At 51.3% G+C, this 57,671-nt stretch carries 53 protein-coding genes, 4 tRNA genes and 1 other RNA gene (1 of these 58 running past the window's edge); 13 read left to right on the forward strand and 45 right to left on the reverse strand.

The annotated features are described in order from the left end of the window. Nucleotides 1-140: 140 nt before the first annotated feature. Genes hemG through pepQ form a run of 4 tightly spaced genes read right to left on the reverse strand, consistent with a single transcriptional unit; the run spans nt 141 to nt 4,125 of the window. Nucleotides 141-674 (reverse strand): menaquinone-dependent protoporphyrinogen IX dehydrogenase, encoded by a 534-nt coding sequence (hemG, locus tag EDF88_RS23555; RefSeq protein WP_064561657.1) that lies wholly within the window; start codon nt 672-674, stop codon nt 141-143. Nucleotides 675-686: 12 nt separating this feature from the next. Further along, nucleotides 687-2,138, reverse strand: coding sequence for a Trk system potassium transporter TrkH (trkH, locus tag EDF88_RS23560; RefSeq protein WP_064515256.1), 1,452 nt, complete (start codon nt 2,136-2,138; stop codon nt 687-689). Nucleotides 2,139-2,179: 41 nt separating this feature from the next. Then, nucleotides 2,180-2,794 carry an IMPACT family protein gene (locus EDF88_RS23565; protein WP_134187732.1) on the reverse strand — a complete coding sequence of 205 codons (615 nt, stop codon included), beginning with the start codon at nt 2,792-2,794 and terminating at the stop codon, nt 2,180-2,182. Beyond that, nucleotides 2,794-4,125 (reverse strand): Xaa-Pro dipeptidase, encoded by a 1,332-nt coding sequence (gene pepQ, locus EDF88_RS23570; protein ID WP_134187734.1) that lies wholly within the window; start codon nt 4,123-4,125, stop codon nt 2,794-2,796. The genes EDF88_RS23565 and pepQ overlap by 1 nt, the downstream gene beginning before the upstream one ends. Before the next feature lie 194 nt (nt 4,126-4,319). Here pepQ and fadB point away from each other — a divergent pair, with 194 nt between their 5' ends. Both fadB and fadA read left to right on the forward strand, forming a co-directional pair. After that, entirely contained in the window at nt 4,320-6,509 is a 2,190-nt protein-coding gene (fadB, locus tag EDF88_RS23580; protein WP_134187736.1) for a fatty acid oxidation complex subunit alpha FadB, read from the forward strand. 9 nt (nt 6,510-6,518) lie between these two features. Beyond that, nucleotides 6,519-7,682 (forward strand): acetyl-CoA C-acyltransferase FadA, encoded by a 1,164-nt coding sequence (fadA, locus tag EDF88_RS23585; protein ID WP_064515249.1) that lies wholly within the window; start codon nt 6,519-6,521, stop codon nt 7,680-7,682. Between the two features lie 110 nt (nt 7,683-7,792). Here the strand turns inward: fadA and fre are convergent, their stop codons facing one another. Both fre and ubiD read right to left on the reverse strand, forming a co-directional pair. Beyond that, on the reverse strand, nt 7,793-8,494 hold the full coding sequence (fre, locus tag EDF88_RS23590; protein WP_064515247.1) for an NAD(P)H-flavin reductase: 702 nt from the start codon (nt 8,492-8,494) through the stop codon (nt 7,793-7,795). A gap of 47 nt (nt 8,495-8,541) precedes the next feature. Continuing rightward, nucleotides 8,542-10,035, reverse strand: a complete 1,494-nt coding sequence (gene ubiD, locus EDF88_RS23595; RefSeq protein ID WP_166672020.1) for a 4-hydroxy-3-polyprenylbenzoate decarboxylase — start codon at nt 10,033-10,035, stop codon at nt 8,542-8,544. A gap of 175 nt (nt 10,036-10,210) precedes the next feature. Between ubiD and rfaH the strand changes: the two genes are divergently transcribed. Next, the gene (rfaH, locus tag EDF88_RS23600) at nt 10,211-10,699 is read left to right on the forward strand and encodes a transcription/translation regulatory transformer protein RfaH (protein ID WP_064515243.1); all 489 of its coding nucleotides are present in this window, start codon (nt 10,211-10,213) and stop codon (nt 10,697-10,699) included. Nucleotides 10,700-10,740: 41 nt separating this feature from the next. Here rfaH and hemB read toward each other — a convergent pair whose 3' ends face one another. From hemB to udp, 10 genes are all read right to left on the reverse strand, one after another. Continuing rightward, complete coding sequence (hemB, locus tag EDF88_RS23605) at nt 10,741-11,763, reverse strand: porphobilinogen synthase (RefSeq protein WP_134187740.1); 1,023 nt, start codon at nt 11,761-11,763, stop codon at nt 10,741-10,743. Nucleotides 11,764-11,778: 15 nt separating this feature from the next. Continuing rightward, entirely contained in the window at nt 11,779-12,558 is a 780-nt protein-coding gene (gene tatD / locus EDF88_RS23610) for a 3'-5' ssDNA/RNA exonuclease TatD (RefSeq protein WP_064515239.1), read from the reverse strand. A 42-nt stretch (nt 12,559-12,600) separates the two neighbouring features. Next, nucleotides 12,601-13,392 (reverse strand): Sec-independent protein translocase subunit TatC, encoded by a 792-nt coding sequence (gene tatC / locus EDF88_RS23615; protein WP_064515238.1) that lies wholly within the window; start codon nt 13,390-13,392, stop codon nt 12,601-12,603. A 2-nt stretch (nt 13,393-13,394) separates the two neighbouring features. After that, entirely contained in the window at nt 13,395-13,946 is a 552-nt protein-coding gene (tatB, locus tag EDF88_RS23620) for a Sec-independent protein translocase protein TatB (protein WP_134187742.1), read from the reverse strand. Between the two features lie 3 nt (nt 13,947-13,949). Beyond that, entirely contained in the window at nt 13,950-14,210 is a 261-nt protein-coding gene (gene tatA / locus EDF88_RS23625; RefSeq protein ID WP_134187744.1) for a Sec-independent protein translocase subunit TatA, read from the reverse strand. 139 nt (nt 14,211-14,349) lie between these two features. Continuing rightward, the gene (gene ubiB, locus EDF88_RS23630; protein WP_134187746.1) at nt 14,350-15,990 is read right to left on the reverse strand and encodes a ubiquinone biosynthesis regulatory protein kinase UbiB; all 1,641 of its coding nucleotides are present in this window, start codon (nt 15,988-15,990) and stop codon (nt 14,350-14,352) included. After that, on the reverse strand, nt 15,987-16,592 hold the full coding sequence (locus tag EDF88_RS23635; protein ID WP_064515232.1) for an SCP2 domain-containing protein: 606 nt from the start codon (nt 16,590-16,592) through the stop codon (nt 15,987-15,989). Before EDF88_RS23635 ends, ubiB begins: the two co-directional genes overlap by 4 nt. A gap of 13 nt (nt 16,593-16,605) precedes the next feature. Continuing rightward, entirely contained in the window at nt 16,606-17,361 is a 756-nt protein-coding gene (ubiE, locus tag EDF88_RS23640; protein WP_034492146.1) for a bifunctional demethylmenaquinone methyltransferase/2-methoxy-6-polyprenyl-1,4-benzoquinol methylase UbiE, read from the reverse strand. A gap of 174 nt (nt 17,362-17,535) precedes the next feature. Further along, nucleotides 17,536-18,942 (reverse strand): DNA recombination protein RmuC, encoded by a 1,407-nt coding sequence (rmuC, locus tag EDF88_RS23645; RefSeq protein ID WP_134187748.1) that lies wholly within the window; start codon nt 18,940-18,942, stop codon nt 17,536-17,538. 134 nt (nt 18,943-19,076) lie between these two features. Beyond that, entirely contained in the window at nt 19,077-19,838 is a 762-nt protein-coding gene (udp, locus tag EDF88_RS23650; protein ID WP_034492150.1) for a uridine phosphorylase, read from the reverse strand. Nucleotides 19,839-20,092: 254 nt separating this feature from the next. On the opposite strand from udp, the gene EDF88_RS23655 reads away from it, so the two are divergent. Further along, nucleotides 20,093-20,920 (forward strand): dienelactone hydrolase family protein, encoded by an 828-nt coding sequence (locus EDF88_RS23655; RefSeq protein ID WP_134187750.1) that lies wholly within the window; start codon nt 20,093-20,095, stop codon nt 20,918-20,920. A gap of 43 nt (nt 20,921-20,963) precedes the next feature. Here EDF88_RS23655 and metE read toward each other — a convergent pair whose 3' ends face one another. Continuing rightward, entirely contained in the window at nt 20,964-23,225 is a 2,262-nt protein-coding gene (gene metE, locus EDF88_RS23660; protein ID WP_134187752.1) for a 5-methyltetrahydropteroyltriglutamate--homocysteine S-methyltransferase, read from the reverse strand. A 121-nt stretch (nt 23,226-23,346) separates the two neighbouring features. Here metE and metR point away from each other — a divergent pair, with 121 nt between their 5' ends. Further along, nucleotides 23,347-24,300, forward strand: a complete 954-nt coding sequence (metR, locus tag EDF88_RS23665) for an HTH-type transcriptional regulator MetR (protein ID WP_134187754.1) — start codon at nt 23,347-23,349, stop codon at nt 24,298-24,300. Here metR and EDF88_RS23670 read toward each other — a convergent pair. The 3 genes from EDF88_RS23670 to pldB all read right to left on the reverse strand — a co-directional run bounded on the left by EDF88_RS23670 (nt 24,188) and on the right by pldB (nt 27,030). Further along, nucleotides 24,188-25,087 carry a carboxylate/amino acid/amine transporter gene (locus tag EDF88_RS23670; RefSeq protein WP_134187756.1) on the reverse strand — a complete coding sequence of 300 codons (900 nt, stop codon included), beginning with the start codon at nt 25,085-25,087 and terminating at the stop codon, nt 24,188-24,190. The two genes, metR and EDF88_RS23670, sit on opposite strands and share 113 nt — an antisense overlap. A 112-nt stretch (nt 25,088-25,199) precedes the next feature. After that, a complete protein-coding gene (gene yigL / locus EDF88_RS23675; RefSeq protein ID WP_134187758.1) occupies nt 25,200-26,006 on the reverse strand; it encodes a sugar/pyridoxal phosphate phosphatase YigL in 807 nt (268 codons plus the stop codon). A 31-nt stretch (nt 26,007-26,037) separates the two neighbouring features. Continuing rightward, entirely contained in the window at nt 26,038-27,030 is a 993-nt protein-coding gene (pldB, locus tag EDF88_RS23680; RefSeq protein ID WP_064561634.1) for a lysophospholipase L2, read from the reverse strand. A 79-nt stretch (nt 27,031-27,109) separates the two neighbouring features. Between pldB and rhtB the strand changes: the two genes are divergently transcribed. Continuing rightward, nucleotides 27,110-27,727, forward strand: coding sequence for a homoserine/homoserine lactone efflux protein (rhtB, locus tag EDF88_RS23685; protein ID WP_064515213.1), 618 nt, complete (start codon nt 27,110-27,112; stop codon nt 27,725-27,727). A gap of 135 nt (nt 27,728-27,862) precedes the next feature. On the opposite strand, the gene rhtC is transcribed toward rhtB, so the two are convergent. The 3 genes from rhtC to pldA form a co-directional block, all read right to left on the reverse strand. After that, the gene (gene rhtC / locus EDF88_RS23690) at nt 27,863-28,486 is read right to left on the reverse strand and encodes a threonine export protein RhtC (protein ID WP_064515211.1); all 624 of its coding nucleotides are present in this window, start codon (nt 28,484-28,486) and stop codon (nt 27,863-27,865) included. A 64-nt stretch (nt 28,487-28,550) separates the two neighbouring features. Continuing rightward, complete coding sequence (gene recQ / locus EDF88_RS23695; protein WP_134187760.1) at nt 28,551-30,377, reverse strand: ATP-dependent DNA helicase RecQ; 1,827 nt, start codon at nt 30,375-30,377, stop codon at nt 28,551-28,553. A 30-nt stretch (nt 30,378-30,407) separates the two neighbouring features. After that, a complete protein-coding gene (gene pldA / locus EDF88_RS23700) occupies nt 30,408-31,277 on the reverse strand; it encodes a phospholipase A (protein ID WP_134187762.1) in 870 nt (289 codons plus the stop codon). A gap of 297 nt (nt 31,278-31,574) precedes the next feature. Here pldA and EDF88_RS23705 point away from each other — a divergent pair, with 297 nt between their 5' ends. Together EDF88_RS23705 and rarD are read left to right on the forward strand one after the other, a co-directional pair. Beyond that, on the forward strand, nt 31,575-32,045 hold the full coding sequence (locus EDF88_RS23705; protein WP_064515204.1) for a thioesterase family protein: 471 nt from the start codon (nt 31,575-31,577) through the stop codon (nt 32,043-32,045). Between the two features lie 51 nt (nt 32,046-32,096). Then, nucleotides 32,097-33,011: an EamA family transporter RarD gene (gene rarD / locus EDF88_RS23710; protein ID WP_134187764.1), complete on the forward strand. Its 915-nt coding sequence runs from the start codon at nt 32,097-32,099 to the stop codon at nt 33,009-33,011. A 35-nt stretch (nt 33,012-33,046) separates the two neighbouring features. Here the strand turns inward: rarD and corA are convergent, their stop codons facing one another. From corA to EDF88_RS23745, 7 genes are all read right to left on the reverse strand, one after another. Then, nucleotides 33,047-33,997, reverse strand: coding sequence for a magnesium/cobalt transporter CorA (gene corA / locus EDF88_RS23715; protein ID WP_034461684.1), 951 nt, complete (start codon nt 33,995-33,997; stop codon nt 33,047-33,049). A gap of 368 nt (nt 33,998-34,365) precedes the next feature. Next, the gene (gene uvrD, locus EDF88_RS23720; protein ID WP_064515200.1) at nt 34,366-36,528 is read right to left on the reverse strand and encodes a DNA helicase II; all 2,163 of its coding nucleotides are present in this window, start codon (nt 36,526-36,528) and stop codon (nt 34,366-34,368) included. Between the two features lie 55 nt (nt 36,529-36,583). Further along, entirely contained in the window at nt 36,584-37,300 is a 717-nt protein-coding gene (yigB, locus tag EDF88_RS23725) for a 5-amino-6-(5-phospho-D-ribitylamino)uracil phosphatase YigB (RefSeq protein ID WP_134187766.1), read from the reverse strand. Beyond that, the gene (gene xerC, locus EDF88_RS23730; protein ID WP_134187768.1) at nt 37,300-38,205 is read right to left on the reverse strand and encodes a tyrosine recombinase XerC; all 906 of its coding nucleotides are present in this window, start codon (nt 38,203-38,205) and stop codon (nt 37,300-37,302) included. The genes yigB and xerC overlap by 1 nt, the downstream gene beginning before the upstream one ends. Beyond that, the gene (locus EDF88_RS23735; protein WP_134187770.1) at nt 38,202-38,906 is read right to left on the reverse strand and encodes a DUF484 domain-containing protein; all 705 of its coding nucleotides are present in this window, start codon (nt 38,904-38,906) and stop codon (nt 38,202-38,204) included. Before EDF88_RS23735 ends, xerC begins: the two co-directional genes overlap by 4 nt. Beyond that, on the reverse strand, nt 38,903-39,727 hold the full coding sequence (gene dapF / locus EDF88_RS23740; RefSeq protein WP_134187772.1) for a diaminopimelate epimerase: 825 nt from the start codon (nt 39,725-39,727) through the stop codon (nt 38,903-38,905). The genes EDF88_RS23735 and dapF overlap by 4 nt, the downstream gene beginning before the upstream one ends. 38 nt (nt 39,728-39,765) lie before the next feature. Continuing rightward, the gene (locus EDF88_RS23745; RefSeq protein WP_064515191.1) at nt 39,766-39,972 is read right to left on the reverse strand and encodes a lipoprotein; all 207 of its coding nucleotides are present in this window, start codon (nt 39,970-39,972) and stop codon (nt 39,766-39,768) included. A gap of 125 nt (nt 39,973-40,097) precedes the next feature. Between EDF88_RS23745 and cyaY the strand changes: the two genes are divergently transcribed. Next, complete coding sequence (gene cyaY, locus EDF88_RS23750) at nt 40,098-40,418, forward strand: iron donor protein CyaY (protein WP_064515189.1); 321 nt, start codon at nt 40,098-40,100, stop codon at nt 40,416-40,418. Here cyaY and cyaA read toward each other — a convergent pair. Continuing rightward, nucleotides 40,415-42,970, reverse strand: a complete 2,556-nt coding sequence (gene cyaA, locus EDF88_RS23755) for a class I adenylate cyclase (RefSeq protein WP_134187775.1) — start codon at nt 42,968-42,970, stop codon at nt 40,415-40,417. The two genes, cyaY and cyaA, sit on opposite strands and share 4 nt — an antisense overlap. A gap of 281 nt (nt 42,971-43,251) precedes the next feature. Between cyaA and hemC the strand changes: the two genes are divergently transcribed. From hemC to hemY, 4 genes are all read left to right on the forward strand, one after another. Continuing rightward, entirely contained in the window at nt 43,252-44,193 is a 942-nt protein-coding gene (gene hemC, locus EDF88_RS23760; protein ID WP_134187777.1) for a hydroxymethylbilane synthase, read from the forward strand. Next, the gene (gene hemD, locus EDF88_RS23765; RefSeq protein ID WP_134187779.1) at nt 44,190-44,930 is read left to right on the forward strand and encodes a uroporphyrinogen-III synthase; all 741 of its coding nucleotides are present in this window, start codon (nt 44,190-44,192) and stop codon (nt 44,928-44,930) included. Before hemC ends, hemD begins: the two co-directional genes overlap by 4 nt. A 74-nt stretch (nt 44,931-45,004) precedes the next feature. Then, entirely contained in the window at nt 45,005-46,186 is a 1,182-nt protein-coding gene (gene hemX, locus EDF88_RS23770; protein WP_064515180.1) for a uroporphyrinogen-III C-methyltransferase, read from the forward strand. A gap of 2 nt (nt 46,187-46,188) precedes the next feature. Further along, nucleotides 46,189-47,385 (forward strand): protoheme IX biogenesis protein HemY, encoded by a 1,197-nt coding sequence (gene hemY, locus EDF88_RS23775; RefSeq protein ID WP_134187781.1) that lies wholly within the window; start codon nt 46,189-46,191, stop codon nt 47,383-47,385. A 631-nt stretch (nt 47,386-48,016) separates the two neighbouring features. Here the strand turns inward: hemY and EDF88_RS23780 are convergent. From EDF88_RS23780 to wzzE, 14 genes are all read right to left on the reverse strand, one after another. Beyond that, nucleotides 48,017-48,130, reverse strand: a non-coding RNA gene (locus EDF88_RS23780) — RtT sRNA. Between the two features lie 35 nt (nt 48,131-48,165). After that, a tRNA-Pro gene (locus tag EDF88_RS23785) sits at nt 48,166-48,242 on the reverse strand. A 39-nt stretch (nt 48,243-48,281) separates the two neighbouring features. Then, nucleotides 48,282-48,368, reverse strand: a tRNA-Leu gene (locus EDF88_RS23790). A gap of 17 nt (nt 48,369-48,385) precedes the next feature. Further along, a tRNA-His gene (locus tag EDF88_RS23795) sits at nt 48,386-48,461 on the reverse strand. Nucleotides 48,462-48,533: 72 nt separating this feature from the next. After that, nucleotides 48,534-48,610 (reverse strand) — tRNA-Arg (locus EDF88_RS23800). 157 nt (nt 48,611-48,767) lie between these two features. Further along, a complete protein-coding gene (wecG, locus tag EDF88_RS23805) occupies nt 48,768-49,508 on the reverse strand; it encodes a lipopolysaccharide N-acetylmannosaminouronosyltransferase (RefSeq protein WP_134187783.1) in 741 nt (246 codons plus the stop codon). Continuing rightward, nucleotides 49,505-50,881 carry an ECA oligosaccharide polymerase gene (gene wzyE / locus EDF88_RS23810; RefSeq protein WP_134187785.1) on the reverse strand — a complete coding sequence of 459 codons (1,377 nt, stop codon included), beginning with the start codon at nt 50,879-50,881 and terminating at the stop codon, nt 49,505-49,507. The genes wecG and wzyE overlap by 4 nt, the downstream gene beginning before the upstream one ends. After that, a complete protein-coding gene (locus EDF88_RS23815; protein ID WP_134187787.1) occupies nt 50,878-51,957 on the reverse strand; it encodes a TDP-N-acetylfucosamine:lipid II N-acetylfucosaminyltransferase in 1,080 nt (359 codons plus the stop codon). The genes wzyE and EDF88_RS23815 overlap by 4 nt, the downstream gene beginning before the upstream one ends. Then, nucleotides 51,954-53,204 carry a lipid III flippase WzxE gene (wzxE, locus tag EDF88_RS23820; protein ID WP_064515171.1) on the reverse strand — a complete coding sequence of 417 codons (1,251 nt, stop codon included), beginning with the start codon at nt 53,202-53,204 and terminating at the stop codon, nt 51,954-51,956. Before wzxE ends, EDF88_RS23815 begins: the two co-directional genes overlap by 4 nt. Before the next feature lies 1 nt (nt 53,205). Continuing rightward, complete coding sequence (gene rffA / locus EDF88_RS23825; protein ID WP_134187789.1) at nt 53,206-54,336, reverse strand: dTDP-4-amino-4,6-dideoxygalactose transaminase; 1,131 nt, start codon at nt 54,334-54,336, stop codon at nt 53,206-53,208. A 4-nt stretch (nt 54,337-54,340) separates the two neighbouring features. Continuing rightward, complete coding sequence (gene rffC, locus EDF88_RS23830; protein ID WP_134187805.1) at nt 54,341-55,015, reverse strand: dTDP-4-amino-4,6-dideoxy-D-galactose acyltransferase; 675 nt, start codon at nt 55,013-55,015, stop codon at nt 54,341-54,343. A gap of 40 nt (nt 55,016-55,055) precedes the next feature. Continuing rightward, entirely contained in the window at nt 55,056-56,318 is a 1,263-nt protein-coding gene (gene wecC, locus EDF88_RS23835; RefSeq protein ID WP_064515166.1) for a UDP-N-acetyl-D-mannosamine dehydrogenase, read from the reverse strand. After that, the gene (gene wecB, locus EDF88_RS23840) at nt 56,315-57,448 is read right to left on the reverse strand and encodes a UDP-N-acetylglucosamine 2-epimerase (non-hydrolyzing) (RefSeq protein WP_064515164.1); all 1,134 of its coding nucleotides are present in this window, start codon (nt 57,446-57,448) and stop codon (nt 56,315-56,317) included. Before wecB ends, wecC begins: the two co-directional genes overlap by 4 nt. A gap of 62 nt (nt 57,449-57,510) precedes the next feature. After that, on the reverse strand, nt 57,511-57,671 hold the end of the coding sequence (gene wzzE, locus EDF88_RS23845; RefSeq protein WP_064515161.1) for an ECA polysaccharide chain length modulation protein. The gene runs 889 nt beyond the window's last position; only the last 161 of its 1,050 coding nucleotides appear in the window; its start codon lies off the right edge, out of view; its stop codon occupies nt 57,511-57,513.

The following is a 57,671-nucleotide window of genomic DNA, read 5'->3' on the forward strand; positions in this document are numbered from 1 at the left end:
TCTGGCTGACAAGCCGGTTTGTAAGCCGTTGTGCCGTGTCAGTGGAGGCGCAGTATAGGGATTTTCTGGAAGCTGACAAGTGTTTATTGCAAATAAATGACTGAGCGCATCTTTTTTCATCAAAATGGGTATTTTGGACACTATTTGATGTTTAAGCGAGCAATCTCGCGGGCAAAACGCGCCACCTGGGGCCAATCTGTATAAACAACTTCTTTACTAATATCTGTTTCGCCGCCGGTCATCTTCATAATCAAACGAATCATAACGCGATCGTACCAGCTATAACGCGGGTAACGCAGCGCACCCGCAAACACTGCACAGTGTTTTGGCTGCCACGGAGAGGTTAGCAAGAACTTGCGCGTATAAGAGTTGGTTTGCGGTGAACGCTTCTCCGGTTTGCGCGCAACCAGGTTTACGGAAAAGAAAGCGCTTGGGATGTTGTTCAGCGCTTGCTGATGCTTCTTCACAAACGCCGCAACTGATGAATGGAAATGCCCGTACCGAATAGACGCGCCAATAACGACACGTTCGTAATTGCCCCAGGCGATATCACCACTGCGATGCAAGTTCACCACATCGCTCTCAATGCCCAACTCTTTCAACTCAGATGCTATATAAGAAGCAATCTCGCGAGTTTGACCATCACGGGTCGAAAACAGAATCAAAGTTCTCACTACAGGCTCCGGTTACTCTCGCCAGAAAGTTGGCGTAAACAGTACAAGTAAAGTAAACACTTCAAGACGGCCAAACAGCATGTTGGCTATCAATATCCATTTCGCTACAGGATTCATGCTGGCAAAGTTATCTGCCACCACACCTAAGCCAGGGCCGAGGTTATTCAGCGTTGCCGCAACTGAAGCAAAGGCCGAGAAGTCATCCACACCAGTGGCGATGATGGCGAGCATGCTGATGATAAAGACCAGTGCATAAGCAGAGAAGAATCCCCATACCGCTTCAAGGATACGTTCCGGTAGTGCGCGGTTCCCAAGCTTGATGCTATATACCGCATTTGGGTGCACAAGGCGTTTAAGCTCACGGTTGCCCTGCTTGAACAGCAGCAGGATACGAATGACCTTCAGGCCGCCACCCGTTGAACCCGCACAACCCCCTATAAAAGCAGAGCACAGTAATAGCACAGGTAAGAATAGAGGCCAGCGCGCGATACTGTCAGTCGTGAAGCCCGCAGTCGTCGCCATCGAAACAACCTGGAAGAACGCCTGGTTCACCGTTAGCAAAGCGGTTTGGTAAGTATTATGGAACCACAGTACCAGGGTGCAGATAGCCACCAGCGTCAGTTGCACGCCAATGAACATGCGGAACTCAGGGTCACGCCAATAGACTTTTAGATTACGCCCGCTTAATAAAGAGAAGTGCAGGCCATAGTTACAACCCGAGATCAGTAAGAAGATGGCAATAATAGTGTTAATCGTTGGGCTGTCAAAATAGCCGATACTGGCGTCATGAGTGGAAAACCCGCCAATAGCTATAGTCGCAAAGCTGTGGCCTATTGCATCAAACGCAGGCATGCCAGCAAACCAAAGCGCCAGCGCACACGCAATGGTTAACAAGACATAGATGAGCCATAGGGTTTTTGCAGTATCGGCAATACGCGGGCGCATTTTGTTATCTTTAAGCGGCCCCGGCATTTCAGCGCGATATAACTGCATCCCGCCGACGCCCAGAATAGGCAAAATAGCGACGGCGAGCACAATGATCCCCATGCCGCCAAACCATTGCAGCATTTGCCGATAAAACAAGATGGCATGAGGCAGCGTATCCAGGCCGACGAGCGTTGTCGCACCGGTCGTGGTTAAGCCTGAGAACGACTCAAAGAAAGCATCGGTTACCGTTAGATTTGGCTGCTCTGCAAAGATAAAGGGCAACGCCCCCACACTTCCCAGCACCGTCCAGAATAATACGACGATCAAAAAGCCTTCTCGTGGTTTGAGCTCACTTTTTTGCCGCCGGTTAGGCCACCACAGGAAAGAACCAATGAGTAACGCTGCGAAGAAAGTCTGGGTGAAAGCTCGACCAGCACCATCGCGATAAATTAAAGCTACCAACCCTGGAATAATCATGGTCACGGAAAAAAGAATAACTAGCAGACCAACGATTCGGGTTATGGCGCGAAAATGCATTTCAGCCGCTTCCTTAACTATCAAAAAATAACGAGAGGGAATTATTGTTCAGCCGGCAATAAATGCAATGCACCGCGGCTAAAATCAGCAAGTCTGACTGAAAAGTCAGCGAATTTTGCCTGTGGCAATGCCACACGTAATAATACAGATGCCTGAAAATCACTTTGCACCAGAATGCCATCGTACTGCTTGAGCAACGTTTCGATTCCCGCAAGCTGTGCGTAGTCACACTGCAAAGTATATTCGGTTAACGGAACTTTGAGGACAGTAGGCAATTGGTTTAACGCCGCCTGCACGCCACCGCCATAAGCCTTCACCAGGCCGCCCGTTCCGAGCTTTATGCCGCCAGAGTAGCGCACCACTACAGCGGTAATTTCACCAACACCGCTTCCCATCAGCTGGGCAAGCATTGGCTTACCGGCAGTTCCTGCTGGCTCGCCATCATCAGAAAACCCAAGTTGCTGCGAGTCATCCGGCGCACCAGCCACCCAGGCCCAGCAATGATGCCGGGCATCCGGGTGTTCTGAGCGTATTTTTTCAAGAAACGCTTTTGCTTCTATTACACCAGCCGTATGAGCGACCAGTGTAATAAAGCGGCTTTTCTTGATTTCCTCACTGACCGTAACGGGTCCAGCTGGGATCAGCCAACTATCCATTACGCCAGTTTCAGATCGCGCGTCATATTTTCAATACTGTTTTCATGAACAATCACATTGTCTTCAATGCGAACGCCGCCGAAAGGTTTCATGGCTTCTATACGCTGCCAATCAAAGTGCTTGCTGTACTGCCCTTCGCGCCATGGTGCGAGCAAAGACTCAATAAAGTAAATACCCGGCTCAATAGTCAGAACCATACGCGGCTCGAGTACACGAGTGCAGCGCAGGTAGGGATATTGAGACGGCGCGGCAAGGTGAGTCCCCGCATCATCTTGCATAAAGCCAGCCACATCATGGACCTGCAAGCCCAGCGGGTGACCAAGGCCATGCGGCATAAATGGCCCGGTAATTCCAGTTTCAACCATTGCTTCTTCGCTAATGCCCGTTACTAGCTTATGGCGGTTCAGCAGCTTCGCAATACGTTGATGGAACTGAATATGGTAATCGGTGTAACGCACGCCCGCTTTCAGGGTGTCAATTAACGCGAGTTGCTCGGCGTTAACATCTTTCACCAGTTGAGCATAATCGTTATCACTTTTTGCCGACCAGGTACGCGTCAAATCAGCAGCGTAGCCGTTGTATTCCGCACCCGCATCTAACAGGAAGCTGCGCATTTCTGCAGGTGCGCGGTTATCAAGTTTTGTGTAATGCAGCACCGCCGCGTGCTCGTTGAGCGCCACAATATTGCCGTATGGCACATCGGTATCGCGATGCCCGGTTGCGGTCAGATAAGCCTGGTTGATATCAAACTCACTCATTCCAGACAAGAATGCTTCGTGAGCCGCCTGATGGCCAACCACCGCCGTTTTCTGTGCTTCACGCATACATGCCATTTCATAATCAGTTTTATAAGCACGATGGTAATGCAGATAATCAATCACCCCTTTCGGGTTGATGTTAGCGCCCTGAATTTCAAGCTGCACAGCACGCTCTGGTACTGGGCCGATGTAACCGATATTGCCACGCGCGGCAGGCAACTGGCTGCCAATGCCATCTGCTTTTGGCAAAGCAATAACTTCAATTTCGTCAGTCCAGAAGGATTCTGGCAGCGGCTCAACGTTGTGCCAGTAATCAACCGGCAGGTAGAACCAAAGTTTCGGTTTGTTAACGCCATCCACCAGCAGCCAACAGTTTGGCACTTGTGTCACCGGAACCCAGGCTTTGAATTGTGGGTTAACTTTGAACGGATATGGATGATCATCGAGGAAGACGTTGACTAGCTCGCCCGAGTGAATCAACAGCGCGTCGAGATTAAAACGCGCCAGAACATTGCGGGTACGTTCCTGCAAAGTTGCCACATGATCTTTATAAAGTGAGGCCAGTGAATCCATGATTTACCCTTCTGTTTTTTTCATAAACTGAACGCCACGCATCTTAGCACACCGTAAAGTTTGCGAACTTATTTCCAGCGGCTGTGATCATCTTTGCAAATATTTAAAGAGTTATTTGCATTTCATTAACATAAATTCCACACTCCTCTCCATCTGGTACGACCAGATCCCATTGCTGGATTCAGGAGACTGACATGCTCTACCAAGGTGAAACCTTACATCTCGACTGGCTGGAAGATGGCATCGCAGAATTGGTATTTGATGCACCCGGCTCAGTGAACAAACTCGACACCGCGACCGTAGCCAGCCTTGGCCACGCGCTGGATGTGCTGGAAAAGCAGCCGCAGTTAAAAGGCTTGCTGCTCAGTTCTAATAAAGCTGCGTTTATCGTGGGTGCCGACATTACCGAATTCCTGTCATTGTTCCAGGTTCCGGCGGAGCAACTGACCCGCTGGCTGCAATTTGCCAACAGCGTATTCAACCGCCTGGAAGATCTCCCGGTCCCAACCATTTCTGCCGTAAATGGTTACGCACTTGGCGGCGGTTGTGAGTGCGTATTGGCAACAGATTACCGACTGGCAACGCCAGATACCCGCATCGGCCTGCCAGAAACCAAACTGGGCATCATGCCAGGCTTCGGTGGTTCTGTACGTCTGCCACGTTTACTGGGTGCTGACAGCGCGCTGGAAATCATCACCGCAGGCAAAGATGTTGGTGCGGTTGAAGCGCAGAAACTGGGTTTAGTTGATGGCGTTGTCAAAACTGAAAAACTGCGCGATGGCGCACTGGCGATACTGCGTCAGGCTATCAATGGCGATCTGGACTGGAAAGCCAAACGCGCGCCTAAACTGCAGCCGCTGAAGCTGAGCAAGATCGAAGCCACCATGAGTTTCACCATTGCCAAGAGCATGGTGATGCAGATTGCCGGTAAACACTACCCTGCCCCGATGACGGCAGTAAAAACTATTGAAGCCGCGGCACGTCTGGGCCGTGATGAAGCATTAAAACTGGAGACTCAAAGTTTCGTGCCGTTGGCGCGTTCCAATGAAGCCCGTGCGCTGGTCGGGATTTTCCTTAACGACCAATACATAAAAGGTCAGGCGAAAAAGCTGACCAAAAATACCGAAACCCCGAAACAGGCAGCCGTTCTTGGTGCCGGGATCATGGGTGGCGGCATTGCTTACCAGTCTGCCTGGAAAGGCGTACCGGTATTAATGAAGGATATTAACGAGAAGTCGCTGGAACTAGGCATCAACGAAGCCAGCAAGCTGCTGAACAAACAGCTGGAGCGCGGCAAAATTGACGGCATGAAACTGGCGGGTGTGATTGCCACCATTCATCCAACACTGGATTACGCTGGTTTTGAGCGTGTCGATGTAGTTGTTGAAGCAGTGGTAGAAAACCCGAAAGTGAAGAAAGCGGTTCTTGCGGAAGTGGAAGACAAAGTTCGTGCGGATACTGTTCTGGCGTCGAACACCTCCACCATTCCGATTGGTGAACTGGCAAACAGCCTGAAGCGCCCGGAAAACTTCTGCGGCATGCACTTCTTTAACCCTGTGCACCGCATGCCGTTAGTGGAAGTGATTCGCGGCGAGAAAACCTCTGAGCAGACCATTGCAAAAGTGGTGGCCTGGGCGAGCAAAATGGGCAAAACGCCAATCGTGGTGAACGACTGCCCTGGCTTCTTCGTCAACCGAGTGCTGTTCCCGTACTTCGCAGGCTTTAGCCAGCTGATGCGCGACGGTGCCGATTTCCGCCAGATCGACAAAGTGATGGAAAAGCAGTTCGGCTGGCCAATGGGCCCGGCATACCTGCTGGATGTGGTGGGTATTGATACCGCGCACCACGCACAGGCTGTTATGGCTGCCGGTTTCCCACAGCGTATGCAGAAAGATTATCGCGATGCCGTTGATGCGATGTTTGACGCAGGCCGTTATGGCCAGAAAACCCAGCAGGGTTTCTATCGCTACAAACAAGACAGCAAAGGCAAACCGCGCAAAGAGCAGGATGAAGCAACCGAAGCGCTGCTGGCTGATGTCAGCAAACCACGCCACGACTTCAGCGACGAGGAAATCATTGCCCGCATGATGATCCCGATGGTTAATGAAGTGGTGCGCTGCCTGGAAGAAGGCATTATCGCCAGCCCGGCAGAAGCCGACATGGCGCTGGTTTATGGCCTCGGATTCCCTCCATTCCACGGCGGTGCATTCCGTTGGTTAGATACCGTCGGCAGTGCGAAATATCTCGATATGGTGCAACAGTACCAACATCTTGGCCCGCTCTACCAGGTGCCAGATGGTCTGCGTGCAAAAGCGTCCCGTAACGAGCCGTACTATCCACCGGTTGAGGCCGCGCGCCCAGCCAGTGACCTGAAAAGCGCCTGAGGAGTGATCATGGAAAAGGTTGTAATTGTTGATGCCATCCGCACCCCGATGGGCCGTTCAAAAGGCGGTGCGTTTCGCAATTTGCGTGCAGAAGATTTATCAGCCCATTTGATGCGTGGGATCCTCTCACGCAACCCGGCATTAGAAGCCGCCGCGCTGGATGACATTTACTGGGGCTGCGTGCAGCAGACGCTGGAGCAAGGTTTCAATATTGCGCGTAACGCGTCATTGCTGGCAGAAATCCCACATTCGGTCCCGGCAGTTACCGTGAACCGCCTGTGTGGTTCTTCGATGCAAGCGCTGCATGATGCAGCTCGTATGATTCAAACCGGTGATGCGCATGCTTGTCTGATTGGCGGCGTGGAACATATGGGACATGTGCCGATGAGCCACGGTGTGGATTTCCATCCAGGTTTGAGTCGTAACGTGGCTAAAGCGGCAGGCATGATGGGTTTAACCGCCGAGATGTTGTCACGTATGCACGGCATCAGTCGTGAGATGCAGGACCAGTTTGCTGCCCGCTCGCACCAGCGTGCATGGGCTGCGACAGAAGCGGGCCATTTCAAAAATGAAATCCTGCCGACCAGCGGCCACGACGCAGACGGCGTGCTCAAACGTTTTGATTACGATGAAGTGATTCGCCCGGAAACCACAGTTGAAGGTCTGGCAGCCCTGAAACCCGCATTTGACCCGGTCAACGGAACCGTCACGGCGGGCAGCTCTTCTGCTCTTTCCGATGGCGCATCAGCCATGTTGCTGATGAGCGAATCACGCGCCAAAGAGCTTGGCCTGAAGATCCGCGCTTATGTTCGCTCTATGGCGGTCGTTGGCTGCGACCCATCAATTATGGGTTACGGCCCGGTTCCAGCATCACAACTGGCGTTAAAAAAAGCGGGCCTGACTGCCGCCGATATCGACCTGTTTGAGATGAACGAAGCGTTTGCTGCACAGATCCTGCCATGTATTAAAGATCTGGGTCTGATGGATAAGATCGACGAGAAGATTAACCTGAACGGCGGGGCGATTGCATTGGGCCACCCGCTGGGTTGCTCCGGTACACGCATTAGCACCACGCTGTTAAACCTGATGGAACGTCGCGATGCGCAGTTTGGCCTCGCCACCATGTGCATCGGATTAGGTCAGGGTATTGCCACTGTTATTGAACGAGTTTAGTTGCTTTAATTGTTGTTATTCCCGCCTGTCAGGGGCGGGTTTTTTATTTCTGTCGCCCACAAACAAAAGCCACCGACTATGCGGTGGCCTGTCTGTCAGTAGACTGATTCTCAGATAAACGAGAACGCATCACCAAACATACGATCAACCTGCGCACTACGTTCATTGCAGAACAAGTCGCGGGCAATTTTCGCCATCTCAAAACGCCCGGCGATATAGATATCGTGCCCGGCAAGCGTTCCGTAATCCTGCATCACCGCAGTCAGCACAGTGCCAGTACGCCCACGCCAACCTGCTTCAGGTTGTTCAACAACCGCTTCAACACGCAGATTTGGGTGAACCACGGACAGCGCTTCCAGCTCAGACAGATCATAAAGATGTTTATCCTCACGGCCGCCCCAGTAAATCGCGATTTCACGTTGTGGATTACGCGCCAGCGCGGTCAGCAAAATTGAACGCACATATGAGAAGCCAGTACCGCCTGCAATCAGAATCAGCGGACGATCTTCATCATCGCGCAACCAGGCATCGCCATGAGGAATATCAACAACGATCTCTTTTTCTTTCAGAATGCGGTCCATCACGGCCATGGCGTAAAGATTAATCTCTGATGCACCAATGTGCAGCTCGATAAATTCATGCTCGCTCGGTGTGGATGCCATGGAGAACGGGCGTTTGTCGCGCTCATCCATCACCACCATCAAATACTGCCCGGCCTGAAAGGAGAACTTCGCTTCCGGCAGTAATCGAACGCGATATACCGTGTCGGTTATCGCTTCTACCGAGGTCACTTTACAGCTTAAGGTTGTCATGCTTCCCCTCTGTCGGGTCAATAATGCAAAACCGTAAAATCCGCCACTCAGGCGTTTTTACTGTCGTCGAAAATAGCCAGCTCATCCCAGATTGCATCGATACGCGCACATACTTCTGCATCTTTCTTAATAGGACGACCCCATTCACGTTGGGTTTCCCCAGGCCATTTATTGGTGGCATCCAGTCCCATTTTTGAACCAAGACCGGAAACCGGCGAGGCAAAATCCAGGTAATCAATTGGCGTGTTTTCTACCAGTACGGTATCACGCGCCGGGTCCATACGCGTGGTGATGGCCCAAATTACATCGTTCCAGTCACGCGCGTTGACATCATCATCACAAACGATGACAAACTTGGTGTACATAAACTGTCGCAGGAAAGACCAGACTCCCATCATCACGCGCTTCGCGTGGCCAGCGTATTGCTTCTTGATGGTGACAACCGCAAGGCGATAAGAGCAGCCTTCCGGCGGCAGATAAAAATCGACAATTTCCGGGAATTGTTTCTGCAAAATCGGCACAAACACTTCGTTAAGTGCCACACCCAGAACCGCAGGTTCATCCGGTGGACGTCCGGTATAAGTTGAGTGATAAATCGCATTCTGCCGCTGGGTAATATGAGTAACGGTAAATACCGGGAAGTTATCGACTTCATTGTAGTAGCCGGTGTGGTCACCATATGGCCCTTCCGGTGCCATTTCGCCTGGCTCGATATACCCTTCCAGCACAATTTCCGCAGTGGCAGGCACTTCGAGATCGTTGGAAATACACTTCACGACTTCGGTTTTTGTGCCGCGCAGCAAACCAGCAAACGCATACTCGGAAAGCGTATCAGGCACCGGCGTTACCGCGCCAAGAATAGTGGCAGGGTCAGCGCCTAAAGCAACTGAAACCGGGAAACGTTCGCCCGGATGTTCTGCACACCACTCCTGGAAATCCAGCGCGCCGCCACGGTGCGACAGCCAACGCATGATCAGTTTGTTTTTACCAATCAGCTGCTGGCGATAAATACCCAGATTCTGGCGCTCTTTATGCGGCCCACGCGTTACCGTCAAACCCCAGGTAATCAGCGGTGCAGCATCTTCCGGCCAGCATTGCATGATAGGGATGCGGGATAAATCGACTTCATTCCCTTCAAAGATTTGCTCCTGACAAGGGGCATTACGCAGTCGCTTAGTCGGCATATTCAGGACTTGTTTAAACTGTGGCAGCTTATCGAACAAGTCGCGGAAACCTTTCGGTGGCTCCGGCTCTTTCAGGAAGGCCAGTAACTTACCCACTTCGCGCAGCGCCGACACATCTTCCTGCCCCATCCCCATCGCGACACGTTTTGGCGTGCCAAACAGGTTGCACAGCACTGGCATGTCGTACCCTTTAGGGTTCTCAAATAGCAGCGCAGGGCCATTGGCGCGCAAAGTACGATCGGCAATTTCAGTCATTTCCAGGTACGGATCGACTGACATTGCGATACGCTTTAGCTCACCGCGTTGTTCGAGTAGTTCCAGAAAGTCGCGTAGGTCGTGGTATTTCATGCAATTAATCGTAGTCAGGATTTGGCGGTCATTATACGGGCTTCATGCACAGCATGCTGTATTTTTGTTAATAACGCGTAAATGCTTATCTGATGACCAATCAGTGATTGGTTATACCTGAGCCGTCTATCCCTGATAACGGCCTTTTGCTATTCTTCCTCAGTTAATGAGGAAAAGAGACACTATGGAATCCTGGTATTTGTTGTACTGCAAACGAGGTCAATTACTACGGGCGCAAGAGCATCTCGAGCGTCAGGAAGTGAATTGCCTTACCCCGATGATCAAAATTGAAAAGATCGTTCGAGGCAAACGCACTGCGGTCGATGAACCATTGTTCCCAAACTATATGTTTGTCCGGTTTGACCCTGAAAATATTCATACCACAACCATAAACTCCACGCGCGGCGTCAGCCATTTCGTGCGTTTCGGCAGCCTGCCGGCTACTGTACCGAGTGATGTGATTGAGCAGCTCATCAGTCACACTCCAGAGAACGTTCTTGACCCGGATACGCCGTACGAAGGCGATCGCGTGGTGATAACCGAAGGGGCATTCGAAGGTCTGGAGGCGATTTTTAGCGAACCGGACGGAGAAGCCCGCTCTATGCTGCTGCTCAACTTGTTGAATAAACAAGTGATGCAAAGTGTGAGAAACACCGATTTCAAAAAGACGTAAAAAAGGCCAGCGATTGCTGGCCTTTCATTTTGATGTTGCCTCTAGCGCTGCATTTGTTCGTCATGCAGCCACTGCGCAACACGCTTCGAGAAGTACGTCAGCACACCATCAGCACCCGCGCGTTTAAAGCACAGTAACGACTCCATGACGGCAGGTTTTTCTGCCAGCCATCCATTCTGGATAGCCGCCATATGCATCGCATATTCACCAGAAACCTGGTAGGCAAAAGTCGGCACGCCAAAGGTATCTTTCACACGGCGCACGACATCCAGATAAGGCATACCTGGTTTCACCATCACCATATCAGCACCTTCTTGCAGATCCTGAGCGACTTCCTGCAATGCTTCGTCGCTATTGGCCGGGTCCATCTGATAGGTCTTTTTATTTCCGCCCTTCAGGTTGCCGGATGAACCAATTGCGTCACGGAACGGGCCGTAATAGCAAGAGGCGTATTTCGCGGCATAAGACATAATCTGGGTATTCACGAAACCATCAAGCTCAAGCTGGTCGCGAATCGCCCCGATACGGCCATCCATCATGTCGCTTGGCGCGATGATTTCAGCCCCGGCTTCTGCATGAGACAGCGCCTGACGCACCAGGATTTCACGCGTAATGTCGTTGATAACGTAACCGTCTGCATCAATCACGCCGTCCTGACCGTGAGTGGTGTATGGATCAAGCGCCACGTCGGTCAGCAGACCCAGTTCCGGTACGGCATCTTTCAGTGCACGAACTGCACGCTGGACCAGACCATTCGGGTTATAAGCTTCTTCAGCATGCAATGATTTTCCTGCGCTCTCGATAACCGGGAACAGGGATAGCACCGGCACACCCAGCTTTGCAACGGCTTCCGCTTCTTTGAGTAGCAAGTCGATAGTCATGCGGTAAACACCCGGCATCGACGACACTTCTTCCTGACGGTTCTGACCTTCCATCACAAACACAGGATAGATAAGGTCGTTAACCGTTAGTTGATTCTCCGCCACAAGACGGCGGCTGAAATCGTGACGACGGACGCGGCGCATACGGCGGCCAGGAAACGTACCGGGAAATGCATAGCTCATTTACTTTCTCCTGATTTAAGCCAACCGGAAAAGACGGCGGGCATTTTCATCTGTTACTTGCGCAAGCCAGGCGGGATCTTCTCCACGCCATTCAGCCACCTTGTTCAGGATATGCGGCAAGTAGCAGGGTTCGTTCCGACGGGAAGCAGGTTTTGGTTTTAGATCCCGCGGTAACAAATAGGGGGCATCGGTTTCCAGCAGCAGTTGATGCGACGGAATTACCGGTAGCAACTCACGTAATTCAAGGCCACGCCGCTCATCGCATACCCAACCGGTTACGCCAATAAAAATCCCACGAGCCAGACACTCACGCGCTTCATTTTCTGTACCGGTAAAGCAATGCAGCACCACACCTGGCAACTTATCGAGCCAGGGGTCGAGCAGAGCAATAAAGCGTTCATGAGCCTCACGGCAGTGTAAAAATACCGGCATCATCAGGTCAGCCGCAAGGGCCAGTTGTGCGGTAAAAGCACGCTCTTGTTCTGCTGGTGTTGAGAAATTACGGTTGAAATCCAGGCCGCACTCGCCGATTGCGACCACTTCAGAAGCACCAGCAAGTTTGCGAATAGCCTCTGCTGTTTCGTCTTGCCACTGGCTGGCATCATGAGGGTGAACGCCAGCCGTAGACCAGCACCCTTGATACTGTTGCGCCAGTAACAAAGCTTGCTCGCTTTCATGCAGATTCGTGCCTGTCAGTAACATGCCATTGACGCCCACTGAATGCGCGCGAGCAACAACTTCTGCATGGTCTTTCGCAAACTGTGAGCTGGTAAGATTTACACCGATATCAAACATAGGGCCTTCCAAACGACGACCGCCCTGATGGGCGGCCTGAAATTATGACTCTTTATTAGAGTGTTGGTCTTCTGCTTCTGGAGCATCTTCCGGGTCTTCCTCGCCTCTTCTACGCCCTTTACCGACATAGAAACGGGAGAAGAACACGCCGACTTCAAACAGGCAGTACATCGGTATCGCCAGCAGTGTTTGCGAGAATACATCCGGCGGAGTCAACAACATGCCGACAACAAATGCACCAACCAGAATATATGGGCGCTTTTTCTTTAGCGCTTCAGGGGTAGTTACGCCCATCCAGCACAGAAGAATAATGGCTACGGGGACTTCAAAGGCCACGCCAAATGCCATAAACAAGGCCATGACAAAATCGAGGTATTTCGTTATGTCTGTAGACATCACGACCCCTATTGGCGCGGTTTTCGTCAGGAAACCAAACGCTAAAGGGAACACCACGAAATAGGCAAAAGCGATGCCGATATAAAAAAGCATTGTGCTGGAGAACAGCAGCGGCATAACCAGTTTGCGCTCATGTTTATAAAGCGCAGGCGCAATAAACGCCCAGATTTGATAAAGAATGACCGGCGCTGACAGGAATACTGAGACATAAATCGTCAGCTTAATTGGCGCAAAAAATGGTGATGCGACATCGGTAGCAATCATCGTTGAGCCTACCGGCATCTTACTGATTAGCGGTGCGGAGACGATTTGGTAAATGTCGTTGGCAAAGTAAACCAGTGCCAGGAAAATCACCAGCACAGCGATAATGCTATTTAACAGTCGCTTGCGCAGCTCTATCAGATGGCTGATAAGCGGTTGGGTATCTTCTACGGCCATGTTTACTGTTTATCACTCGAAGGTTGAGAAGACGCTGGTATTTTGACTGGTTCTGCCACGGGTTTAATCTGAGGCTGGATCAACTCGTCAGAAACTGCCGCAGGTGCAGGAACTGTCTCAGGCTCAACGGCTGGAGCCTGATCGGGCGCACTGGCTTGGTGTGCAGCAGTGGCTGGAGTCACGCCGTCGTGGCTATCTTCGGCATCTTTTATCAATGGGTTATGGATGGTATGAGCCTCATCACTCCCTTTTTCAGGTTCCTGAGTGTACGAGCGTTTCATTGACTCTGCAGCCTGACGCAGCTCATCCATTGATGCCTTAAGCTCTGGAGTGAGATTATCCATGCTCGCTTTTTCAACCTTCTTGAGGCTGTCCTGCAGCTCCTGGATTTTCAGTTCCTGAACCAGTTCATTTTGCACAGTTGCCGCGAGCGAGCGCAAAGCACGAACCCAACCGACAACCGTTTTAACTGCCACAGGCAAACGTTGTGGCCCGAGAACAATCAGGCCAATCACGAATACCAGTAGCAACTCACTGAAACCAATATCGAACACGGTTTACACCTGCTCTTTATCGTTGCTCTTAGCTTCTTCTTTCTTCACTTCGCCAGGTTGCTTATCAGCGAGTGTTTTCGCCGTGAAATCAGCATCCTGAACGGATTTATCTTTCTCTTTATCTTCATCGTCACCCATCGCTTTTTTAAAGCCTTTGATGGATGCGCCCAAATCAGAACCGATAGAACCCAGTTTCTTGGTACCAAACAGCAGAACGACGATAACGGCAATGATCAACAATTGCCAAATACTGATACCACCCATAATGTTGCCTCAAATCACAGTGATGAATATACCCAACCTCTTTCAAGTTGCAGATGTTCATGCATCCTGAAATCTATTGGGTACAGATAACGGTCTGTATTGTACCGCACGTTGTCCGCTAAAAACGATTAAAAACAACTCAGGCTGAGCGCCGCCAGCCAATCAACCAGGTCACAACCCCCCCGGCCATCAACCAGGCGGGCATAAATTCCCATTCTGGTTTGTTAATCAACAATAAAGTCCCACTTAGCATCAGCGTAGCGCCAATACCAAACAGATAGCGCGATTGCGCCTGGCGCACCTGGTTGCGTTGCAAATCACGCGTTATTTTATCAACGCTGTGTTGCAATTGTTTACCCTGGCGCAAACTGTCGTACATCAGTTCCGGCAGTTCTGGCATTTTTTCAATCCAGAACGGCGCTTTTTCTTTGAAAGAACGAATAAGCGCAGGAATACCCACCTGATCTTTGATCCAATCTTCCAGGAAAGGTTTGGCGGTTTTCCACAAATCAAGTTGCGGATAAAGCTGCCTACCAAGCCCTTCAACGTAAAGTAGCGTCTTTTGCAATAAAACAAGCTGCGGCTGCACTTCCATATTAAAGCGACGTGCCGTATTGAACAGGTTCAGCAGCACATGGCCAAAGGAAATTTCCGCTAATGGCTTTTCAAAGATTGGCTCGCAAACGGTACGAATGGCAAACTCGAAGTCTTCAACATTCGTGTCTGGTGGCACCCAGCCTGAATCCACATGCAATTCAGCAACTTTGCGGTAATCTCGGTTAAAGAAGGCGATAAAGTTCTCAGCCAGATAGCGTTTATCTTCTTTATTGAGCGAACCCACAATGCCGCAGTCGATACCAATGTATTGCGGGTCTTCAGGGTGCTCATAGCTGACGAAAATATTGCCTGGGTGCATATCGGCATGGAAGAAGCTGTCGCGGAAAACCTGAGTGAAGAAGACCTGCACGCCACGCTCTGCCAACAGTTTCATGTTGGTGCCCTGTTTATGCAGCATCGCAATATCAGAAACGGGAATACCGTAAATACGCTCCATCACCATCATGTCCTGGCTGCAATAGTCAGAGAACACTTCCGGCACATACAGCATCGAGCTACCTTCAAAATTGCGGCGTAACTGAATGGCGTTTGCCGATTCGCGCAGCAGATTTAGCTCATCAATTAAGGTCTTCTCATATTCGCGCACAACTTCAAGCGGGCGCAAACGGCGACCATCAGGCATCAGACGTGGTACCCATCGCGCGAGACGATAGATGAGTTTCATATCCGCTTTGATGATTGGCAAAATGTCCGGGCGAATGACTTTGATAACCACTTCTCGCCCATTTTCTTTCAGGCGAGCGGTATGTACCTGGGCAATGGAAGCTGACGCAAGCGGCTTGATTTCAAAATCGTCAAACCAGGCTTCTACAGGAAGCCCTCCCATCGCTTGTTCGATTTGTTTTTTTGCCAGCGCCCCGTCAAATGGTGCAACGCGGTCCTGCAACATCGCCAGTTGATCGGCAATTTGCGGCGGGAACAAGTCACGACGTGTAGAAAGCATCTGCCCAAACTTGATCCATACCGGGCCAAGCTCTTGTAAAGCCAGACGCAAACGCTCACCCAGAGGCTTTTCTTTATGGCGGTTTGGCATCCAGAAAAGCGTACGCCGCCAAATACGTAATGGCAGCGTAATGCGGACACGAGGAATAAGTTCATCCAGACCATAACTAAGAAAAGTGCGGACAATGAAATAGAGGCGACGAATTTCTCCAGGCGTCATTTGTTCTCCAGTTTGTTCAGTCGCGCGATGAGTGCGTCAACATTTCGTTCGACTGCTGCCGTTTCCTCAGCAAACCATGCAACCTCAAGCGATCCCGGTGCCATCTTCCACTCTTCCGTAATGGCTTCTGACAGGTATTGCTGGTTACGAGTAAATCCTTTCTTGAATAACTTACCGCCACCACGGATAACTTTACTGATACCTTCGGCGGCAATATCACCGATATAAGGTGCTAATAATTCTGCAGGATCGAACTCGGCAAGATCCATCAGAGAAACCCAATTCTGGACAACCTGAAGATCGCCTTGAACCTCTAATTCACCACTGCGAATCAGCGCAGTAAGCTGCTGCCTGTCACGTAGTTTAGGCAAGGTGCCAAGCCCGGTTAGCACCATGCAATCAGCTTCATCTTCCCACTGGCCCAGTACATCAATTTGCTGTTCGCTAAAGACCAGAACAATTGGCGAAGAGAACTCTTTGAGCTCAACGCGTAACACCTTACCCACTAAGCGCTGACGTGCCGCTTTCAGTCCCCGATCGCGCCAGAGAAAAGTATTGAGGATATTTTCAATTCCGGCAGTCATTAGCGGTGTAAAAGGCATCACGAGTTCCCTGTCAGAATTTATAGCCACGGTGCAGAGCAACTACGCCAGCGGTCAGGTTGAAATAGGTGGTATTTTCAAAGCCCGCATCTTCCATCATCGCTTTCAATGTTTCTTGATCAGGATGCATGCGAATAGACTCAGCCAGATAGCGGTAGCTTTCCGCATCCTGCGCAACAATTTCACCGATACGCGGCAAAATGTGGAACGAGTACGCATCGTAAGCTTTGCTCAGTGGTTCAATAATCGGTTTAGAGAATTCCAGAACCAACAAGCGGCCACCTGGTTTTAATACGCGATACATTGAACGCAGCGCTTTCTCTTTGTCTGTAACATTACGCAGACCGAAAGAGATGGTGATGCAATCAAAAAAGTTATCCGGGAATGGCAGGGCTTCAGCGTTAGCCTGAACATAGTTCACGTTGCCAACCACACCGATGTTGCGCAGTTTTTCGCGCCCCATTTTCAGCATTGAGTCATTGATATCAGCCAGAACCACTTCGCCTGTTTCACCTACCAGACGAGAGAACTTAGCGGTTAAATCACCGGTTCCGCCTGCTAAGTCCAGTACGCGCTGACCACGACGAACACCACTGCAATCAATGGTGAAACGCTTCCATATACGATGGATGCCAAATGACATTAAGTCATTCATTACGTCGTATTTTGCGGCCACAGAGTGGAACACATTAGCGACCATATCGGCCTTCTGTTCCTTCGCTACAGTGCGAAAGCCAAAGTGTGTTGTTTCCTGGGATTCTTCAACCATCTCAATGCCTGCTTATCCAAAAAAATGTTCGTGAAGTGTAACAGAATGAGCCCTAAAGCCCTATGCTTCAAGCTGCAGGGGTGTTGGCTGCACTCACAAACCCCAGTCACTTACTTTAGTAAGCTCCTGGGGATTTGTTCCTTTGCCGCCTACCTGCAACTCGAGTTATTCTTGCTACAAACTGTTTTCCATATTCTTCTCTTCGTCGTTTTCATGCTCATGGCGCTCGATATTATCGCCTTCTTCAAGTCTGGCCTGTTCGACTAAATCAGGATTAATCTCACGTTTAACCTCAACGCCCAGACCACGAAATGCATCTGCCTGGATGAGAATATTGCCGCGCCCGGAAGAGAGTTTTTTCATCGCCTGCCGGTAGTTGTCCTGCGCTTTATCGAGGCTCTGGCCGATCGCCGACATGTCATCCACAAAGAGGCGCATTTTGTCATATAGCCGACTGGCACGTTCGGCAATTTGTTGCGCATTCCGGCTTTGATGCTCATAACGCCACAAATTGGCAACGGTTCTTAACGCCACCAGCAAGGTGGTTGGGCTAACCAGCATGATGTTATTTTTCAGGGCTTCGCTGATGAGTTCAGGCTGGCGGTCAATCGCCAGTAAAAATGCGGGTTCGACGGGGATAAACATCAAAACATAATCCAGCGAACGCAAACCCGGTAATTGCTGATAATCTTTGCGGCCCAGCATACGAATGTGGTTACGCATCGCTGCAATATGTTCGTTGAGCGCACTTTCTCGCGTTAACTCGTCGTCGCCATTGTAATAACGTTCATAGGCCACCAGCGTCATCTTGGCATCAATAACCACATCTTTGCCTTGCGGCAAACGCACGATGACATCGGGCTGCATACGACTGTTATTTTCGAGCTGGATATTCACCTGAGTTTCGTATTCATAACCTTCGCGTAAACCGGATGCTTCAAGGACGCGAGTCAATACGACCTCGCCCCAGTTACCCTGGGTTTTGTTGTCCCCTTTCAGGGCTTTAGTGAGGTTTAGCGCCTCTTGTGCCATCTGAGCATTTAGCTGCTGAAGGTTGCGGATCTCATGCGTCAGCGTGTGCCGTTCGCGAGCCTCCTGACCAAAGCTTTCTTGCACCTGGCGGCGGAAGCCATCCAGTTGTTCGCGCAATGGCGACAGCAACCCATTCAAACTTTGACGGTTTTGTTCTTCAACTTTTCGGCCGCTTTGTTCAAAGATTCGGTTGGCAAGGTTTTCAAATTGTTCGCTGAGACGCTGTTCACTATTAAGCATCTGGCGATGTTTATCGTCAGCGTTAAGACGGGTTTGTTCAAGCAATGTGGAAAGCTCGCGGATGTCCGCTTCCTGCGCACTGTTGATTTCTAACTGCGTGCGCAATTCACGGTTGAGTTGCTCGCATTCCTCTTTCCAGTGCTGGTTTTGCTGCAATTCCTGCCGGGCGGCAGTGAGTTCGCCGTAGATTTCTCGCTGTTCTTCATACAGTGCGGATTGCCTCCCGGCCGCCCGCAAACTTGCCAGCAACCAACCAGTCAGCACCCCAACCAGCGCAATACCGAGCCCGAATAAAATAGAAATATCCACAGTCACTCCAACAAGCCATGCCAAACACCAGCAAAATAAAATTGTGCTGTATAAATGTCCAGATGAAAAGGAGTTTACTGCGAGACGTTACGCAAAGCGTAAAAATTAAGCCGGCTTGCACCGGCTTTGGGGGACTAGATCAGGCGACGAGCTGCTTCCACGACGATTTTCACCGCATGGCTTTCCGTTTTCTTCATGGTCTCAGCGTTCGGGATCTCTTGCTGAGTACGGTTCACAATCACACCCGCAACCATACCCGCACGCAGGCCCTGGCTTGCACACATGGTCAGAAGTGTTGCTGATTCCATCTCGTAGTTCATCACGCCCATCTGCTGCCACTCTTCCATAGAGCCTTTATAGCGATTCACTACACGACCGGAGAAGGTGTCGTAACGCTCCTGGCCTGGATAGAAGGTATCGGAAGAAGCCGTCACGCCAATGTGCGTGGTCGCGCCAATAGATTTCGCGGCTTCAACCAGCGCGGTGGTACAGGCAAAATCAGCAACCGCTGGGAATTCCATTGGTGCAAAGTGCAGGCTGGCACCATCAAGGCGCACAGACGCCGTCGTCACCAGAACATCACCGACATTGATATGTGGCTGAATCGCACCGGTCGTACCGATACGCAAGAAAGTACGAATACCCAACTGCGCCAGTTCTTCCACAGCGATAGAAGTAGACGGGCCACCGATACCGGTAGAGCAGACGATAACTGGCTTGCCGTCTAACTCAGCACGCCAGGTAGTAAATTCACGGTGGGCAGCCAATTTGACCGGCTTGTCCATCAGTACAGCGATTTTTTCAACTCGCTCAGGGTCGCCCGGGACGATGGCAAGTGTTGCCCCCTGCAGGTCGCTTTTAGTGAGGCCGAGGTGAAAAACATCAGACTTGGACATAACAGACTCCTCTGTTTAATAGGTTGGCTTGCATTGCTTAGAGGTACTGTACAGAACCCCGGCAAAGAATTTCGTGACGCATTTCACTTTGAATGAAACAAGTTACATTATTTTCAATCTTATTAGTGACGAGCATCACATTAAATTTCCTGACGATTCTTTTCTCAGACATAGCGAACAGCGCTGCGGCTCGAAGAATGACGGGGAAAAGCTATAGTTATCGCACTGCGCTAATTCTGGTAAGGAGAATGCCAATGAAAGAAGAAAATACAGTAGATAAATCGCCGGGCGGGCATTTTGCGCCAGCGGCAGCTCCACTTGCTTCAACAGTATTGCATACCTCCGATGAAGAGATTCTCTCGGGAGAGACATCTATTCCCACGCAGGGCGAAAACATGCCTGCGTTCCATGCCAGACCAAAAGGGGCGGAAGGCCCACTGCCGATTGTCATCGTGGTGCAGGAAATTTTCGGTGTGCATGAACACATTCGTGATGTTTGTCGCCGCCTGGCGCTCGAAGGCTATCTCGCCATCGCGCCAGAGCTCTATTTCCGTCAGGGCGATCCGAATGATTATGCAGATATCCCGACCCTGTTCAGCGGTCTGGTGTCCAAAGTCCCCGACGCGCAGGTTCTTGCCGACCTGGACCATGTTGCAAACTGGGCGGCCAGAAACGGTGGTGATGCCCATCGCCTGATGGTCACTGGTTTTTGCTGGGGTGGACGCATTGCATGGCTATATGCCGCTCATAATCCGCAACTAAAAGCAGCTGTGGCCTGGTATGGCAAATTGGTTGGGGAAAAATCGCTGAATTCACCACACCACCCGGTCGACGTCGCAATCAATTTGAACGCGCCCGTGCTTGGGCTTTATGGCGGGCAAGATACGGGAATTCCACAGGATACCGTGGAAACCATGCGCCACGCGTTACGTGCAGCAAATGCTAACGCAGAAATTATCATCTACCCGGAAGCGGGCCATGCTTTTAATGCGGACTACCGCCCGAGCTATCATGAAGAATCGGCAAAAGATGGCTGGGTGCGGATGCTGGCGTGGTTTGCACGCTTTAGTGCGAAGAAGTAATGCAGTTAATTAAGGGGGAAAGATTCCCCCACTTCTTACTTTATTAAGCCTTACGCAAATTCTGCGCAGCCTTCACCATATTCGCCAGTGCCTGGCGAGTCTCCGGCCAGCCACGGGTTTTCAGGCCGCAGTCCGGGTTGACCCACAAGCGCTCTGCCGGAACACTTTCCGCCGCTTTCTTCAGCAATGCTTCAATCCATTCCACGCTCGGTACGTTCGGTGAGTGAATGTCATATACGCCCGGCCCAATTTCATTCGGGTATTCGAACTCTTTAAATGACTCCAGCAGGTCCATATCGGAACGCGAGGTTTCAATGGTTATCACATCTGCATCCAGCGCGGCAATGGAGTCCATGATGTCGTTGAACTCGCAGTAACACATGTGCGTGTGGATTTGTGTGTCATCACGCACCACGGCGGCATTCAGGCGGAAGGCTTCCACGCCCCACTCCAGATACGCCTGCCAGTCGGAACGGCGCAGCGGTAAACCTTCGCGCAGTGCGGGTTCGTCGATCTGAATGATGCCGATGCCTGCCGCTTCGAGATCCGCCACTTCGTCACGCAGCGCAAGGGCGATTTGTTTGGCGATGGTTTCACGGCTCACATCTTCGCGCGGGAATGACCAGCACAGAATTGTCACCGGGCCAGTCAGCATGCCTTTTACCGGTTTGTCAGTCAGGGATTGCGCGAACGATGCCCATTCCACAGTAATGGCTTCCGGGCGGCTGATATCACCGATGACAACCGGTGGCTTCACGCAGCGAGAACCGTAACTCTGCACCCAGCCGTTCTGAGTAAACACGAAACCGTCGAGGTGCTCACCGAAGTATTCCACCATGTCGTTACGTTCGGCTTCCCCATGCACCAGTACATCCAGCCCCAGGCGTTCCTGTTCAGCAACGGCTTGTTTGATATGTTCGGCGATACCGGTGCGATAGTTATTCGCATCCAGGTTACCTTTTTTAAACTCCAGGCGCAGGCCACGAATTTCCGTCGTTTGCGGGAATGAACCGATAGTCGTCGTCGGCCAGGCCGGGAGATTGAAGCGCTGGCGCTGTGCCACGGCACGAACGGTATAGTCATTCTGGCGTTGGCTGTCTTGCGCCGTAATGGTCGCCAGACGTTTGCCAACGGCCGCATTATGGACACGCTGTGAATGGCGGCGAGCCTGAATTGGCGCACTCCATTCAACCAGTTTTTCAGTATTGCCGCTGTTCAGGGCTTCGGTCAGCAAAGACAGTTCGGCACATTTTTGCAGCGCGAAGGCAAACCAACTCTTCACTTCAGCATCAAGACGTGTTTCAACGCTCAGGTCGATTGGGCTGTGCAGCAGAGAACAGGAAGAAGCGACCCACAGATCACGTTTACCGACGATCGCCTGCAATTGTTGATATTTTTCGCTCAGATCAGCACGCCAGACGTTACGACCATTAATCACACCGGCCGATAACAGCCAGTTGGCGGGCAGTTGCTGATGCAGCGCGTTGATATCGTCTTTACCATGGACGAAGTCGACGTGCAGACCCTGAACCGGCAGCGCCGTAATGGTGTTCAGGTTTGGCGTCACGCCTTCAAAATAAGTGGTCAGCAACAGTTTAACGTTACCAGCCAGCGCGTCGTAAGCCGGTTTGAACGCATCGAGCCATTCTTGCGGTAACTCCAGCACCAGAGCAGGCTCGTCGATCTGCACCCACTCGATGCCACGCTTTGCCAGTTCCGCCAGCACCTGCTGGTAAACCGGCAGAATATCTTGCAGCAGGCTCAGGCGGTCAAACGGCTCGCCTTTCACTTTGCCAAGCCACAGGTAAGTCACTGGCCCAAGCAGTACAGGTTTCACGTTGTGGCCAAGCGCCAGTGCTTCATCTACTTCATCCAACAGCTGTGTCCAGGTCAGTTTGAACTGCTGGCCTTTAGTGAACTCCGGCACCATGTAGTGGTAATTAGTGTTGAACCATTTGGTCATTTCAGCGGCTGCGGCGGGCTCACCAGTGGGTGCCCGGCCACGGCCCAGGCGGAATAAGGTGTCGATATCGACGCTGTCGTCCGCGTTCTGATGACGAGCCGGCACATTGCCAAGCAGCAAGCTGGTGGTCAGAACGTGATCGTACCAGGCGAAATCGCCCACTGGCAGCAGTTCCACGCCAGCTTCTTTTTGTTGGTCCCAGTGGCGGGCACGCAGTTCGCGGCCTACCGCCAGTAATTCTTCCTGGGTGGAGCTGCCCGCCCAGTAACTTTCTTGTGCTTTTTTCAGTTCGCGACGTAGGCCGACACGAGGGAAGCCGAGGGTGTGATTTTTTATCGTCATGTTCTTTCCTCAATATTCATTATTCGACGCATTTAGCCGTCCAGATGTTTACACATCTATAATCAACAGGTACTGTATATTCCTCAAGCGCAATTTGCTCATGCCGAATTGAAGGACTTTCATGATCGAGATTAAACATCTGCGGACGCTACAGGCGTTACGAAATTGCGGCTCTTTAGCCGCTGCGGCTGCCGCGTTGCATCAAACCCAATCGGCCCTCTCCCATCAATTCAGCGATCTGGAGCAGCGCCTGGGTTTCCGCCTGTTTGTCCGTAAAAGTCAGCCACTGCGGTTTACACCTCAGGGCGAGGTGCTGTTGCAACTGGCTGAACAAGTGTTGCCGCAGATTAGCCGTGCGCTGCAGGCTTGCAACGAACCGCACCAGACCCAGCTTCGCATCGCCATCGAATGCCATAGCTGTATTCAGTGGCTGACGCCCGCGCTGGAAAACTTCCACAAAACCTGGCCGCAGGTGGATCTGGATTTCAAATCTGGCGTGACGTTCGACCCGCAGCCTGCACTGCAACAGAGTGAGCTGGATATCGTATTAACGTCCGACATCCTGCCGCGCAGCGGTCTGCATTATTCGCCAATGTTTGATTATGAAGTGCGCCTTGTGCTGGCAACGGATCACCCGCTGGCAAGCAAAACGCGTATTGAACCGGAAGATTTGAGCAGCGAAACGTTGTTGATTTACCCGGTGCAGCGCCAACGACTCGATATCTGGCGCCATTTCCTGCAACCCGCAGGCGTCAGCCCATCGCTGAAAAGTGTCGATAACACGCTGCTGCTGATTCAGATGGTGTCAGCCCGCATGGGAATTGCTGCGCTGCCACATTGGGTAGTGGAAAATGTTGAGCGCCAGGGTCTGGTCGTAACCAAAACCCTGGGCGAAGGACTGTGGAGCCGGTTGTACGCCGCCGTGCGCGATGGCGAACAGCGCCAACCGGTGACGGAAGCGTTTATTCGCTCGACGCGTTCACACGCTTGCGAGCATCTGCCGTTTGTGAAGAACGCGGAGCGACCCAATGGCGATGCACCCATAGCGAGGCCATTATCACCGTCCCACCAATAATAAAACTCGGCCAGTGCGGCTGTTCTTGCCAGATGGCAAGGTTAACCAGCAGCCCCGCCGGAACATGCACGTTGTTCATGATACCAAGCGTGCCCGCATCAACCTGCGTGGCGCCATAGTTCCACATAAAGTAGCCCAGCCCGGAAGCCACCACACCAAGCCACACCAGAATGCCCCATTGCAGATGCGTGGTCGGCAGTTTGTGCGGATTCCCCAGCGCAAACCAGGCTGTTACAGCCACGACTGCCGCCCCGAGGTAGAACCACGAAAATGCGCAACGTTGCGGCATCGGACGCGTTTCCATCAACCGTTTGTAGCCCACCATACCGATGGCGAAGCAGATGTTTGCCGCCTGGACCAGCATCAGACCAATCCAGAAGTGATCGCTCACTTTGTCGTAGCGAATAATCGCCGCACCAACCACGGCAAGCCCGGCACTCAATGCGTAGCCCCAACGTAGCTTGTTGCCGCTGATCAAGTCATAAATCAACGTAACGTAAAGCGGCGTCATTACCGTAAACAGCAGGAATTCTGAAACGGTGAGGTAGAGATACGCCTGGAAGCTAAACAGGTACATCACGCCGAGTTGCAGTGCGCCCACCAGCATATACAGCAGCAATGTTTTCGCGCTGTAGCCTTTAAAGCGCAGGAAAGGCAGGAACACTATCGCCGCCAGCCCGACGCGCATCAGCACTGAAAAGTAGCTGTCGACGTGCCCGGCAAGGTATTCGCCAATCAGGCTAAAAGAGAAGGCCCACAGAATAGTGGTGATGATCAGTAACGGCACGATGAAGTCTCTACTACGGGAGATTAATGCTTCATTGTAGCGAAGGGAATGTGCAGAAGTTGAACTATTTGGTTGACGAGTGGTGATTAGTTCACCACTCGTTTATCACGAATCAGTCTTTGCCGAGGAACATTTTGCGCAGGTAATGCGGAACCGCGTTATCACCGTTGGTGCCGATGACTTCAAGCTCTGGCAGTAAGTCTTTCAGGCGCTGGTGAGCGTTGCCCATGATGCAGCCTTTACCCGCCATGCTAAGCATTTCCGCGTCATTCATGCCGTCACCAAAGGAAATGCAGTCTTTCAGGCCGTAGCCCATCGCTTTGGATACCGCTTCCAGCGCGTGACCTTTCGATACGCCGCCCGCCATCACTTCCAGGCAAGTCAGCGTGGAGAAACTCACATTCACGCGGTCGCCCCAGCGAGCGAGCAACGCTTGCTCAAGCGGCAGGAGTTTTTCATGTGAATCACAGGTGAAGAACACTTTGCTGACGCCATCGGCTTCCAGCAAGCCTGGTTCAAACAGGGTGTAATTGAACACCGCTTCTTTGAAATATTTCATCTCTTCCGGGCGGTGACGGTTCATAAACCACTGGTCGCCACGGTAGACGTTGGTCACGATATCTTGATTGGTTTGCACCACACCAAACAGATCCTGAGCGATGTCATGGTCAAGATCGTGGCTGAACACCAGGTTACCGTCAGTATCATGCACACGCGCACCGTTTGAGGTGATCATGTAGGCTTTGATTTCGAGGTTATCGCGGATTTGCCCCACGTCGATATGGTGGCGACCCGTTGCAAAGACGAAATGAACACCTTCAGCGGTGAGCAATTTCAGCGTTTCTTTAGCATACGGGGAGAGAGTGTGATCAGGGGACAGCAACGTGCCATCTAAGTCAGACGCAACGACATGGTACATAGGATTTGGAACCTCTGGTGTTAAATTCAGATTAATTATGCCTGTCAAAAAAGGCGATGACGGCATTCAGCGCTTCGGTCCGCATATCGTCCTTTTCGAACAGGATCTCATGATACGCACCGTTTATGACGTAAGGTGTTTCCCCCTCACAAGGGTGGCCCGCCGCGGCGCGAATCTCACAGAATTGGTCATGCGCTCGGTTATCTACGACGCGCTCCTCTTCTGCCTGCAGGATAAAAATCGGCGTGGTGATAGCAGTGGCTCCTGCTAAAACCTGTTCTCCTGCGAGTATCCCTTCTCTTACCCAGTGATTCGTTGGCCCACCCAACCGCAATGCTGGCTCATCAGCATAAAAACGCAGGTTGCGGCGGTAACGTTCACGACTATGGGTCAGGACATTAACGCTAAATGGTAATGCACGCCAGCGGCCTGTTCCGATTGCATAACCCTCACGAATACGCTGATGGCCTTCCGCCCAATCAAGAATATGGCGCACCATCCAGTCAGGCCAGCGCAAGGCAATACCAAACATCGGCGCACACAGTGCAACTGCATCAAAGCATTGTGAGTTTTTCTCAAGCCACAGCGTAATTATCGCGCCACCCATGGAATGCGCTAACGCGTAGCGTTTTCTCCAGGGGCCGTTGGCGACTTCGTGCTGATAAAAGCGGTCAAAGTCGTCGACATAGTCGCTAAATTTCGCCACATGGCCGCGATGTGAGTCCGAAAGCATGCGCCCGGAACGCCCTTGCCCACGGTGGTCGATGATTAAAATATCGAACCCACAATGGAAAAGGTCATAAGCCAGTTCGGCATATTTGACGTAACTTTCGATCCGGCCAGGGCAAACGACAATGACCCTATCGTGATCCTGCGCGCGAAAGCGTACATAGCGTACCGGCACTTCGTCGACGCCTGAAAATTCACACTCTTCGCGCTGCCGCCAGAAGTCCATCAGAGGACCGGTGGTGAAAGCCGCAAAGGCGTTTTCCCTGTTTGACCATCCATTTTTATGCTGAGTCATATCGCTTTTTTGTGATTCGTAGCACGCTCATCAACAATAGCGTATTGTGGCATAAAAGTGTTCGATCAGGGAATTTCACATGAGTGTTGAGTGGTGGTTAACCTATCTCGTGACCACAATAATTCTGAGTCTGTCACCCGGTTCCGGGGCAATTAATACCATGACCACCGCCATTAGCCACGGCTATCGGGGAGCTGCCGCGTCGATTGCCGGGCTGCAAACGGGGCTTGCGATTCATATCGTGCTGGTTGGGATTGGCCTGGGTGCGCTGTTCTCACACTCATTGCTGGCTTTTGAAATTTTGAAATGGGCGGGTGCCGCTTATCTTGTCTGGCTTGGTATTCAGCAATGGCGTGCCGCGGGTGCGCTGGACTTGAATACTCTGGCAACCACCCAACCACGCAGCCGCCTGTTTAAGCGCGCGATTTTTGTGAACCTGACGAACCCAAAAAGCATCGTCTTTCTGGCTGCACTTTTCCCGCAGTTTATCTCACCGCACCAGCCACAGGCGTTGCAGTATTTAGTGCTCGGTGTGACGACTGTAGTGGTGGATATTATTGTGATGATTGGCTATGCGGGGCTTGCAACACGTATTGCAGGCTGGATTAAAGGACCAAAGCAGATGAAAGCGTTGAACCGCGTATTTGGTTCGCTGTTTATGTTGGTTGGCGCACTCCTTGCGGGAGCACGCCAGTAATACCCGTCATACTTCAAGTTGCAGGGGTGTTGGCTGCACTCACAAACCCCAGTCACTTACTCAAGTAAGCTCCTGGGGATTTGCTCCCTTGCCGCCTACCTGCAACTCGAATTATTTTGGGTTTATAAGGAAGGATTATCGGGAGATGATCAGGTGGATGCCGAATCCGGCAAACAAAACACCGGCAACACCATCAATCCATTTCGCAAGGCGCTGGTAACCCCGGCGCATTTGCGGCAATGCGAACAGGCTGGCAACCACGGTAAACCAGACGAAGGTTTCCAGAGCAATCATGACGAATAATCCCCAACGCTCGGCGCTGCCAACATCATTACTGACAAACAGTGAAAACACGCTGCCGAAATAAATGATAGCTTTTGGATTCGAGAGATTGGTCAACAGGCCCTTCAGGAAGCTGCGTCCACTGCGAGCCAGCTCAACACTGACCTCTTCAGTCGGCTTAACCGTTTCTTTTTTCAATGCGCTGCGCAGCATCTGATAACCCATCCAGCACAGATACAAGCCACCGCCGACCATAATAATGCTGTGTAGCCACGCCATTTTTTCGAGGATCAGGTTAAGGCCGAGCAGCGCCACGCCAGACCAGACCATCACGCCGCCGGTAATACCCAGCACGCCCATCATGGCTTCTTTTCGGGAACGGCTAACGGCTGTCTGCGAGACAAAAAAGAAATCCGGACCAGGCGTAACCAGAGCGACAATATGCAGAACCGCCACGGTCATAAATAGCATCAACATAGGAATTAACTCGCTAGATTATTAGTTGGGGAATAACTATACGAGTTGCAGCAAAGACTGGCTACTACTCATCTTCGCCATCGACATGGCTGCGAATAAGTGCCATAAACTCGCGCCCAAAGCGCTCCAGTTTACGCGTACCCACACCGTTAACGCCTAGCATTTCACTCGGCGTAATCGGCATTTGTTCGGCCATTTCGATAAGCGTCGCGTCGTTAAACACCACATACGGCGGGATATTCTCTTCGTCGGCAATGGCTTTACGCAGCTTGCGCAATTTGGCGAACAACTTGCGATCGTAGTTTCCGCCAAACACTTTCGGGCTGGATTTCGATTTGATTGCCACAATACGTGGCACGGCGAGCATTAAGGGTTCTTCGCCACGTAAATACGGGCGAGCCGCGGCGGTGAGCTGCAATGCGGAATGTTGGGCGATGTTTTGCGTCACCACACCGAGGTGAATCAACTGGCGGATAACGCTGACCCAATGCTCGTGGGTCTGGTCGCGGCCAATGCCATAAACCGGTAATTTGTCGTGCTGTAATTCGCGGATACGCTGGTTATTGGCACCGCGCAGCACTTCCACGACATAGCCCATACCAAAGCGTTGGTTGACGCGATAAATACAGGACAGCGCTTTTTGCGCATCCACCAGCCCGTCGTAGCGGCGCGGTGGATCGAGACAAACATCGCAGTTGCCACAAGATTGCTGGCGACCTTCACCGAAGTAATTCAGCAACACCAGGCGGCGACAGGTCTGCGCTTCGGCAAACGCGCCCATTGCGTTGAGTTTATGGCGCTCAATATCCTGTAATTGCCCGACCGGTTTTTCTTCGAGGCATTTACGCAACCACGCCATATCGGCCGGATCGTAAAATAGCATTGCTTCCGCAGGTAGGCCGTCACGCCCGGCACGGCCAGTTTCCTGGTAATAGGATTCGATATTGCGCGGGATGTCGAAGTGCGCGACAAAACGCACGTTGGGTTTATTGATGCCCATACCGAATGCTACGGTCGCCACGACGATTTGCAGGTCATCACGCTGGAATTTTTCCTGCACGTCACCGCGAACCTGGTGCTCAAGCCCCGCGTGATAAGCGCCCGCGCTGATACCTTTACTTTGCAGACGAGCAGCCGTGTCTTCAACTTTCGCGCGGCTGTTACAGTAAATAATGCCGGATTTGCCGCGTTGCTCTTGCACGTAGCGCATCAGCTGATCGAGAGGTTTAAACTTCTCCATCAGCATGTAGCGGATATTCGGGCGGTCAAAACTGCTGATTTGAATCAGCGGGTCGTGCAGACCAAGCAGACGAACAATGTCTGCACGCGTGGTGTCGTCTGCTGTCGCCGTCAAAGCGATGAACGGCACCGTCGGCAGGCGTTGGCGCAGTTGGCCTAATGCGGCATATTCCGGGCGGAAATCGTGGCCCCACTGAGAAATACAGTGCGCCTCGTCAACCGCGATCATCGACAAATGCCACTGGCTGATTTGGTCGATGAAGTTATCCATCATCAGCCGCTCAGGCGCGATGTATAACAGGCGAATCTGCCCGGTACGGCAGCCCGCCATCACTTCTTGTTGCTGTTCGCGATTTTGGGTGGAGTTAAGGCTCGCGGCGGCAACGCCGTTTGCCAGCAACTGATCGACCTGGTCTTTCATCAGGGAAATCAGCGGGGAAACCACGACGGTCAGCCCACCAAACACCAGCGCCGGGATTTGATAGCACAGTGATTTGCCACCGCCTGTCGGCATGACAACCAGGCAATCGCGCCCTTCCAGCACCGTTTCGATGATGGTTTCCTGACCTGGGCGGAACTGTTGATAGCCAAAGGTATCTTGCAAAACCTGTCTGGCCAGCACTGCCTGATTAATTACTTCCGCCTGTGTCACGCTTTCCCCACCACAAAAACCGCCAATTTCTTAGAACAGATCGTTAAGCATAACGCCGACACCGAAGCGTGTCTGGTTAAAGTTGTAATCAATTAATGACTCACCGTAACCGCTGTAAAGCTGGGTATAAAGGCGCACGTGCTTAGTGACCGGATAACTAAAGCCTAATTCGCCGCCGCCATAGCCGGTATTCCAGTTGTACTGCCCTTTCATACTCAGAATCGCATCGCCAAACTGGTAGCCAACACGCAGCTGATAGTAGCCCAGGTATTTGGTGATATCCGGGTTATCGTCGGTATCACCGATGACATACCACGGCTTCACTTCAACCATCCAGTTACCGTGCTCAGCCATCAGACGCGTGTATAAACGGTTCCAGCTGCGAGACGTTGGGTCTGAACGACCATTGGAATCGTGGTTATAACCCATCTCAACGTCGCGTAATGTCCAGCCAGCAAACGATTCATCGGTAGCAAAGCCCAGAAACACTTGTGGCTCGTAGTTTGTTTCACGGAAAGGTGAAGATTCGCCACTGTTAGACAGCTGCCACCAGGATTTCTGAGTGTATGAAGCACCCAGCACTGAGTTTGGCCCCAGAATGCCGCGCCAGATAGGGAACGCGAGGCTAAGCTGGAATTTTACTTCGTCTTTGCGGGCATTATCAGACCAGTTATAACTGCGAATCGCCTCTTTATTCAGATCATCAGTCACCGTATAGATCAGATAGTTAGTTTCATACGGGTAAAGTGTGAACGGATTGTCATGTTCCAGAAGCATGTTGGCGATGATACTGCCGCGCACCGCGGGTTTATCATGGACTTGCTTTATGGTCGCTTCCGCTGCGTTAGCCATAGAAGGAAGCAGGCACGCCGCCATCAGCCATCCCAGATACTTGCGCATCAATGGTGTTCTCCTGAAAGAAAAGGTTTCAAATTATTATCAGGGACACATTCTACATAGTTCTTAATCTGGACGCTCGGTCTACAGTTCTTAAAGTAGCAATCAACGATTGCGAAGCATAAAATACACAATTAATTAACATTACACCCAAGCTACTTCAAGATTCAGGTAGGCGGCAATCGAATGAATCCCGATGAGCTTACTCAAGTAAGTGATTCGGGTGAATGAGAGCAGCCAACAACCCTGCATCTTGAAGGGCGAAGGGTATGTGATTTTGTATTGATCGAGGAACGATCCATGTCTACCCCATTTTTGACCCCGGAAGCCGCTTTACAACTGGTCGGTGAAATTTTTGTCTACCACATGCCATTTAACCGTGCGCTTGGGCTGGAGCTCATCCGTTACGAGAAAGATTACGCCGAGCTTTGTTTTAATAACCAGCCGATGATGGTGGGAAACTGGGCGCAGAGTATTTTGCATGGCGGTGTCATCGCCTCATCGCTGGATGTTGCGGCAGGCCTGGTTTGTGTGGGCAGTACACTCACCCGCCACGATAGTATTAGCGAAGAAGAACTGCGCCAACGTCTCTCGAAAATGGGAACTATCGATTTACGCGTCGATTACCTGCGCCCAGGGCGTGGCCAACGTTTCACTGCCAGCAGCACTCTTCTGCGTGCAGGCCGCAAAGTAGCTGTAGCACGCGTGGAATTACACAACGAAGATCAATTGCATATCGCCAGTGCGACCGCCACCTACATGGTGGGGTGAGAAGATAAATCCTGTTACTATTTGCACACTATTCATCAACGAGTTCTTTTCATGGATGCGAAACAAACCCGTCAGGGCGTATTACTAGCACTGGCGGCGTACTTTATGTGGGGCATCGCGCCTGCTTACTTCAAATTAATCCACTATGTTCCGGCTGATGAAATCCTGACGCACCGCGTGATTTGGTCGTTCTTCTTTATGTTGGTGTTAATTAGCCTTAGTCGCCAGTGGCCTCAGGTGAAGAAATCCTGTCAAAACCGCAAAAAGGTATTCGCCATGGCGCTCTCCGCAGTGCTCATCGGCGGTAACTGGCTGCTCTTCATTTGGGCAGTGAATAATAATCACATGCTGGAGGCAAGCCTGGGTTATTTCATCAACCCGCTGGTTAACGTGCTTTTGGGGATGATTTTCCTCGGTGAGCGCTTTCGCAGAATGCAGTGGGTAGCCGTGGGCCTCGCCGCTTGTGGTGTTCTGATTCAGCTTTGGACATTCGGTTCGCTGCCAATCATCGCTCTTGGCCTCGCATTTAGCTTCGCGTTTTACGGACTGGTGCGTAAGAAAATCGCCGTTGATGCACAAACCGGCATGCTGGTTGAAACGCTTTGGCTATTGCCGATTGCGGCTATCTATTTGTTTGGCATCGCAGACAGTTCGACCAGCCATATGGGGCAAAACTCGATGTCGCTGAACTTACTGCTGATTGCCGCGGGCGTGGTAACAACGATTCCATTGCTGTGCTTCACCGCTGCAGCAACGCGCTTACGCCTCTCGACACTGGGTTTCTTCCAGTACATTGGCCCGACGTTGATGTTCCTGCTAGCAGTGACGTTCTACGGTGAAGTGATCGGTAAAGATAAGTTGCTGACGTTTGGCTTTATCTGGGCAGCACTAGCGTTGTTTATTCTTGATGCGGTTTATACGCAGCGGAACTCACGGATTGCGGCGCGCGCGGTCGCGCAGAAGTAAAAAGGGAGCCAATCGGCTCCCTTCTCATTTTCATCTTACAACCAGTTTTTGCGCTTGAAGTAGAGATACGGCGCCAGGCCCGCGAGGATCATGACGATAATCGCTGCCGGGTAACCGAAGCTCAGTTTCAACTCGGGCATAAACTCAAAGTTCATCCCGTAGCTCGATGCCACAAGTGTTGGCGGCAGGAACACCACCGATACCACCGAGAAGATCTTGATGATGCGGTTCTGCTCGATGTTGATAAAGCCCATCGCCGCTTGCATCAGGAAGTTGACCTTCTGGAACAACGATTCGTTGTGCGGCAACAGGGATTCGATATCGCGCAGGATCTCACGCGCCTGCTCAAGCTGACCGCTTGGCAAACGCGCTTTACGCACCAGGAAGTTCAGAGCGCGTTGGGTATCCATCAAACACAAACGGACTTTCCAGCCGATATCTTCCAGCTCAGCGAGTGTTGAAAGTGCGGCGTCATATTCATCGCCCTGATGACCTTCCATAATGACGCGGCTGAGTTTTTCGAGATCGCTATAGATGTTTTCGATTTCATCTGCCAGCTGCTCGATTTTAGTTTCAAACAGGTCGAGCAGTAATTCGTACGCATTACCGTCCACCATATTCTGGCTACGAGCGCGCATACGATAAAGGCGAAATGCAGGTAATTCACGTTCGCGCAGCGTAAACAGGCGGCCTTCACGAATGGTAAATGCCACGGTGCTGTTGCCTGCGTGATCGTCAGCATCTTCGTAAAAGAAGAATGAGTGGATGTGCAAACCGTCTTCGTCTTCAAAGAAACGCGCGGATGCTTCGATGTCTTCCAGTTCCGGGCGGGTTGCCAGGCTTTGACCAAGTTCCGTTTGCACGCGCTGACGCTCGCTCTCTTCAGGCTCGACCAAATCAACCCAAACAGAATTGCTCAGGTTATCGGTCTCATCTAATTCAAGACGGGACAGACGATTGTTTTCCAGTTGAAATGCGCTCAGCATGACCGGTACTCCCAATGCAAAAAATATCAGGGACAGTTCGGTTGGCACACAGACAGAAACTAACTAGGTTTCAGACCATTAAAAAGTCTGACTCATTGCGACGGGATATACGAGATATGAGGTCGCCGACAACCACTAAGGCTATCAGCATTCGAGGATAGCCTTAGAAGTTGTACCTGGATGACAGGTTATTGAGCCAGTATTTACTGGGTGTGTCCAAGGCGAGTGTCCTCTTAGCGTAATCGTGCGCGCATGTTACGCCACCATAAATATGGCGTCAACACGCAACGGGAAACCATGGACTAATAAACCAGGGTGGTATTTATAAGGTAGCAAAAGCGTGAAAAACGATGAGTTGTTTCGCTAACTTACACCGATTCCAGGCGTGCGTAAGCCGCAACTAGCCACTTAATTCCCTGCCCCGGAAATGCCACCTGAACCCGGCTATGTTCACCACTTCCTTCCAGATTAACGACCGTACCTTCGCCAAATTTTTCATGGCGCACTCGCTGCCCGAGTTTAAAGCCTGAATCATTCTCAGAAATTGGCGTGCCCATGCGTTGGTGGCTGACCGGACGGCTGATGCTGGCGCGCAGACGAACCTCTTCCACACAGTTCTCAGGCAGTTCGCCAATGAAGCGCGATGGACGGTGGTAAACCTCTTTGCCATACAGACGGCGGGTTTCAGCGTAAGTTAGCGTCAGTTTTTGCATCGCACGTGTTACGCCAACGTATGCCAGGCGGCGTTCTTCTTCCAGGCGGCCACCTTCATCGAGCGACATCTGGCTTGGGAACATGCCCTCTTCCATGCCGACGATAAACACCTGCGGGAACTCCAGACCTTTCGCCGAGTGCAGCGTCATCAATTGCACCGCATCTTGCCAGGTATCGGCCTGCCCTTCACCGGCTTCAAGTGCTGCATGAGACAAGAATGCTTGCAGCGGCATCAGGTCTTCGTCTTCATCCTGATAGCTGAACTGGCGCGTTGCCGTGACCAGTTCTTCTAAGTTTTCAATACGCGTCTGGCCCTTCTCGCCCTTTTCCTGCTCGTACATCATCATCAGACCTGAATCTTTGATAACCCGGTCAGTTTGTACGTGCAGCGGCATGTCGATGGTTTCATGTGCCAGCGCGTCGATAAGTTCCATAAAGCGTTGCAGCGCAGAAGCTGCGCGGCCTGCTAACGCTTTTTCCTGAAGCAACAAGCGGCAGGCTTGCCACATTGTCAGTTGCTGGTCACGCGATGTCTGGCGCACCACATCTAATGTGCGATCGCCGATACCCCGCGTTGGTGTGTTAACCACGCGCTCAAATGCCGCGTCGTCATTACGGTTGGCAATCAGACGCAGATAGGAGAGCGCATCTTTGATTTCCTGGCGTTCGAAGAAGCGCATGCCGCCGTAAATGCGGTATGGCATACCAACCTGCAATAAGGCCTCTTCCAGCACGCGTGATTGGGCGTTGCTGCGATAGAGAATCGCGCATTGCTCAAGCGCACCGCCATTTTCCTGCCAGGTTTTGATGCGGTTTACCACGAAACGCGCTTCGTCTAATTCGTTAAAGGCGCAATACAGTGAAATAGGTTCACCATCGCTGCCGTCGGTCCATAACTCTTTACCCAAACGGCCGGAGTTGTTGGCAATCAGGGCGTTGGCGGCATTCAGAATGTTGTTGGTCGAACGATAGTTTTGTTCAAGACGAATGGTTTGTGCGCCTGGGAAATCGGTCAGGAAGCGTTGGATGTTCTCAACTTGCGCACCGCGCCAGCCGTAGATTGACTGGTCATCATCACCAACAATCATCACTTTACCGGTATCGCCCGCCAGCATACGAATCCACGCGTACTGGATGCTGTTGGTATCCTGGAATTCGTCCACCAGAATGTTGGTAAAGCGTTCACGATAGTGATTAAGGATGTGCGGTTTGTTCAGCCACAACTCATGGGCTCGCAGCAGCAATTCGGCAAAATCCAGCAGCCCGGCGCGATCGCAGGCTTCCTGATACGCCTGATACACTTTCTGCCAGGTTTGCTCGACCGGGTTGCCATAGCTTTCAATGTGATGCGGGCGTAAACCTTCATCTTTCTTGCCGTTGATAAACCACATAGCCTGGCGAGCAGGCCACTGTTTATCGTCGAGATTCATGGCTTTAATCAGACGTTTTAACAAGCGCAGCTGATCTTCGCTGTCCAGTATCTGGAAATCCTGTGGCAGGTTGGCGTCCATGTGATGTGCACGCAGCAAGCGGTGCGCGAGACCATGGAAAGTACCTACCCACATCCCACCCTGGCTGGTTCCCATCAACTGACTGATACGGTGGCGCATTTCAGCCGCTGCTTTGTTGGTAAACGTCACTGCCATAATGGAGTACGGCGAGCAGTTTTCTACGCTAATCAACCACGCAATACGATGCACCAATACACGCGTCTTACCGCTTCCTGCACCAGCCAGCACCAGCATATTGCTACGCGTGGCCGCGACGGCTTCGCGCTGTTTATCGTTGAGGCTGTCGAGCAGGTAAGAAACGTCCATTGGCACCGCCGTTGAGGAGATAAATATACTGGAATTTTATACAGAGTTCTGACGATTATATCAGCGCGGTGAGGGATGCCAACTGCGAAATTTCCAGATGGGGTAATAAACGGCTGTCATCAATTTGCATCAGGTCGCCATCACGCAGGTTTATCCAGCACGCCTGCATTCCGCTGCGAATAGCTCCGGCAACGTCAGTGGTCAGATCATCGCCTACATGCAGAATCTGGCTGAGTGGCACATCCAGCTTTTCGGCAGCCAGCAGATACATGTCGTTGAATGGCTTGGAACGCCCATGAGGACCGGCACGCAGCACAAATTTAAAGTACTGATCGAGGCCGAAAAGATGTGGCTCGGCGTTGCCGTTAGTAATCGCCACCAGCGGCCATTTTTCGGCGAGTTTCGCTAATGTGTCGTGCGTTTCTTGCGGCACGTCGATTTGGCTGCGCCAGTGGGCAAAATTTGCCATCGAAGCCTCCGCGCCAGCGGCAGCTTCTTGCACTGACAAGCCCACATCTAACATGGCTTGTTCAACGGCACGACGACGCCATTCGGTGACATCGTGGTAAATATCGGGTTCTGCGAGGCGCAACGCATGGCGAATGCGCAAAAAATCGGGGCGTTGCAGGCGGTTGAGTTTCGGATGGTAATTCTGCACAAAACTCATTGATTCGCGTTCGGTGCGCGTAATCACTTCGCGGTTGTCGTACAGGGTGTCGTCAAGATCGAAAGTGAGCGCGGCAATAGTCCCTAATGGGCGATAAAAATGCATTACGATTTCCCTCGTTTAGCGCGTGGATGCGCAGCATCATACACTGAGGCTAAGTGTTGGAAGTCGAGATGGGTATAGATTTGCGTCGTCGAAAGGTTGGCGTGGCCGAGTAATTCCTGCACACCGCGCAAATCCCCGCTGGACTCCAGCATATGCGTGGCAAATGAATGACGCAGTTTATGAGGGTGCACATGGCTGTTCAGCCCCTGTTTTATCCCCCACTCGCCAAAACGCTTTTGAACGTTACGCGTCGAGATACGCTTCCCCTGTTTTGAGAGAAACAGGGCGTCGTCGTCCGGGCCAAAAAGCTCGCGCAAGTCCAGCCAATGCTCAACCCAGAGGACTGCAGATTTCCCCACCGGCACGCGGCGTTCTTTGCTACCTTTACCCATCACCCAGACTTCACCGGTCGTCAGGTCGATGTGGCGACAATCCATATTAACCAGTTCGGAAAGACGCAGCCCCGCACCGTACATGACTTCCAGCATCGCGCGATCACGCACGGCGAGTGGATCATTGATATCGATATCCAACAGGCGATTAACGTCATCAACGTCGATATTTTTCGGCAGGTGGCGACCAGCTTTTGGGGTGGTGATACCTTTTGCGGGATTCGCTTTGAGCTCGCCCTGGCTGACACACCAGTCGAAGAAACTACGGAGCGCGGAAAGACGTAATGCCAGGCTTGATGGCCCAAGACCCGCCTTGCGGCTGCGAACCGTGATTGAACGAACTGATGCAGCGTCACACTGCTGCCAGGTCGCCATTTTCATCTCGCCCGCCAGGTCGATTATTGCGCTCAACTGACGGCCATAATTGAGTAACGTCAGCGGGCTTAACTGGCGCTCAACTTTCAGGTAGCGCAGGAAGCCATCTACCGAAGATTGCAGCGGGGAGGTCGTCATACGCGTTCGACCCAACGCTCCAGAAGATCGGGCAGCATCAGCGCCAGCTCGTGCAGTAATTGCGTGCCTTGCCCTTCCTGGTAATGTTGCGGGTCGCGGCTACTGAATACCAGCACACCTAAATCGGCATCATTTCCCATCAAAGAAACGGCTACTGAACCAATCGCTTTAGCTTGCGGTAAAACGACAAGCAATTCAGGCCCGTTGAGCGGCCCCAAATAATGTTGCCTGTCACCCAGACGTTGAATGCGCAACGGCTCGAAAGCCTGTCGATTCAATGCCAGATGGGTAAAATCTGAAGGTGCGCCAATACGCCAGCGATCGGCAAAAAGACGCACATTCGCGCCCGCAAGGCCCATTTCACGCGCCCAACGATGCAGGCGGTTTAGCATTTCCTGCAAACTGGTGGCTGAAGCCAGGCGGCCTTGCAGCTTCAATAATCGATAGAACAGCCCTTCGTTGGCACTCGCCTGCTCCATCAGCAGAGACATGTTTTCTTCAAGAAAATTGATGTGGTTACGGCTACGCGCCATATGCCATTCAACCAACGACACCGTACCGCGCACCGGGTGTGGCACCTGCATCTGTTCTACATGCTGGGCATTTCTAATAAAGAAATCGGGGTGGCGTAGCAGATACTCCGCCACCATACGGTCATCCAGTTCCAGTACGGCTTCTTGCTGTTCCTCGGCGTTCTTCATAGATGTATAAATCCATCATAGACATGGGCCGCCGGGCCGGTCATAAACAACGGCGTTCCCGGCCCTTTCCAGGCGATATCAAGGCGGCCACCCGGTAGCTCAACGCGAACCTGCTCCGCCAGTATTCCCTGCAAGATGCCTACGGCAACTGCGCCACAAGCGCCACTGCCACAAGCTTGAGTTTCTCCGGCCCCACGCTCAAAAACGCGCAGACGGATGTGTTCTTTGGTCATGACCTGCATAAAGCCGATATTCGCGCGCTCAGGGAAACGCTCATGGTTTTCCATGACTGGACCCAGCGTTTCCACAGCGGCCGTAGTCACGTCATCAACCTGAATCACGCAATGCGGGTTACCCATCGATACGACGCCACACATAATGGTTTGTTCAGCGGCACGCATAATATAGGTCTTTTCCGCTTTGTTTGCGCGGAACGGCACGGCAGATGGCTCGAAATTCGGCTCACCCATATTCACGCACACCAGCTCATCTTCCGTTACGCTGAGCACCATGCGGCCATTGGCTGTGCTGACGCGGATATCACGTTTGTTGGTCAGTCCCTTCAGGCGCACAAAACGAGCAAAACAGCGTGCGCCGTTGCCACATTGTGAAACTTCGCTGCCATCAGCATTGAAAATACGGTAATGGAAGTCGAGGTCAGGATCGTATGGTGGTTCAACCACCAGCAATTGATCAAAACCCACACCCAGATGCCTGTCGGCCAGGCGGCGGATAAGTTCAGGTGAGAAATAAACGTTTTGAGTCACCGCGTCGACGACCATAAAGTCATTGCCAAGGCCATGCATCTTCGAAAACTGCATCTTCTGCTCCATATACGCGGCTACTTATTAATAATTTGCTAGTAGACAACCTGAGTCGGTGCGTTATCAGTACCACGATTATTACGATCAGGCGTGGTTGATTGCGGCTGTGGCTTAGGAGTGACCTGAGATGTAGGCTTGGTTTTACCGTCAGCAGGAGGGAAATACAGAGGCCCTTTAAGGCCGCAACCAGAAAGGCTAAAAAGTGCCAGCATGAGAGCTAATGGGCAGAAAATTTTCTTCATTATTGAGATGCCTGTAATCCAATATTCTGCCTTCTATCATCGCAGGTGATCCCCGAAAAGCAATACTCTTTTCTATCCACGACTATTGGTATACTGCTCTTAAGACGAACAATTAGGAAAAAGACATGAACGACAGTGAATTTCATCGCTTAGCTGACGGCCTGTGGTCAACAATCGAAGAACGCCTGGATGACTGGGATGGTGATAGCGATATTGACTGCGAAATTAATGGTGGTGTACTGACCCTTAGTTTTGAGAACCGCAGCAAGATTATTATCAATCGCCAGGAGCCTCTCCATCAGGTATGGCTGGCCACCAAAAGTGGCGGTTACCATTTTAACCTGAAAGACGACAAGTGGGTTTGCGACCGCAGCGGCGCAGAGTTCTGGGCATTACTGGAAGAAGCTTGCACACAGCAAGCTGGTGAACCGGTTAGCTTTAGCTAGCTGTTGCTGTACTGCTGAAGTAGCGGCGCATTGCTATCATCATGATTAGTCGGCGTCGCTGCTGTAATAGTCTGGGTGCGGAACGGAATTACCTGTGAGCGCCCATCCACTTTCACAATTTGGTAGAACTGCGGCAAGTTGAAGTTAATGAAGCTTGAGCCGTAGGTGAAACGGTCGTGCGACGACGAGTAGAAACGGCTGACATCACGCACTAAATCTTCTTTGCTGCCTTCACAGTGGTGGTACACCTCTGCGCGGTTGGTCTCATCAAGAATATAGATATTGAAACCGTGGTCTTCACTCGCTTCTTCAAAGAAGAACTGAATGATCCCTTCACTGGCAAAACCATCTACCACCGGCGGCAACTGAACCTGCTGGTTAGTTTCAACCTGCACCGACAAACCATGCAGTTTGTTATGCGAAATCGCCCCGTAGAACTCGACCGCATTTTCCAGTTTTTGCACTGAAACGCTCAGGCGTTCGAAGAACAGCCCCCACGTCTGACCAGAAATACGCAGCGCTTTAAAGCGACCAGGTTCCTGGCGCGTGCTCGACAAGCGGAAGTCGATACATTCAGAAACCAGTTGCTGAACGCGTGTACGGATAAGACCACGCAGATGCTGACTGTAACAGAACACTTCAACGCTATCAGGCGGTGCAGCATCCTGGTGCATTTTGCCCAGAATGGTTTTCAGCGCCTCAATCATCGATTGTTCGCCGTTGAAATGCAGGGTACGCACTTCATTCCAGGAGTTGCGATAAAGCAGATCAACGCTTCCCACCAGACACTGCTGTTGCTGCCCGAAACTGAATACATCCAGCTTACGGAAATCGAAATGAACGACCTGATTGCGGAATGCAGCAGTCGGGTCATATTCAAGGTTAACGATGATAGCCAGATGGCGAATTTCACATGGGCTATACAACGCTTTCGCGGTTGGCGCAGGCAAACGCAGCGGGAAGTGGTGCGAAACGTCAGCCACCATCTCCTGCAATTTTGGCAAATCACAAATCCCGTTGCCCTTAATAAACAGGCGGGTGCGCGAGGTCAGCAGGCCGTTGAAGTAGGCCCATGCCACCAGCTTATTAAGATAACGGTTATATTCCAGCGGTTGATGGCTGACAATAGATTCCATGTTTGGCGCACGGTTGTAGAGATACCAGCCTGAACGGTTGGCACGGCCCGGCGGCACATGAATGAAGGTCAGATTGGGTTCTGATAAATCAGGGGAAATCTGCGGATTAACCAGCGTGACTTTGCCCGGCAACGCTTCAAATGCGGCATACAATTTACGGGTCAACACACCGATATCTTGCGGGCTTGCACTGACGCTCAAGTTGTTACGGCGGGCGAAGCGAATCAGGTTGCGATAGCTTTGCATCATCGCATCAAGCAGTTCGTTGTGCGCATCGCGAACCTGGTCGATTTTCCAGTTAGCGCGGTTATCAAGCATCGCCAGACGTGGCTCGTCCCAACCCCAGTCTTTGACCAGTTGGCTTAAGACTTCACGACGCCAGCCTACACAGGCACGCTCACGAGAAAGTTTTTCGCACACTTTCAGATAGAAGCAGCGGCGTACTAAATCCAGACGCGCAGTGTCTTCGATCTGCGTGAGGTAGTGAGTCACACGCTCCAGCATCATGCAGTACGGATCAAGCCCAAAGGAGACTATCTCGCCATCATGCAGGCGCTGCTTAATGTCTTTTGCTAGCAAGCGAGTATTCGGATATTCCCAAGAATAGGCTTCCAACAGCAGCGTTTTGAGCACCGCCTTATAAGGCGAATCAATACTCTTATAGAGTTGCCACAGGCTGGCGCCAAAATACTCTTCTGCCGATAAGGTGCTTAGACCACCGAGATCCAACCATTCGTTTGGCGTGAGCACACCCTGCGAGTAGAGGCTCATTACGTAATCGTCGTAATGATCTTCTTCGTCGCCCGGAACCATACTCCACAGAATACGTTTACCGGCCAGGCGCACTGCGGTGCGGTAGAATTCGTCGAGCAACAAGATGTGTTGTGTTGAACCACAGTCTTCGCCGCCCAGACTGCCACTTTCGTTGTGACGGAAGCGGTTTTCGTCAATCAGGAAGAAGCTGACTTCAACACCTAAAGAGGCGGCCCAGCTTTCCAGCACGCTACATTTACGTTGCAGCAACTGGCGCTCGTCATTATCGAGCCATGACTGGTGACAAACCCAAATATCCAGGTCGGATGAACAACTCTGCCCAACGGACGATGTGCTGCCCATGGTATAGAGGCCCGTGATAGGCAATTCACCGGATTCTGTTGTCTGCGGCGGCATGCCGCGCATCAATTCGAGTTCGTTGAGATAGTGGCGTTGGGTTTCATCAGGCGTGTAGATGCAAATGCCATGTGGGACGTTACCCTCAAGGTAACCTGGCATCAGCGGGTGATGATAATGTAACAATGTTGGCAGAAGACTGTAGACCTGTTGAAAAGCAGGGCCCATTGCCGCAAGTGCGCGATCTACACGCAGTTGGTTGATGGCATCCAGTCTCTGTTTAAGAGTCTCAATATAGAGGTACAAGACATATCGCCTGATGGTTTCAGTATTACGAAAAAACCCGTTTCCCGGTTGTTGCCTCTATTATAAACGACAAGGCAAAGAATTGCTGGAAACGTGATCAATTTAACACCTTGCTGGTTGACCGTAAAGAAAGATGCGCTACGCGCCAACTTCCGCTCCGCCTACCGGCTTTATCTTCCATAATACGAAATATGTCCCTCTTTTCCGCAAACCCGTTGAAACTGACAGCCTTCCTTGAAGAGTGGTAGGATGGTCAGGGACGATAATTACGGTAACTAGCAATGTTAGACAATGTATTAAGAATTGCCACTCGCCAAAGTCCATTAGCACTCTGGCAAGCACATTATGTCAAACAACGCCTGGAAGCGTGCCATCCCCAGCTCACGGTTGAACTGGTGCCTATGGTAACGCGTGGCGACATCATTCTTGATACACCACTGGCGAAAGTTGGTGGCAAGGGATTGTTTGTCAAAGAGTTAGAACTTGCACTTCTTGAAGGCCGCGCAGATATCGCCGTGCATTCCATGAAAGATGTGCCAGTAGAATTTCCTGAAGGCTTAGGGTTGGTGACAATTTGCGAACGTGATGATCCGCGTGACGCTTTTGTTTCCAATCATTTCGCCGGTCTTGATGATTTGCCTGCAGGCAGCGTAGTAGGCACTTCGAGCCTCCGCCGTCAGTGTCAGATTGCTGAGCGCCGCCCGGACCTGGTCATTCGCTCATTGCGCGGTAACGTTGGCACCCGGTTGGGTAAACTCGACAATGGTGATTACGACGCGATTATTCTTGCGGTCGCCGGGCTAAACCGTCTTGGTTTGCAATCACGTATTCGCTACGCATTACCCGCAGAAGTGTCATTGCCCGCTGTAGGTCAGGGTGCGGTGGGAATCGAATGCCGTCTTGATGACGAGCACACTCAAGCGCTGCTTGCTTCACTGAACCATGAAGAAACTGCAATTCGCGTCCGTGCTGAACGCGCCATGAACATGCGCCTTGAGGGCGGATGCCAGGTGCCAATTGGCAGTTATGCTGAATTGAAAGACGGTGAGTTATGGCTGCGCGCATTAGTGGGCGCACCTGACGGCTCGATTCTGGTTCGTGGTGAACGCCGTGGCAAACCGCAAGATGCCGAAGAAATGGGCGTTTCCCTTGCGGAAGAACTTCTCGATAAAGGGGCGCGCGAAATTCTGGCCGCCGTTTATGACGGAGATGCTCCGGCATGACGATACTTGTCACCCGCCCTTCCCCCGCTGGGGACGAGTTAGTGAGCAGACTGCGCGCACTGGGGCAGGTGGCGTATAGCTTCCCACTGATTGAGTTTTCCCCCGGCCGGCAACTGGAAAAACTGCCTGGCATGCTGGCGAGCCTGAACGAAGGCGACCTGGTGTTCGTATTATCGCAGCACGTCATAAATTACGCCCACCCGCAATTACGCCAAAATGGCATCTCCTGGCCTTCACAACTTGCCTGGTTTGCCATTGGGCGTACGACTGCCTTAGCGTTTCACACAGTTAGCCATTTGCCGATTCGTTATCCGCAAGACAGGGAAACAACAGAAGTCTTGCTACAATTACCTGAATTACAGAATGTTGCCGGAAAACGGGCACTCATTTTGCGCGGGAACGGCGGGCGCGAACTTTTAGGTGAAAAATTGACGGAACGCGGTGCAGAAGTGACATTCTGCGAATGCTACCAAAGAAGTGCCAGAATTTATGACGGAACAGAAGAAGCCTTCCGCTGGCGCGACCGCGGGGTTTCAACGCTGGTCGTGACAAGCGGTGAAATGCTACAACAACTTTATGCGCTCATTCCGGAATGGTATCGAAAAAACTGGTTACTACACTGCCGGCTGTTAGTTGTCAGTGAGCGTTTGGCAGACCTTGCCCGGGATTTGGGCTGGCAAGATATTCGGGTTGCCGATAACGCAGACAATGACGCGCTGCTTCGCGCGTTACAATAAATCAACCCCCAAAATAATTCGAGTTGCACCAAGGCAGCTTGAAGAATGAAGGGTATACAATATGGGACGCCACAATGACGGAACAACATAATACCTCCGCCATGGTTGAAGAAACCAAACCGGCGGTGGAAAGCACGCCACTTCCAGAACAACCACCGCAAAAAAATCGTAGTGGGATTGCCGGAATTGCGCTGGGTGCTATCGCCATTGCTATTGCACTTGCGTTAGGTGGCGGTCTTTACAGTTATGGTAAGCATCAGGCAGCGGCGCAAAATGCCAACACTGATGCCCTGGCAACGCAGCTCACCGCTTTACAAAAGCAACAAGAACAGCAGCAAGCTTCTCTGGAAACTACCATCAAGCAGCAGGCAACTGCACTCCAGGAGTCGGATCGCCAGCAGGCAAATCTGGCGCGTGAGCTTGATGAAGTGCAGCAGAAAGTGGCCACTATTTCCGGTAGCGATGCAAAAACCTGGTTGTTAGCACAATCCGACTTCCTGGTGAAACTGGCCGGGCGGAAATTGTGGAGCGATCAGGATGTCACCACAGCGGCTGCACTGTTGAAAAGTGCCGATGCCAGCCTCGCAGATATGAACGATCCAAGCTTGCTAACCGTTCGCCGTGCGCTAACGGACGATATTTCTGCATTATCAGCAATTACTCAGGTCGACTACGACGGGATTATTCTCAAGCTCAATCAGCTTTCTAATCAGGTCGATAATCTACGTCTTGCGGATAACAATAGTGACGATACGCCGATGGATTCCGACGGTAGCGAGCTTTCCAGCACGGTGGCGGAATGGCGTGAAAATCTCACTAAAAGCTGGCACAACTTTATGGATAGTTTCATTACTATTCGCCGCCGCGATGAAACCGCAGTTCCTCTGTTAGCGCCAAACCAGGATGTTTATCTGCGTGAGAACATCCGTTCACGCTTGCTGGTTGCGGCACAAGCGGTTCCTCGCCACCAGGATGAAACGTATAAGCAGTCGCTGGAGAATGTTTCCACATGGGTTCGTGCTTATTACGACACCAACGACAGCGTGACAAAATCCTTCCTTGATGAACTGGACTCTCTCAGCCAGCAAAGTATCAACATGGATGTGCCGCAGACGCTGGAAAGCCAGCCTCTACTGGAAAAGCTGATGCAGACTCGGGTGCGTAATTTGCTTGCCCAACCTGCCGCGAGCGCAACTGCTCCCGCTGAACAACCTGCCGCGCCTGAACAAGCGCCTGCGCCAACTCAAGGAGAATAAGCATGATTAAAGTCTTATTGCTCTTTCTGTTGTTGATCGCCGGGATCGTGCTTGGGCCAATGCTGGCCGGACATCAGGGTTATGTGCTGATCCAAACTGACACTTACAACATTGAAACCAGCGTAACAGGCCTGGTGATCATCCTGATCCTGACAATGGTGGTGCTGTTTGCTATTGAATGGATCCTGCGCCGTGTTTTCCGTACCGGGGTTCGTACCCGTGGCTGGTTTGTTGGGCGTAAAAGCAGTCGAGCGCGCAAGCAAACTAAAGCGGCGCTGCTGAAATTAGCAGAGGGTGACTATCAGCAAGTTGAGAAGCTGATGCTGAAAAATGCCGATCATGCCGAACAGCCAGTCGTGAACTATTTACTGGCAGCAGAAGCCGCACAACAGCGTGGCGATGAAATTCGTGCCAATCAGCATCTGGAACGCGCAGCCGAACTGGCAGATAACGACCAACTGCCGGTTGAGATTACCCGTGTGCGTCTGCAATTGACTCGCAATGAAAACCACGCGGCACGTCATGGTGTAGATAAGCTGCTGGAGATTTCTCCGCGCCACCCTGAAGTGCTGCGTCTTGCGGAAATGGCATATGTCCGCACCGGAGCATGGGGATCACTGCTCGACATTTTGCCCGCCATGGACAAAGTCCAGATTGGCGATGAAGCCCACCGCCTTGCGCTTCAACAGCAGGCCTGGATTGGCCTGATGGATCAAGCGATGGCGGAACAAGGTAACGATGGGCTGAAAGCCTGGTGGAAAAATCAAAGCCGTAAGACGCGTCATGAAACCGTGCTACAGGTCGCGATGGCGGAGCATCTTATTGAGTGTGACGATCATGATACGGCACAGGAAATCATTCTTGATGGCCTGAAACGTCAGTACGACGAGCGTTTGATATTATTGATGCCACGTCTGAAATCAGGCAACCCGGAACAGCTCGAAAAAGCCCTGCGCCAGCAGATCAAGACACAAGGCGATCGTCCATTGCTTAATAGCACACTCGGTCAGTTACTGATGAAACACGGCGAATGGCAACAAGCGAGCGATGCTTTCCGTGAAGCACTCAAACAGCGTCCTGATGCCTTTGATTATGCATGGTTGGCTGATTGCCTGGATCGTCTGCATAACCCAGAAGAGGCGGCCTTGATGCGCCGTGATGGCCTGCTATTAACCCTGCAAAACAACCCCAATTCATAACACCCCAAGGGCGATAACTGTCGCCCTTACCCATTTCCTTCACGCAAAAAAAAACACCTGCCAATTGGCAGGTGTCAAAACAGGTCTTTAAGACAACTAAGTGGTGCTTCACTCAACGTTATGTCCATGGTGTTGGATGAGGTCTGAAAGACGACATCTGTCGGTGGACGATAAGCACCGTAATCGGCTCTGCGTCATTCCTGGGTTTATGAAGCCTAAGCAAACATAAGAAGTGGAATGAGCATCTACATGTATATTATTGCACGATGCATGCCAGGTTTGAATTCGTAATTACCCTTAACCTGAAATCATTTTATATTCATGATGTTATCTCAGAAGACATGTGCACCACGTTGGCTATTCCAGCCCTTGCAAAAACCGACAAGAGCGTCTCCTTTTAGAGACACTTAAACCGGGAATTATCGTTATTCATTTATATCAATAAGTTAAGAGTCACCAAACGGCGACAATAAATATCATGATGTCGTGATTTAGAGACTGGGGATTGGGATACGCGGTTGTATGATGCGGATTTTCCTGGTGAGCCAGGCGCAGTAGCATCCTTTCCTACAAACCCAAAAAACTGCAGACGTAAAAAAGCCCAACCTTGCCGGTTAGGCTTTCTTGAAATTGGTCGGCGAGAGAGGATTATTCCCCTACGGGCCGTTGCTGAAGCAACGTTGTCTCGCTTCGCTCGGCTCAAACCTCCTGCGGAGATTCTCATCCTCTTCAAACTACAGATGCAAAAAAGCCAACCCGAAGGTTGGCTTTTTCTAAATTTGGTCGGCGAGAGAGGATTCGAACCTCCGACCCACTGGTCCCAAACCAGTTGCGCTACCAAGCTGCGCTACTCGCCGAAATACTGCATTCACTTCTTACTGCTTTCAACTTAGAGATGGTGCGAAGAGAGGGACTTGAACCCTCACGTCCGTAAGAACACTAACACCTGAAGCTAGCGCGTCTACCAATTCCGCCACCTTCGCAATATCACTAAATTAAATGGGGTGGCTAATGGGACTCGAACCCACGACAACTGGAATCACAATCCAGGGCTCTACCAACTGAGCTATAGCCACCACTGTAAATCTTTTCGCGCGGACTATCTTCTTGCGAAGAGTACCGCCGCAGCTCTGGCCCCATTCAATCAATGGTGCGCCCGACAGGATTCGAACCTGAGACCTCTGCCTCCGGAGGGCAGCGCTCTATCCAGCTGAGCTACGGGCGCATAGCGCCGTTGCGGGGTCGGATATTACGGCCTTCATGCTCACCTGTCTAGTGCTTATTTAAATAAAATGCGCATTTGGTTATGCTTTGCACATTCTGATGATTATCCAGCCAAATTTGGCCGTAAAACTCACTTTAACGCAATACCGGACGGCGTTTTATAGGCGGCCGGTGTAGTGCCAGGCCAGATAACGCAGCAACTTTATTTGTCGTGTGATGCGGCTTGGTTGCGACAATAAGCGATACAACCACTCAAGGCCCAGGTTTTGCCAGACTTTTGGAGCGCGTTTCACGTGCCCGGTAAAGACATCGTACGTCCCACCCACGCCCATATACAGAGCATCAGGGTAAACCTTGCGGCAATCGCGCATAAAGAGCTCCTGCCGCGGCGATCCCATCGCTACAGTGACAATAGCGGCACCGCTTTCCCGAATACGCTCAAACAAAGCCTGCTGCTGCTCGGCCTTGAAGTATCCATCCTGGCTACCAACAATATTAACGTTCCACTGTTTACGCAGTTTGGCTTCGGTTTGCGCCAATATTTCAGGTTTTCCACCGATCAGGAAAACAGGAGAACTTTCTCCGCCTGCCCGTTGCATTAATGCTTCCCAGAGGTCGGCTCCCGGAACGCGAGAGACAACGGCACCTGGAAATTTTTTGCGAATCGAGCGCACCACGCTAATACCGTCAGCGTATTTGTATTCTGCGTTATCGATTAACACTCGCACTTGCTGGTCACGTTCTGCGGAGAGGATTTTCTCCGCATTAATCGCTACCAGCGTACCGCTACGCAGTGAGCCCCCTGCGTAGAGATAATCCAATGCATGCTGCATATCGCGCCAACCCAGTAGGCTCAAGCCACGAATCGTATAAGAAGGAGCTGTCGTGAGTTCTGTCATGATATTCCCTGCGATACATTTTGAGAGCCAGAAACAACTTGCGGTGAACGGCGTAGGCGTTGATGTATCAGCCCTGCACTATCAAATAGCCAGTAAAGCAGCTTCGCAAACAGCAAACAGACACCAAAGATAACCATGAAAAACACCACGCGGGAGACAAAAGAGTCCAATCCCTCACGCGCCAATACAATCATGTTAAAAATCGCCCCAAAGCAGAAACTATGCAAAATGGCGGCTTTGTACTTGTTGGTTTCACGATTACCCAGGTCATACAACCAGTCGAACCATTTAATAATCAGCCCGACTACAACTGCACCTAATGGGATAAACCACACGCCACCCATAACCACCAGTGAACCAATTAACGTTGGTGAAATTGCCAGGCCAGAGTGGTTGTTAAGAACTTCCCAAGTAAAGTAGTTCGCACTGTTCAGGACAATCCCCGGACGGCCAGGCCATAACCAGGTCGGAATAAAGACATAGAAATCACGCACAATGGGCGCCAGCCCCTGGAACTCAATTTTGTCGTAATTCTGCAGCAGTAATCCCAAATTTTCCCACGGTGAAAAGGTATCGCGAGTCAGGTACAAGAAGGTGTAAAACGCCTCCTCTCCGTTGACGTTAAGCCCATAACGCTTCAATGCCAGCCAGAACATACCTACGATGCCAAATACACCCGCAGCCGCCAGCATCCACAGCGAGATCCAGCCGCGAATAATACCGATGAACAAAAAGATGGCGAACGCGATGATAATATTGGCTCGAGTCCCACCAACAATCATATAAGTCAGCAGACCAAACGCCACAGTGCTCACCAGGAAAAACATCCAGGCTCGACCATCTTGCTTAAGAAAATAGACCACCAGCATCGCAGGGATGAAAAAGTAGAAGAAACGTTTTAACGCCACACCCGATACTTCGCTGGAGAAGATCTGACTATATGAGTGCAACTTAAACAGTAAGAAACCGTTATGCATAAAGAAGATGCCAACACTTACCAGCGCCACCACCATCAGCATTACCCACGCCAGATGAGTTTCAACACGGTTCATAGTAAACAACTGATGCCGAACCTCTGTAGTTCGTTTCTCCCGCAGCCGTGTTTTGTAGGCGACATAGTAAATACCGTAGAAGCAGACGGCAGCGAGTTGCGCTTGCAGTAGCACATCTGCCGGTACAACCGAGACCCCGAAACGAAACACCAGCGTACAGGTGAAGGGAAAACCAAAGAAAAATGTCAGCAGAAATAGTAATGAGAAGAACACATTAAAATTGAAACGCACCCGGCGGAATTCCTGGTACGTTAAAATACCAATGAACATCACTGATAAAAACCAGACCGCAAATAAACCGCCAAACTCTAGCAAACTCATGCGGCTTCTCCTGATGCTACGTCCAGCGCCCGCTTCCAGCCGTCGATATAATTAGGGTTAAAGAAAGCAATCTGTTGCTTATCTAGTAAGCGTAGTTGACGCTGCGCTTCGCGAACGATCTGCTCGTTTAGCGTATCGCCGGCAAAAAGCACGGGAATATGCTGTTCAGTCATATCCTGCCAGAACGGATTTTTACGGCTCAGCACGCAAAGAATACCCGCCTGAATCAGCAAGCAAAGTGTGCCAATACCTTGCTGGCGGTCAAAAATGAAATAGCCCAGCGAACACTGGCGCAAAAGAGCCAGATAATCATCAAAGGCCATACTTTCCTTCAGGATATGGAGGTTTTCTTCACTAAATAGCGCACGTCCAGCCTGCTCAACTTCATTGATATAAGCGTCGTTGTTAGTTGGATAGCCCATCGGTACTACCACGCGTACCGAGTCACCAAATTGTGCATGAATCGCTTTTAATGCTGCAATATGTTGGTTGCTATGATCGCCGGAGTTACCTACCAGAAACGTCATTTTTCCAACTTTTTCTTCAGTGTTGGCAAGGGTATTTAGAGAGGGGTCCATACGCGTCGGAAAGTAAATTAACTCACCTGGAACCTTTGGGTGGCGCTCATGGAAATAATTCAGGTCACCTCGTGTAGCGAATACTCTCCCCACTTGCCCTTGCGCAATGCGCCGCAACAAATAAAACGCCCGAAACTTGAAGCTTTTTGAGGCCTCGTAAAGGTCAGCGCCCCAAATGTGCCAGTTCATCTGAGCCGGTTTCAAGCCGCCAGTTAGCAACGCAATCCACAGTGAGCTATTAAACTGGCCGTGGAAGAAAAAGCGTTGTTGGCGATTGGCACGAGCTGCTGCTACAACGGCCTGCGCCAATGCTTTTTTCGTTGGATAGAGTGTCACGGCAAGCGTCGGAAAAGAGGACAATATTGAGTCGTCCTTCGAAACCACCATAAACTGGCGCGCATGCGGATTTGAGGCAGCCAGAGCATCATTGAAGAAGCGCAGCACCGTTTGGTTATGATGCGGGATATCCGATCCCAAAATGTGAATCAGTGTTGTCATGCTCGTCTACGATAAATGAGGAAAACGCTGCAACAGAGCGTGAAATAAATAATATACGTTGCCATATAAGCCTGAGCAGCCCCTAAAGCACCGTGCGCAGGTATAAGCCAATGTGAAAAACCAGTCAACAACGCAAACTGGCTGATTTCAGTCAAAACATAGAAGCGTAGCGATGCTTTCGCTATCACCAGATAACCAAACACATATGAGCCTACTTTCAGTACATCACCTACCAACTGCCAGGCGAAGAGATCGCGCATCGCAATAAATTTATGCGAGAAAAGCAGCCAGATGGCGAAGTCGCGCAACAGCCAGACGGTGAAACTTGCCAGAGCAACCGCGGGCAAAACGAACTTCAGGGAGCGAACAATCTCACGGCTGATGTCATGTTTGCTGGTTAAGCGCGAAAGCGTTGGCAAAAGATAAACGCTAAACGAGGCGGTGATGAATTGCAGATAAGCATCGGAAATGCTGCTCACCCCTTGCCAAATACCGACATCATCCCAGCTGTAGTGGGCCGCCAGCAAATTTCGCATCATCACGTAAGCCACCGGCAGTGTCACCGACGTGATTAGCGCCATGATGGTGAATTTGCCAAGGCTGCTGGCATACACTTTATCCCAATGCGGTTTCAGATAACTAAGCGGCACATGTTCGCGGCGAACTAGCATAATCCCCGCAGGAATGAGCACCAGTGCAGGCACTAACGCCAGGCCCAACAACGCGCCCTGATAGCCGCCGAGGCGATAGCAGAGGTAATAGGCAATGACGCCAATGATACTGCCGCCAATCAGTGCCAGCGCATTACCGGCAGCATCACGAAATCCTTTCATAATGGCTAAAGACAAGTTCGCCCAGGCGATGCCCATCTGCACTAACGCCACCAGGCGTACTAACCCTTGGTAATTTTCATGCCCGAACAGGCCCAGACTGATTGGCTTCGCGGCGACAACAAAGATGATCGCCAATAGCGTTGAGAAGCCCAATACCATGGCCGATGAAGTACCGATGACTTTGCGTAACTGCTCGGGCTGATCGTGATACTGCGCGACGTATTTGGTCACGCCGTTGAAGATTCCCGCCCCGGCAAGCACGCCTAATACGGTAACCATCTGACGGAAGTTTCCCGCCTGCCCGACTCCGCTCGGCCCATATGCCACCGCAAGCAACTTCACCACCAGCAAACCGGCAGCAATTTTTACCAGCGTGGACCCGGCGGTCCACACTGAGGCTTTAGCAAGCGACATATCAGGAGAAGAAGCTTAACAACGTATTAATGACAGTACGTTGGTTCGCAGGAGATAAGTTATAGAACAGCGGCAAGCGCAGCAGGCGCTCACTTTCTTGAGTAGTCAAACGATCTTCGCCATGGAAGTAACCAAACTTCTCACCGGCTGGGCAGCCATGCAGTGGGATGTAGTGGAACACAGCCAGAATTTCCGCCTCTTTCAAATACGCAATCAGAGCGCTGCGATCTTCGATATCACGTAGTTTGATATAAAACATATGCGCATTCTGCACGCAGTCTTTTGGAACAGACGGCAGTTCGATACGCCCGGCTTTTGCCAACGGAGCCAGGGCATCATGATAGGTATGCCACAGCTTCAGACGCTGCTGGTTAATCTTTTCTGCCGCTTCCAGTTGCGCCCAAAGATAAGCAGCCTGGAGATCGGCCATCAAGTAACTTGAACCAATATCACGCCAGGTATATTTGTCCACCTGGCCACGGAAGAACTGGCTACGGTTAGTGCCCTTCTCACGAATGATTTCTGCACGCTCAATCAACGATGGGTCGTTAATCAGTGTCGCGCCACCTTCACCACCTGCCGTGTAGTTTTTGGTTTCATGAAAGCTGAAGCAACCGATATGACCAATTGAACCCAGTGCGCGGCCTTTGTAGGTCGACATCACGCCCTGTGCGGCATCTTCTACCACAAACAGATTATGTTTGTCCGCAATCGCCATGATGGTGTCCATTTCGCAGGCTACACCGGCGTAATGAACGGGCACAATCACGCGAGTCTTCTCAGTAATTGCCGCTTCAATCAGCTTTTCATCAATATTCATGGTGTCCGGGCGCACATCGACAAAGACGATTTTTGCACCACGCAACACAAAAGCATTGGCAGTAGAAACAAAGGTATAACTCGGCATAATCACTTCATCGCCGGGTTCAATATTCAACAGTAACGCGGCCATTTCCAGCGATGCAGTACAGGAAGGGGTGAGCAGTACTTTTTTGCTGCCGAAGCGATGCTCCATCCATTGCTGGCAACGACGCGTGAAGCCGCCGTCACCACAGAGTTTGCCGCTGCCCATTGCAGCCTGCATGTATTCGATTTCCGTGCCTACAACTGGCGGAGCATTAAATGGAATCATTTTTTCACCTGTATAACCAGAAGGCGGTGCTTTCTATAGTGGCACCGCTTTGAATATAACGTCGTAAAGCTGCGGTATTGCTGGTTTGTGTTGCCACGCGGAGTGTATGTAGCCCCCGCAGTTGACACCAAAAACGCGCGGCGTCCATGAGCTGAGCACCAACGCCTCGTCCCGCCAGTAAGCCAATACGCGCTTCACGTTCATTAAGTTGGCGCATGCTCACAAAGCCTTGTATCGCCCCTGCGTCTTTTAACAACAGACACTCGTGATCAAAACTACCTAGCACCGCATTCTCAACCCATTGGGCGTAAAAACGGCCGCTGTCAGCAGGTTGATACCAAGGTGCACGAAACCGACTTTGTGTGAAAATTCTAGCGGCTAAATCCCGCAATACAGGAATGTCAGCGCTTGTGGCTAACTCGACAGAAAGTGCTGCATTTTGTATGCCAGGCTGTAGAGCAAGATCAACTTCCCCTTCAACCAGCTGAAAACCAAGCTGCTGCAAACCATCAAGCCAATCGGTCCGCTGAGCAGGGATTTTCGCCTGCACGCGGGAATACGCATCAAGGCTTTGCGGGGTAAGCAAGGAGGCTGCATCGTCAAAACGAACGATAGCGCTGTTCACCGCAAAGAACTGATTCTCCCAGTTAAGAGATTCAATTCTTGCGTGAACAGGAATAGAGCAAGTCTTCATTGGCTTCACCAACCTTGGGCAGAACCTAGCGCCAGACCCCTTTGGTATCAACAATCCAGCTTTGCTGAATTTGCGAACCAGGAATGGCTTTGAAGGCATGGTGATCAACCAGCATCACCAACACATCAGCCTGTTGAAGAGCATCTTCAATAGAAGCTAATTCACAACTACCGACCAATTTTTTCGGCAACTGGTGAATGTTTGGCTCAACAGCCAGCGTTTTACCATTATGCCAGGTGCTGAGGAGCTCAGCGATTTCCATAGCCGGGCTTTCACGCAGGTCATCAATATTCGGTTTAAACGCAAGGCCAAAGCAGGCAATGGTAATTTCACTGGCACGCTTGCCGGTTTCAGCAAGGCAATCAGCGACAGCAGCTTTCACCTGGTTTACTACCCAGTGTGGTTTACCATCATTAACTTCGCGCGCCGTACGAATCAGCTGTGCCTGTTCAGGGTTTTGAGCAACGATAAACCACGGATCTACCGCGATACAATGCCCACCCACGCCCGGTCCTGGCTGCAAAATATTGACTCGCGGATGGCGATTAGCCAGACGAATCAACTCCCAGACGTTGATCTCTTGATCGGCACAAATCAGGGATAGCTCATTTGCGAAGGCAATATTCACATCGCGGAAGCTATTTTCCGTCAGCTTGCACATTTCAGCAGTGCGGGAATTCGTCACCACGCACTCGCCTTCAAGGAAGATTTTGTAGAGTTCGCTGGCACGAGCAGAGCAAACTGGCGTCATACCGCCAATAACACGATCGTTTTTGATAAGCTCAACCATCACCTGACCCGGCAGTACGCGTTCCGGGCAGTAGGCGACATTAATATCTGCCGCTTCACCAACCTGCTGTGGGAATGTCAGGTCAGGGCGAAGCTCTGCTAACCAACCCGCCATTTGCTCGGTAGAACCGACTGGCGAGGTGGACTCCAGAATCACCAGCGCACCTTTCTTAAGTACCGGAGCGATGGATTCCGCCGCTGCTTTGACAAAAACCATGTCAGGTTGGTGATCGCCTTTGAAGGGCGTTGGTACTGCAATTAAATAAGCATCTGCTTCAACTGGTTGGGTACTAGCGCGCAAGAACCCACCTTCCACCGCCGCTTTAACCACCTTATCCAGATCTGGCTCAACAATGTGAATTGCACCACGATTAATGGTGTCTACCGCATGCTGGTTGATATCAATACCGACGACATTTTGCTGTTTAGACGCAAATGCTGCCGCGGTTGGCAATCCGATATAACCCAGACCAATCACAGAGATGGTTGCAAAACTCATTGTTGTGTCACCTGATTTTTCTTCAATGCAGCCAAAATTTGCTCACAAGCCTTGCCATCACCATAAGGATTATGAGCACGACTCATAACTTGATATTCATCTTCGTCTTTCAACAAGCGCGTAACCTGGCGAACAATTTCTTGTGTATCCGTACCGACCAAACGAACGGTGCCTGCATCAACCGCTTCCGGGCGCTCTGTCGTATCACGCATCACCAGCACGGGTTTACCCAGTGATGGTGCTTCTTCCTGGATGCCACCAGAGTCGGTAAGAATCAGGTATGCATGATTCATCAAATAGACAAACGGTAAGTATTCTTGCGGGTCAATCAGCACCACATTTTTGACATCCCCCAGAATGCGCGTCACAGGTTCGCTGACATTCGGGTTCAGGTGCACAGGATAAACAATCTGGACATCACTGTTTTCTTTGGCAATCTGCGCCAGTGCATGGCAAATCCGCTCAAAGCCATTACCAAAACTTTCACGGCGGTGGCCAGTGACCAAAATCAGCTTTTTGCTGCTATCCAGGAACGGATAACACTGCGCCAGAGAGCTATGCAAAGCATCATCCGCAAGTACGCGATCGCGAACAGAAATCAGCGCATCAATCACAGTGTTACCGGTGACGAATATCTTATTGTCACTGATATTTTCGCGTAATAAGTTTTGTCGAGAATTCTCGGTTGGGGCGAAGTGATACAGAGCCAAGTGCCCGGTCAGAGTTCTGTTTGCCTCTTCCGGCCACGGAGAATACAGATCACCAGTGCGCAAACCTGCTTCAACATGTCCTACAGGAATCCGCTGATAAAATGCGGCAAGACTAGTGGCAACTGTAGTCGTAGTATCACCATGAACCAGAACAACATCAGGCTTGAATGACTCAAGTATCGGCTTCAATCCTTCGAGAATGCGGCAGGTAATTTCCGTAAGCCCCTGCCCCGGTTTCATGATGTTTAAATCATAATCCGTCTCGATAGAAAATAAATTCAGCACCTGATCCAACATCTCGCGATGCTGCGCGGTCACGCATACTCTTGCGTCAAAAAACGCGTCTTTTGCCAACGCATCAACCAGAGGAGCCATTTTAATAGCTTCCGGGCGCGTGCCAAAAACAGTTAACACTTTCACAGCAATTCTCTTTTGTTAAAAAAGGTGAAGGCCGTCCATCGAGCCTTCACCGGGTAAGGGCGTTACAAATATTTTGGACGGCGGGCTAATGCCACACCCGCGCCAATCAGGGCCCCAACCATACCCCACATAATCATCAAGAATGCCCGGCGTGGACTATCACGCTTCACAGGTTCCTCAGGGGTACGTAAATAGCGATATGTCTGGAAACGCGCGTCAAGCG

Origin of the sequence: Buttiauxella sp. BIGb0552, assembly GCF_004366275.1 — a bacterium.
Lineage (GTDB): Bacteria > Pseudomonadota > Gammaproteobacteria > Enterobacterales > Enterobacteriaceae > Buttiauxella > Buttiauxella gaviniae.

What these genes read in the sequence shown, in the direction of transcription:
- wzxE (WP_064515171.1), bottom strand. Translation starts at nt 53,204, where the DNA reads ATGTCGCTTGCTAAAGCCTCAGTGTGGACCGCCGGGTCCACGCTGGTA.
- pldA (WP_134187762.1), bottom strand. Translation starts at nt 31,277, where the DNA reads ATGCGCAAGTATCTGGGATGGCTGATGGCGGCGTGCCTGCTTCCTTCT.
- tatC (WP_064515238.1), bottom strand. Translation starts at nt 13,392, where the DNA reads ATGGCCGTAGAAGATACCCAACCGCTTATCAGCCATCTGATAGAGCTG.
- uvrD (WP_064515200.1), bottom strand. Translation starts at nt 36,528, where the DNA reads ATGGACGTTTCTTACCTGCTCGACAGCCTCAACGATAAACAGCGCGAA.
- metE (WP_134187752.1), bottom strand. Translation starts at nt 23,225, where the DNA reads ATGACGATAAAAAATCACACCCTCGGCTTCCCTCGTGTCGGCCTACGT.
- hemB (WP_134187740.1), bottom strand. Translation starts at nt 11,763, where the DNA reads ATGAGCTATGCATTTCCCGGTACGTTTCCTGGCCGCCGTATGCGCCGC.
- EDF88_RS23635 (WP_064515232.1), bottom strand. Translation starts at nt 16,592, where the DNA reads ATGCCTTTTACACCGCTAATGACTGCCGGAATTGAAAATATCCTCAAT.
- ubiE (WP_034492146.1), bottom strand. Translation starts at nt 17,361, where the DNA reads ATGGTTGAAGAATCCCAGGAAACAACACACTTTGGCTTTCGCACTGTA.
- fadA (WP_064515249.1), top strand. Translation starts at nt 6,519, where the DNA reads ATGGAAAAGGTTGTAATTGTTGATGCCATCCGCACCCCGATGGGCCGT.
- hemC (WP_134187777.1), top strand. Translation starts at nt 43,252, where the DNA reads ATGTTAGACAATGTATTAAGAATTGCCACTCGCCAAAGTCCATTAGCA.
- wzyE (WP_134187785.1), bottom strand. Translation starts at nt 50,881, where the DNA reads ATGAGTTTGCTAGAGTTTGGCGGTTTATTTGCGGTCTGGTTTTTATCA.
- hemX (WP_064515180.1), top strand. Translation starts at nt 45,005, where the DNA reads ATGACGGAACAACATAATACCTCCGCCATGGTTGAAGAAACCAAACCG.
- EDF88_RS23565 (WP_134187732.1), bottom strand. Translation starts at nt 2,794, where the DNA reads ATGGATAGTTGGCTGATCCCAGCTGGACCCGTTACGGTCAGTGAGGAA.
- xerC (WP_134187768.1), bottom strand. Translation starts at nt 38,205, where the DNA reads ATGACGACCTCCCCGCTGCAATCTTCGGTAGATGGCTTCCTGCGCTAC.
- fre (WP_064515247.1), bottom strand. Translation starts at nt 8,494, where the DNA reads ATGACAACCTTAAGCTGTAAAGTGACCTCGGTAGAAGCGATAACCGAC.
- udp (WP_034492150.1), bottom strand. Translation starts at nt 19,838, where the DNA reads ATGTCCAAGTCTGATGTTTTTCACCTCGGCCTCACTAAAAGCGACCTG.
- pepQ (WP_134187734.1), bottom strand. Translation starts at nt 4,125, where the DNA reads ATGGATTCACTGGCCTCACTTTATAAAGATCATGTGGCAACTTTGCAG.
- corA (WP_034461684.1), bottom strand. Translation starts at nt 33,997, where the DNA reads ATGCTGAGCGCATTTCAACTGGAAAACAATCGTCTGTCCCGTCTTGAA.
- fadB (WP_134187736.1), top strand. Translation starts at nt 4,320, where the DNA reads ATGCTCTACCAAGGTGAAACCTTACATCTCGACTGGCTGGAAGATGGC.
- wecC (WP_064515166.1), bottom strand. Translation starts at nt 56,318, where the DNA reads ATGAGTTTTGCAACCATCTCTGTGATTGGTCTGGGTTATATCGGATTG.
- EDF88_RS23705 (WP_064515204.1), top strand. Translation starts at nt 31,575, where the DNA reads ATGTCTACCCCATTTTTGACCCCGGAAGCCGCTTTACAACTGGTCGGT.
- hemD (WP_134187779.1), top strand. Translation starts at nt 44,190, where the DNA reads ATGACGATACTTGTCACCCGCCCTTCCCCCGCTGGGGACGAGTTAGTG.
- metR (WP_134187754.1), top strand. Translation starts at nt 23,347, where the DNA reads ATGATCGAGATTAAACATCTGCGGACGCTACAGGCGTTACGAAATTGC.
- tatD (WP_064515239.1), bottom strand. Translation starts at nt 12,558, where the DNA reads ATGTTTGATATCGGTGTAAATCTTACCAGCTCACAGTTTGCGAAAGAC.
- trkH (WP_064515256.1), bottom strand. Translation starts at nt 2,138, where the DNA reads ATGCATTTTCGCGCCATAACCCGAATCGTTGGTCTGCTAGTTATTCTT.
- dapF (WP_134187772.1), bottom strand. Translation starts at nt 39,727, where the DNA reads ATGCAGTTTTCGAAGATGCATGGCCTTGGCAATGACTTTATGGTCGTC.
- rffA (WP_134187789.1), bottom strand. Translation starts at nt 54,336, where the DNA reads ATGATTCCATTTAATGCTCCGCCAGTTGTAGGCACGGAAATCGAATAC.
- EDF88_RS23735 (WP_134187770.1), bottom strand. Translation starts at nt 38,906, where the DNA reads ATGAAGAACGCCGAGGAACAGCAAGAAGCCGTACTGGAACTGGATGAC.
- EDF88_RS23745 (WP_064515191.1), bottom strand. Translation starts at nt 39,972, where the DNA reads ATGAAGAAAATTTTCTGCCCATTAGCTCTCATGCTGGCACTTTTTAGC.
- yigB (WP_134187766.1), bottom strand. Translation starts at nt 37,300, where the DNA reads ATGCATTTTTATCGCCCATTAGGGACTATTGCCGCGCTCACTTTCGAT.
- tatA (WP_134187744.1), bottom strand. Translation starts at nt 14,210, where the DNA reads ATGGGTGGTATCAGTATTTGGCAATTGTTGATCATTGCCGTTATCGTC.
- yigL (WP_134187758.1), bottom strand. Translation starts at nt 26,006, where the DNA reads ATGTACCATGTCGTTGCGTCTGACTTAGATGGCACGTTGCTGTCCCCT.
- rfaH (WP_064515243.1), top strand. Translation starts at nt 10,211, where the DNA reads ATGGAATCCTGGTATTTGTTGTACTGCAAACGAGGTCAATTACTACGG.
- hemY (WP_134187781.1), top strand. Translation starts at nt 46,189, where the DNA reads ATGATTAAAGTCTTATTGCTCTTTCTGTTGTTGATCGCCGGGATCGTG.
- rhtB (WP_064515213.1), top strand. Translation starts at nt 27,110, where the DNA reads ATGAGTGTTGAGTGGTGGTTAACCTATCTCGTGACCACAATAATTCTG.
- EDF88_RS23655 (WP_134187750.1), top strand. Translation starts at nt 20,093, where the DNA reads ATGAAAGAAGAAAATACAGTAGATAAATCGCCGGGCGGGCATTTTGCG.
- rhtC (WP_064515211.1), bottom strand. Translation starts at nt 28,486, where the DNA reads ATGTTGATGCTATTTATGACCGTGGCGGTTCTGCATATTGTCGCTCTG.
- rarD (WP_134187764.1), top strand. Translation starts at nt 32,097, where the DNA reads ATGGATGCGAAACAAACCCGTCAGGGCGTATTACTAGCACTGGCGGCG.
- EDF88_RS23815 (WP_134187787.1), bottom strand. Translation starts at nt 51,957, where the DNA reads ATGACAACACTGATTCACATTTTGGGATCGGATATCCCGCATCATAAC.
- wecG (WP_134187783.1), bottom strand. Translation starts at nt 49,508, where the DNA reads ATGACAGAACTCACGACAGCTCCTTCTTATACGATTCGTGGCTTGAGC.
- ubiB (WP_134187746.1), bottom strand. Translation starts at nt 15,990, where the DNA reads ATGACGCCTGGAGAAATTCGTCGCCTCTATTTCATTGTCCGCACTTTT.
- pldB (WP_064561634.1), bottom strand. Translation starts at nt 27,030, where the DNA reads ATGACTCAGCATAAAAATGGATGGTCAAACAGGGAAAACGCCTTTGCG.
- cyaY (WP_064515189.1), top strand. Translation starts at nt 40,098, where the DNA reads ATGAACGACAGTGAATTTCATCGCTTAGCTGACGGCCTGTGGTCAACA.